Origin of the sequence: Vagococcus teuberi, from assembly GCF_001870205.1 — a bacterium.
GTDB classification, from domain to species: domain Bacteria; phylum Bacillota; class Bacilli; order Lactobacillales; family Vagococcaceae; genus Vagococcus; species Vagococcus teuberi.
Genome location: NZ_CP017267.1, coordinates 573,350 through 631,020, shown reverse-complemented (window position 1 = coordinate 631,020; position 57,671 = coordinate 573,350). Strand labels below are relative to the sequence as shown.

At 32.5% G+C, this 57,671-nt stretch carries 56 protein-coding genes, 3 pseudogenes, 1 riboswitch and 2 other annotated features (1 of these 62 cut by a window edge); of the genes and pseudogenes, 14 read left to right on the top strand and 45 right to left on the bottom strand.

What is annotated here, in order from left to right; genetic code table 11:
• Both ptsP and BHY08_RS03060 read right to left on the bottom strand, forming a co-directional pair.
• On the bottom strand, positions 1 to 1,620 hold the 5' portion of the coding sequence (gene ptsP / locus BHY08_RS03065; RefSeq protein WP_071456475.1) for a phosphoenolpyruvate--protein phosphotransferase. 102 nt of this gene lie to the left of the window's left edge; the window shows 1,620 of its 1,722 coding nt (coding positions 1–1,620); the start codon lies at positions 1,618 to 1,620; the stop codon falls past the left edge of the window.
• Positions 1,620 to 1,886 carry a phosphocarrier protein HPr gene (locus tag BHY08_RS03060; RefSeq protein WP_071456474.1) on the bottom strand — a complete coding sequence of 89 codons (267 nt, stop codon included), beginning with the start codon at positions 1,884 to 1,886 and terminating at the stop codon, positions 1,620 to 1,622. Before BHY08_RS03060 ends, ptsP begins: the two co-directional genes overlap by 1 nt.
• Before the next feature lie 434 nt (positions 1,887 to 2,320).
• Here BHY08_RS03060 and BHY08_RS03055 point away from each other — a divergent pair, with 434 nt between their 5' ends.
• Positions 2,321 to 4,480, top strand: coding sequence for an ATP-dependent Clp protease ATP-binding subunit (locus BHY08_RS03055; RefSeq protein ID WP_071456473.1), 2,160 nt, complete (start codon positions 2,321 to 2,323; stop codon positions 4,478 to 4,480).
• Between the two features lie 116 nt (positions 4,481 to 4,596).
• On the top strand, positions 4,597 to 4,905 hold the full coding sequence (locus BHY08_RS03050; protein WP_071456472.1) for a DUF1827 family protein: 309 nt from the start codon (positions 4,597 to 4,599) through the stop codon (positions 4,903 to 4,905).
• Between the two features lie 54 nt (positions 4,906 to 4,959).
• On the opposite strand, the gene BHY08_RS03045 is transcribed toward BHY08_RS03050, so the two are convergent.
• From BHY08_RS03045 to BHY08_RS03030, 4 genes are all read right to left on the bottom strand, one after another.
• Positions 4,960 to 6,405: a hypothetical protein gene (locus BHY08_RS03045; RefSeq protein ID WP_071456471.1), complete on the bottom strand. Its 1,446-nt coding sequence runs from the start codon at positions 6,403 to 6,405 to the stop codon at positions 4,960 to 4,962.
• On the bottom strand, positions 6,402 to 6,950 hold the full coding sequence (locus BHY08_RS03040) for a sigma-70 family RNA polymerase sigma factor (RefSeq protein ID WP_071456470.1): 549 nt from the start codon (positions 6,948 to 6,950) through the stop codon (positions 6,402 to 6,404). Before BHY08_RS03040 ends, BHY08_RS03045 begins: the two co-directional genes overlap by 4 nt.
• A gap of 102 nt (positions 6,951 to 7,052) precedes the next feature.
• Complete coding sequence (gene wecB, locus BHY08_RS03035) at positions 7,053 to 8,138, bottom strand: non-hydrolyzing UDP-N-acetylglucosamine 2-epimerase (protein ID WP_071457815.1); 1,086 nt, start codon at positions 8,136 to 8,138, stop codon at positions 7,053 to 7,055.
• A gap of 37 nt (positions 8,139 to 8,175) precedes the next feature.
• Positions 8,176 to 8,724 carry a DUF3885 domain-containing protein gene (locus BHY08_RS03030; protein WP_071456469.1) on the bottom strand — a complete coding sequence of 183 codons (549 nt, stop codon included), beginning with the start codon at positions 8,722 to 8,724 and terminating at the stop codon, positions 8,176 to 8,178.
• Positions 8,725 to 8,843: 119 nt separating this feature from the next.
• Positions 8,844 to 8,947: riboswitch (guanidine-I (ykkC/yxkD leader) on the top strand.
• Between the two features lie 56 nt (positions 8,948 to 9,003).
• Here BHY08_RS03030 and BHY08_RS03025 point away from each other — a divergent pair.
• The 4 genes and pseudogenes from BHY08_RS03025 (at position 9,004) to BHY08_RS03015 (ending at position 11,038) form a co-directional block, all read left to right on the top strand.
• Positions 9,004 to 9,342 (top strand): DMT family transporter, encoded by a 339-nt coding sequence (locus BHY08_RS03025; RefSeq protein ID WP_071456468.1) that lies wholly within the window; start codon positions 9,004 to 9,006, stop codon positions 9,340 to 9,342.
• 1 nt (position 9,343) lies between these two features.
• On the top strand, positions 9,344 to 9,658 hold the full coding sequence (locus BHY08_RS03020) for a DMT family transporter (RefSeq protein WP_071456467.1): 315 nt from the start codon (positions 9,344 to 9,346) through the stop codon (positions 9,656 to 9,658).
• 17 nt (positions 9,659 to 9,675) lie between these two features.
• Positions 9,676 to 9,765, top strand: a pseudogene (locus BHY08_RS10915) (ABC transporter ATP-binding protein); the annotation flags it as partial.
• Between the two features lie 223 nt (positions 9,766 to 9,988).
• Complete coding sequence (locus BHY08_RS03015) at positions 9,989 to 11,038, top strand: YncE family protein (protein ID WP_071456466.1); 1,050 nt, start codon at positions 9,989 to 9,991, stop codon at positions 11,036 to 11,038.
• A 71-nt stretch (positions 11,039 to 11,109) separates the two neighbouring features.
• Here BHY08_RS03015 and BHY08_RS03010 read toward each other — a convergent pair whose 3' ends face one another.
• The 6 genes from BHY08_RS03010 to BHY08_RS02985 all read right to left on the bottom strand — a co-directional run bounded on the left by BHY08_RS03010 (position 11,110) and on the right by BHY08_RS02985 (position 20,987).
• Positions 11,110 to 13,110 carry a hypothetical protein gene (locus BHY08_RS03010; protein ID WP_071456465.1) on the bottom strand — a complete coding sequence of 667 codons (2,001 nt, stop codon included), beginning with the start codon at positions 13,108 to 13,110 and terminating at the stop codon, positions 11,110 to 11,112.
• A 168-nt stretch (positions 13,111 to 13,278) separates the two neighbouring features.
• The gene (locus BHY08_RS03005; protein ID WP_071456464.1) at positions 13,279 to 14,856 is read right to left on the bottom strand and encodes a peptide chain release factor 3; all 1,578 of its coding nucleotides are present in this window, start codon (positions 14,854 to 14,856) and stop codon (positions 13,279 to 13,281) included.
• Positions 14,857 to 15,408: 552 nt separating this feature from the next.
• A complete protein-coding gene (locus tag BHY08_RS03000) occupies positions 15,409 to 16,830 on the bottom strand; it encodes a flotillin family protein (protein ID WP_118250720.1) in 1,422 nt (473 codons plus the stop codon).
• 29 nt (positions 16,831 to 16,859) lie between these two features.
• A complete protein-coding gene (locus BHY08_RS02995; protein WP_071457814.1) occupies positions 16,860 to 17,378 on the bottom strand; it encodes an NfeD family membrane protein in 519 nt (172 codons plus the stop codon).
• Between the two features lie 143 nt (positions 17,379 to 17,521).
• Positions 17,522 to 20,272, bottom strand: a complete 2,751-nt coding sequence (locus BHY08_RS02990) for an FtsX-like permease family protein (protein ID WP_071456462.1) — start codon at positions 20,270 to 20,272, stop codon at positions 17,522 to 17,524.
• A gap of 13 nt (positions 20,273 to 20,285) precedes the next feature.
• A complete protein-coding gene (locus BHY08_RS02985) occupies positions 20,286 to 20,987 on the bottom strand; it encodes an ABC transporter ATP-binding protein (RefSeq protein WP_071456461.1) in 702 nt (233 codons plus the stop codon).
• Between the two features lie 143 nt (positions 20,988 to 21,130).
• Between BHY08_RS02985 and BHY08_RS02980 the strand changes: the two genes are divergently transcribed.
• Entirely contained in the window at positions 21,131 to 21,796 is a 666-nt protein-coding gene (locus BHY08_RS02980; protein ID WP_071456460.1) for a DNA/RNA non-specific endonuclease, read from the top strand.
• A gap of 12 nt (positions 21,797 to 21,808) precedes the next feature.
• The gene (locus BHY08_RS02975) at positions 21,809 to 22,189 is read left to right on the top strand and encodes a hypothetical protein (RefSeq protein ID WP_071456459.1); all 381 of its coding nucleotides are present in this window, start codon (positions 21,809 to 21,811) and stop codon (positions 22,187 to 22,189) included.
• Between the two features lie 19 nt (positions 22,190 to 22,208).
• Here the strand turns inward: BHY08_RS02975 and BHY08_RS02970 are convergent, their stop codons facing one another.
• From BHY08_RS02970 to nagA, 6 genes are all read right to left on the bottom strand, one after another.
• Complete coding sequence (locus tag BHY08_RS02970; RefSeq protein WP_071456458.1) at positions 22,209 to 23,426, bottom strand: DUF4097 family beta strand repeat-containing protein; 1,218 nt, start codon at positions 23,424 to 23,426, stop codon at positions 22,209 to 22,211.
• A gap of 2 nt (positions 23,427 to 23,428) precedes the next feature.
• On the bottom strand, positions 23,429 to 23,758 hold the full coding sequence (locus BHY08_RS02965) for a DUF1700 domain-containing protein (RefSeq protein WP_071456457.1): 330 nt from the start codon (positions 23,756 to 23,758) through the stop codon (positions 23,429 to 23,431).
• Entirely contained in the window at positions 23,745 to 24,077 is a 333-nt protein-coding gene (locus tag BHY08_RS02960; protein ID WP_071456456.1) for a PadR family transcriptional regulator, read from the bottom strand. Before BHY08_RS02960 ends, BHY08_RS02965 begins: the two co-directional genes overlap by 14 nt.
• 155 nt (positions 24,078 to 24,232) lie before the next feature.
• A complete protein-coding gene (locus BHY08_RS02955; protein ID WP_071456455.1) occupies positions 24,233 to 25,048 on the bottom strand; it encodes a YusW family protein in 816 nt (271 codons plus the stop codon).
• A gap of 166 nt (positions 25,049 to 25,214) precedes the next feature.
• Positions 25,215 to 26,306: a M24 family metallopeptidase gene (locus tag BHY08_RS02950; RefSeq protein WP_071456454.1), complete on the bottom strand. Its 1,092-nt coding sequence runs from the start codon at positions 26,304 to 26,306 to the stop codon at positions 25,215 to 25,217.
• A gap of 62 nt (positions 26,307 to 26,368) precedes the next feature.
• Positions 26,369 to 27,520 carry an N-acetylglucosamine-6-phosphate deacetylase gene (nagA, locus tag BHY08_RS02945; RefSeq protein WP_071456453.1) on the bottom strand — a complete coding sequence of 384 codons (1,152 nt, stop codon included), beginning with the start codon at positions 27,518 to 27,520 and terminating at the stop codon, positions 26,369 to 26,371.
• 236 nt (positions 27,521 to 27,756) lie between these two features.
• On the opposite strand from nagA, the gene BHY08_RS02940 reads away from it, so the two are divergent.
• The gene (locus BHY08_RS02940; protein WP_071456452.1) at positions 27,757 to 27,930 is read left to right on the top strand and encodes a DUF2187 domain-containing protein; all 174 of its coding nucleotides are present in this window, start codon (positions 27,757 to 27,759) and stop codon (positions 27,928 to 27,930) included.
• Between the two features lie 29 nt (positions 27,931 to 27,959).
• Here the strand turns inward: BHY08_RS02940 and BHY08_RS02935 are convergent, their stop codons facing one another.
• From BHY08_RS02935 to BHY08_RS02910, 6 genes are all read right to left on the bottom strand, one after another.
• Positions 27,960 to 29,177 (bottom strand): pyridoxal phosphate-dependent aminotransferase, encoded by a 1,218-nt coding sequence (locus BHY08_RS02935; protein ID WP_071456451.1) that lies wholly within the window; start codon positions 29,175 to 29,177, stop codon positions 27,960 to 27,962.
• Positions 29,178 to 29,267: 90 nt separating this feature from the next.
• A complete protein-coding gene (locus BHY08_RS02930; RefSeq protein WP_071456450.1) occupies positions 29,268 to 29,963 on the bottom strand; it encodes an ABC transporter permease in 696 nt (231 codons plus the stop codon).
• Positions 29,963 to 30,892: an osmoprotectant ABC transporter substrate-binding protein gene (locus BHY08_RS02925; protein WP_071456449.1), complete on the bottom strand. Its 930-nt coding sequence runs from the start codon at positions 30,890 to 30,892 to the stop codon at positions 29,963 to 29,965. Before BHY08_RS02925 ends, BHY08_RS02930 begins: the two co-directional genes overlap by 1 nt.
• Positions 30,892 to 31,527 carry an ABC transporter permease gene (locus BHY08_RS02920; protein ID WP_071456448.1) on the bottom strand — a complete coding sequence of 212 codons (636 nt, stop codon included), beginning with the start codon at positions 31,525 to 31,527 and terminating at the stop codon, positions 30,892 to 30,894. The genes BHY08_RS02925 and BHY08_RS02920 overlap by 1 nt, the downstream gene beginning before the upstream one ends.
• A complete protein-coding gene (locus BHY08_RS02915) occupies positions 31,527 to 32,693 on the bottom strand; it encodes a betaine/proline/choline family ABC transporter ATP-binding protein (protein WP_071456447.1) in 1,167 nt (388 codons plus the stop codon). The genes BHY08_RS02920 and BHY08_RS02915 overlap by 1 nt, the downstream gene beginning before the upstream one ends.
• A gap of 75 nt (positions 32,694 to 32,768) precedes the next feature.
• Positions 32,769 to 33,512, bottom strand: coding sequence for an acyl-[acyl-carrier-protein] thioesterase (locus BHY08_RS02910; protein ID WP_071456446.1), 744 nt, complete (start codon positions 33,510 to 33,512; stop codon positions 32,769 to 32,771).
• A gap of 183 nt (positions 33,513 to 33,695) precedes the next feature.
• Here BHY08_RS02910 and zwf point away from each other — a divergent pair, with 183 nt between their 5' ends.
• Positions 33,696 to 35,204, top strand: coding sequence for a glucose-6-phosphate dehydrogenase (zwf, locus tag BHY08_RS02905; protein WP_071456445.1), 1,509 nt, complete (start codon positions 33,696 to 33,698; stop codon positions 35,202 to 35,204).
• A 49-nt stretch (positions 35,205 to 35,253) separates the two neighbouring features.
• Here the strand turns inward: zwf and BHY08_RS02900 are convergent, their stop codons facing one another.
• Positions 35,254 to 35,544, bottom strand: a complete 291-nt coding sequence (locus tag BHY08_RS02900; RefSeq protein WP_071456444.1) for a hypothetical protein — start codon at positions 35,542 to 35,544, stop codon at positions 35,254 to 35,256.
• 144 nt (positions 35,545 to 35,688) lie between these two features.
• Here BHY08_RS02900 and BHY08_RS02895 point away from each other — a divergent pair, with 144 nt between their 5' ends.
• Positions 35,689 to 36,546: a LysR family transcriptional regulator gene (locus BHY08_RS02895; RefSeq protein WP_071456443.1), complete on the top strand. Its 858-nt coding sequence runs from the start codon at positions 35,689 to 35,691 to the stop codon at positions 36,544 to 36,546.
• A 162-nt stretch (positions 36,547 to 36,708) separates the two neighbouring features.
• Here BHY08_RS02895 and BHY08_RS02890 read toward each other — a convergent pair whose 3' ends face one another.
• The 8 genes and pseudogenes from BHY08_RS02890 to BHY08_RS02855 all read right to left on the bottom strand — a co-directional run.
• The gene (locus BHY08_RS02890; protein ID WP_071456442.1) at positions 36,709 to 37,878 is read right to left on the bottom strand and encodes an AI-2E family transporter; all 1,170 of its coding nucleotides are present in this window, start codon (positions 37,876 to 37,878) and stop codon (positions 36,709 to 36,711) included.
• 11 nt (positions 37,879 to 37,889) lie between these two features.
• Positions 37,890 to 38,243, bottom strand: a complete 354-nt coding sequence (locus tag BHY08_RS02885) for a PTS glucitol/sorbitol transporter subunit IIA (RefSeq protein WP_071456441.1) — start codon at positions 38,241 to 38,243, stop codon at positions 37,890 to 37,892.
• 150 nt (positions 38,244 to 38,393) lie between these two features.
• Positions 38,394 to 43,745, bottom strand: coding sequence for a S8 family serine peptidase (locus BHY08_RS02880; protein WP_071456440.1), 5,352 nt, complete (start codon positions 43,743 to 43,745; stop codon positions 38,394 to 38,396).
• A gap of 192 nt (positions 43,746 to 43,937) precedes the next feature.
• A complete protein-coding gene (locus BHY08_RS02875; RefSeq protein ID WP_071456439.1) occupies positions 43,938 to 45,140 on the bottom strand; it encodes an NADPH-dependent oxidoreductase in 1,203 nt (400 codons plus the stop codon).
• 12 nt (positions 45,141 to 45,152) lie between these two features.
• Positions 45,153 to 45,761, bottom strand: a complete 609-nt coding sequence (locus BHY08_RS02870) for an NADPH-dependent FMN reductase (protein WP_071456438.1) — start codon at positions 45,759 to 45,761, stop codon at positions 45,153 to 45,155.
• 16 nt (positions 45,762 to 45,777) lie between these two features.
• Positions 45,778 to 46,707 carry an FAD:protein FMN transferase gene (locus tag BHY08_RS02865; RefSeq protein WP_071456437.1) on the bottom strand — a complete coding sequence of 310 codons (930 nt, stop codon included), beginning with the start codon at positions 46,705 to 46,707 and terminating at the stop codon, positions 45,778 to 45,780.
• A gap of 3 nt (positions 46,708 to 46,710) precedes the next feature.
• On the bottom strand, positions 46,711 to 47,298 hold the full coding sequence (locus BHY08_RS02860) for a hypothetical protein (protein WP_071456436.1): 588 nt from the start codon (positions 47,296 to 47,298) through the stop codon (positions 46,711 to 46,713).
• 136 nt (positions 47,299 to 47,434) lie between these two features.
• Positions 47,435 to 47,698 (bottom strand): annotated as a pseudogene (locus tag BHY08_RS02855) (helix-turn-helix domain-containing protein); the annotation flags it as partial.
• A 233-nt stretch (positions 47,699 to 47,931) separates the two neighbouring features.
• Here BHY08_RS02855 and BHY08_RS02850 point away from each other — a divergent pair.
• A complete protein-coding gene (locus BHY08_RS02850) occupies positions 47,932 to 48,321 on the top strand; it encodes a tautomerase family protein (RefSeq protein ID WP_071456434.1) in 390 nt (129 codons plus the stop codon).
• A 62-nt stretch (positions 48,322 to 48,383) separates the two neighbouring features.
• Here the strand turns inward: BHY08_RS02850 and iolG are convergent, their stop codons facing one another.
• The 9 genes and pseudogenes from iolG to BHY08_RS10910 form a co-directional block, all read right to left on the bottom strand.
• Positions 48,384 to 49,403: an inositol 2-dehydrogenase gene (gene iolG / locus BHY08_RS02845; protein ID WP_071456433.1), complete on the bottom strand. Its 1,020-nt coding sequence runs from the start codon at positions 49,401 to 49,403 to the stop codon at positions 48,384 to 48,386.
• A 149-nt stretch (positions 49,404 to 49,552) separates the two neighbouring features.
• Positions 49,553 to 50,905 carry an APC family permease gene (locus tag BHY08_RS02840; protein ID WP_071456432.1) on the bottom strand — a complete coding sequence of 451 codons (1,353 nt, stop codon included), beginning with the start codon at positions 50,903 to 50,905 and terminating at the stop codon, positions 49,553 to 49,555.
• A 157-nt stretch (positions 50,906 to 51,062) separates the two neighbouring features.
• Entirely contained in the window at positions 51,063 to 51,341 is a 279-nt protein-coding gene (locus BHY08_RS02835) for a histidine phosphatase family protein (protein WP_071456431.1), read from the bottom strand.
• Between the two features lie 339 nt (positions 51,342 to 51,680).
• Positions 51,681 to 52,517 (bottom strand): amino acid ABC transporter substrate-binding protein, encoded by an 837-nt coding sequence (locus BHY08_RS02830; RefSeq protein WP_071456430.1) that lies wholly within the window; start codon positions 52,515 to 52,517, stop codon positions 51,681 to 51,683.
• A gap of 10 nt (positions 52,518 to 52,527) precedes the next feature.
• The gene (locus BHY08_RS02825; RefSeq protein ID WP_071456429.1) at positions 52,528 to 53,163 is read right to left on the bottom strand and encodes an amino acid ABC transporter ATP-binding protein; all 636 of its coding nucleotides are present in this window, start codon (positions 53,161 to 53,163) and stop codon (positions 52,528 to 52,530) included.
• A 13-nt stretch (positions 53,164 to 53,176) separates the two neighbouring features.
• A complete protein-coding gene (locus BHY08_RS02820) occupies positions 53,177 to 53,818 on the bottom strand; it encodes an amino acid ABC transporter permease (RefSeq protein ID WP_071456428.1) in 642 nt (213 codons plus the stop codon).
• 79 nt (positions 53,819 to 53,897) lie between these two features.
• Positions 53,898 to 54,139 (bottom strand) — a binding site (T-box leader).
• A gap of 30 nt (positions 54,140 to 54,169) precedes the next feature.
• Positions 54,170 to 54,403: a binding site (T-box leader), on the bottom strand.
• Between the two features lie 38 nt (positions 54,404 to 54,441).
• Entirely contained in the window at positions 54,442 to 55,137 is a 696-nt protein-coding gene (locus tag BHY08_RS02815; protein WP_071456427.1) for a glucosamine-6-phosphate deaminase, read from the bottom strand.
• Between the two features lie 80 nt (positions 55,138 to 55,217).
• Complete coding sequence (locus BHY08_RS02810; RefSeq protein WP_071456426.1) at positions 55,218 to 55,472, bottom strand: hypothetical protein; 255 nt, start codon at positions 55,470 to 55,472, stop codon at positions 55,218 to 55,220.
• A gap of 179 nt (positions 55,473 to 55,651) precedes the next feature.
• Positions 55,652 to 56,069: pseudogene (locus BHY08_RS10910) on the bottom strand (cation transporting ATPase C-terminal domain-containing protein); the annotation flags it as partial.
• Positions 56,070 to 56,136: 67 nt separating this feature from the next.
• Between BHY08_RS10910 and BHY08_RS02805 the strand changes: the two are divergent.
• Both BHY08_RS02805 and BHY08_RS11405 read left to right on the top strand, forming a co-directional pair.
• A complete protein-coding gene (locus BHY08_RS02805) occupies positions 56,137 to 56,805 on the top strand; it encodes an IS3 family transposase (protein WP_084657156.1) in 669 nt (222 codons plus the stop codon).
• Entirely contained in the window at positions 56,750 to 56,983 is a 234-nt protein-coding gene (locus tag BHY08_RS11405) for an IS3 family transposase (RefSeq protein ID WP_084657155.1), read from the top strand. Before BHY08_RS02805 ends, BHY08_RS11405 begins: the two co-directional genes overlap by 56 nt.
• Here the strand turns inward: BHY08_RS11405 and BHY08_RS10680 are convergent.
• The 3 genes from BHY08_RS10680 to BHY08_RS11400 all read right to left on the bottom strand — a co-directional run bounded on the left by BHY08_RS10680 (position 56,967) and on the right by BHY08_RS11400 (position 57,553).
• Positions 56,967 to 57,266, bottom strand: coding sequence for a potassium-transporting ATPase subunit KdpA (locus BHY08_RS10680; RefSeq protein ID WP_071456425.1), 300 nt, complete (start codon positions 57,264 to 57,266; stop codon positions 56,967 to 56,969). The genes BHY08_RS11405 and BHY08_RS10680 overlap by 17 nt on opposite strands.
• Positions 57,256 to 57,387 (bottom strand): hypothetical protein, encoded by a 132-nt coding sequence (locus BHY08_RS11325; protein WP_276325586.1) that lies wholly within the window; start codon positions 57,385 to 57,387, stop codon positions 57,256 to 57,258. The genes BHY08_RS10680 and BHY08_RS11325 overlap by 11 nt, the downstream gene beginning before the upstream one ends.
• Before the next feature lie 91 nt (positions 57,388 to 57,478).
• Complete coding sequence (locus BHY08_RS11400) at positions 57,479 to 57,553, bottom strand: potassium-transporting ATPase subunit F (RefSeq protein ID WP_084657289.1); 75 nt, start codon at positions 57,551 to 57,553, stop codon at positions 57,479 to 57,481.
• Positions 57,554 to 57,671 lie beyond the last annotated feature (118 nt).

The following is a 57,671-nucleotide window of genomic DNA, read 5'->3' as shown; positions in this document are numbered from 1 at the left end:
ACTCATTAAACTACGTGTACGTAAGATACTTGTTGCACTCATAGAAAATTCGTCTAATCCTAATCCAACTAATAATGGTACAGCTGTTTGATCTCCAGCCATCTCTCCACACATACCAGCCCATTTACCTTCAGCATGAGCTGAATCAATGACGTTTTTAATTAAACGTAAAATTGCAGGATTATATGGTTGATATAAGTAAGAAACACGTTCGTTCATACGGTCTGCTGCCATTGTATATTGAATTAAATCATTTGTTCCAATACTAAAGAAATCAACTTCTTTAGCGAAACGATCAGCAATTACTGCCGCAGCTGGAATTTCAATCATAATACCTACTTGGATATCATCAGAAACGTCCACACCTTCAGCAACTAATTTAGCTTTTTCTTCTTCAAGCAACGCTTTAGCTTCTCTAAATTCAGCTAAAGTAGCAATCATTGGGAACATAATACGTAAGTTTCCATATACAGAAGCACGTAGCAATGCACGTAATTGTGTACGGAACATTTGATCTTCGGCTAAACAAATACGGATAGCACGGTATCCTAGGAATGGGTTCATCTCTTCAGGGAATTTCAAGTAAGGTAATTCTTTATCCCCACCAATATCCATCGTACGAACCACAACTGGTTTACCTTCCATACCTTCCAAGACAGCTTTATACGCTTCAAACTGTTCGTCTTCAGTTGGAAAATCAGGAGAGTCCATGTACAAGAATTCAGTACGGTATAAACCAACTGCCTCTCCACCATGACTTAAGACACCATCTAAATCTTTAGGTGTTCCGATATTTCCAGCTAATTCTAAATGTTTACCATCAGCTGTCACTGTTTTAGCATGTTTTAATTTGTCCCATTCAGCTTTCAATTCATTGAATGCTTTTTCTTTTGCTTTAAAATCAGCAACCTGTGCTTCAGTTGGGGTAACGATAACGTCTCCTTCACTTCCATCAACAGCTAAAACGTCACCTTCTACAACATACTCAGTAATGTCTTTTGTTCCAACAACTGCTGGAATTTCTAAAGAACGAGCCATGATAGCAGAGTGAGATGTACGTCCGCCAATATTAGTTACAAAAGCACGAACAAAATTACGATCTAATTGTGCTGTATCACTTGGAGTTAAATCTTCAGCAACAATAATGACTTCTTCGTCAATCATTGTTAAATCAGGTAATTTAACACCTAACAAATGACTCATAACACGTTTTGTTACGTCACGAATATCAGCAGCTCTTTCTTGCATGTAAGGGTTATCTTCCATAGCCTCAAACATTCCAATAAACATGTCTGTAACTTCTTTTAATGCTGATTCAGCATTAACTTTGTTATCTTTGATATTTCCTTCAATTGCACTGATTAATTCAGGGTCAGATAAAACCATTAAGTGAGCATCAAAAACTTGTGCTTCTTCTTCACCTAAAGTTTTCACCGCTTTGTCTCTGATTGCTTGCAAATCTTTAGTTGATTGACTAAGAGCATCTGAAAGACGTGCTGCTTCGGCTTCAACGTTTTCAACTGAACGTTTTTCAAATGATAAATCCGGCTCAACTAAAAGATATGCTTTAGCAACTGCAATACCATCACTAACTGCAATACCTTTCAATTGTTTAGTCATTATTCAGATAGCCCTTCTTTTTTCATTGTTTCTTCGATAGCTGCGATTGCGTCTGCTTCGTCAGCACCTTCAGCTGTAATTGTAACGTCAGCACCTTGGCCAACACCTAAAGACATGACACCCATAATTGATTTTAAGTTTACAGATTTACCTTTATATTCTAAGTTAACATCTGAACTAAATTTGCTAGCTGTTTGCACCAATAAAGTTGCTGGTCTAGCGTGAATACCTGTATCTGCTACTACGTGAAATTCTTTTTTTTCCATAATTATCTTCTCCTTTGTCATGTGAAAAATTTTTATGATGGATTATTTATTTAAACAAAAATTGTCCTAAAAAAATAACCCTTTCAATGATAAAGAATACCATGTTTTTCTATTACTTACAACTTTTTTCCCATGTTCTCTATAGAACTTTAAAAAGCTTTTATAAACTTTTCATCTCCATTTCAGAAAATAATTCGAATTTAATTCATAATTATTTTGATATATTCCTTTTTTTGTGTACTAAATAGCCATTTCAAACTTTATGTTAAAAAAACGTTTTTTGGTACAAGTGATTTTCAACGAATGTTACACCTTTTCAATCAATAAAAAGAGCATAATTTTTGCTTCTTATATTCAAAAATTATATAATAATCATAAGGTCAAAACAGGTCAAACTGTTTTGGTAAATCATTTGATTAAAGGAGGATTTACCTATGATATGTAAAAACTGTAAAAAGAATGATGCAACAATTCACTTACACGCATCAGTTAATGGAGAGAAACAACAAATAGATTTATGCCAACAATGTTATCGTGACTTAAAATCTCAAGAAGATCAAATGAATCGGGAAAAATTTGCTCAAGATCCTTATGGTTTTGGTCAATTAAATGATTTTTTCAAACAGTTGGCCCAACAATCAATGAAACAAGTGCAACAACCAACTATGCAAGCTCAACAAGGTGGTGGTGGAAATGCTTCTATCCTGGTAGAATACGGGGAGAACCTAACACAACTTGCTCGTGATGGAAAAATTGATCCGGTCATCGGTCGAGATGCTGAAATTAAACGTGTGATAGAAATATTAAATAGACGAACTAAAAACAATCCAGTACTTATTGGTGAACCTGGTGTTGGTAAAACCGCGGTCGTTGAAGGGTTAGCGTTAAGTATTATTAATGGTGATGTCCCACAAAAATTAGAGAATAAAGAAGTCATTCGTCTTGATGTTGTGTCACTTGTTCAAGGAACAGGTGTTAGAGGCCAGTTTGAAGAACGGATGAAACAACTGATTACTGAACTAAAAGAACAAAAGAATGTCATTTTATTTATTGATGAAATCCATGAAATTGTTGGAGCTGGTTCTGTCAACGATGGCTCGATGGATGCTGGCAATATCTTGAAACCAGCCTTAGCTCGTGGTGAATTACAATTAGTTGGCGCAACAACATTTAATGAATATCGTATCATCGAAAAAGATGCAGCACTTGAACGACGTTTACAACCTGTAAAAGTTGATGAACCTACTATTGAAGAAACCATTCATATATTAAAAGGTATTCAAGAAAAATATGAAAATTACCATCATGTGAAATACACAGATGAAGCCATCGAGGGGGCTGTACACTTATCTAGTCGTTTTATGCAAGACAGACATTTACCGGATAAAGCTATCGACTTACTAGATGAAACAGGTTCTAAGAAAAATTTAACCATTCCTTCTATTGATCCAAAAATTTTAAATTCTAGAATTGCACGAGCTGAAGCTAACAAACAAATTGCTTCAGAAGAAGAAGATTTTGAAAAAGCGGCTTATTACCGTGATCAAATCAAAAAATTGGAAGACTTGAAAATTCACCAAGTATCTGAAGATAGTATGCCTACTGTCACAATAAACGACATGGAAGAAACCGTGGAAACCATGACAGGAATTCCGGTTGGTAAATTAAAAGAAACAGAGCAACAACAAATGAAACATTTAGCAAGTGATTTGAAAAAACATGTCATTGGGCAAGATGATGCCATTGATAAAGTATCACGTGCTATTAGACGAAATCGAATTGGTTTAGGAAATAAAAATCGTCCGATTGGTTCATTTCTTTTTGTTGGACCGACTGGTGTTGGTAAAACTGAGCTAGCAAAACAACTAGCGACAGAGTTATTTGGGCATGAATCTAACATGGTTCGTTTTGATATGAGTGAATACATGGAAAAACATAGTGTGTCTAAATTAATTGGCTCACCACCTGGTTATGTTGGTTACAATGAAGCAGGACAATTAACTGAAAGAGTGAGAAGAAATCCCTATAGTTTAATTCTATTAGATGAAGTCGAAAAAGCTCATCCAGATGTTTTACATCTATTCCTTCAAATCCTTGAAGATGGACGATTGACAGATGCGAAAGGTAGAACTGTTAGTTTTAAAGATACTTTAATAATCATGACAAGTAATGCTGGAACTCAAAATGTTGAAGCAAGTGTTGGATTTGGTGCTATCAAAGAAGGGACTACTCAATCAGTTCTAAACCAGTTAACTCATTACTTTAAGCCAGAATTTCTAAATCGATTTGATGGAATTATCGAATTTAAACCCTTAAGTAAAGAAAATCTATTGTCTATTGTGTCATTAATGCTTGATGAGATAAACATAAAATTACAAGAACAAGGTATTCATATTGATACGACTGAAGAAACAAAAGAAAAATTAGTTGAACTTGGTTACGATCAAGCTATGGGTGCAAGACCTCTTAGACGTACCATTCAAGAATATATTGAAGACGGGATTGCTGATTGTTATTTAGATAACCCTTCTGCAAAAAGATTATCTGCTGATTTAGTAGATGATACTATTACAATAACTGAACAAATGAACTAATACATGTTTTAAGGAGAAAAATCTTCCTATATATGGGAAGGTTTTCTCCTTAATTTTTAATCATTGTGGTATAATTAATCTATAGAAAAGGATACAACTAAATTGGGGTGATATTAATGAAATTGATTGATGTTACAAATAGTTATGCTACTTTGGTTTCTAAACAATTGGAAAACACAGATGCTAGATTTGTCAGTGTCTATTCATTAGGTAAAACATTAGTGATTCACAGTACGGCAGACACTCATATCGATGTTGTTTTAGTGAATAAGACACGTGATATTAAAGATTTAGAACTAAATGCTGTATTAGAAGAACTATTACATACCACAGTGGATAATCCAGAGTTAGAAATCATTCGAACACACGGTGTTATAGAAGTTGAAATTCCTGTCAAACCGAAAAAAACAAAAAAAATTAGTTAAATAAAACCATTCCTATGCTTTAATTGTCGTTTGCACAGGAATGTTTTTATTTTTTTATTCTACTTTGAGTGTTTGTCCATTAATGATAACAGAGTCAATGTCACTTAATTCAGTGTAATCATATATCAAGGATACGTGGCTTTCTCCGTTTTCAGTGTATATATTACCGTCACCATCTTTTGTTAAATCAATTATCTCCCCATCTTTTTTAACTAGTTTTACATCTAAATTCAACTCCTTCATTTTTTCTGGAGAAGAATTTTTTACATCAAAACTTAAAGATAAACCGGATAGATTTATATTAGATAATGCTAAGTTTTCCTTTTTAAGTGTGATATCTTTTAATACTTTTCTTTCTATTTCTTTTGGTTCTTTCAATTTTATTGCCCAATTACCAGAAACAACTGTTTGAGTTTTTGCAGATTCTACTTTTAAATCATAATTTTGTAACTCTGATTCTTTGATATCAAAAACAAATTCCTCATAATCACTTTTTCCTGTTTCGTTTTTATGTGTTTCATTATTATAAGCTGAATAAGAAGCAATGTATGGCCATAACTTATTACCATTTCTTTCTGGTTTTTTTTCACTAGAATTTTTAAGTTGAAAATCTAAGTTTAAGAAATTGTACGCTTTTATATTGGGCCATTTCACCAAAATATGTAATAAGCCGTCTTTATAAGCCATATTTTCAATAAAATAATCTTCGCCAGGAATTAATGGAATCGATAATCGTTTGTTCGGTAAGTATTCACTATACAACGCCTCATAGTTGACATTCAATTTCTCTAGAATTGAATCCTCAACACTTCCACCTCCTACTCCACTTTTTCCATCATATTTTTTCCATTTAACATTTGTCGCCAAATTTTTTTTCCAATCAATTGATACAATATTTTCCATTTCTTTGGTATGAGAACCAAAGCATGTTAGTATAAACCCAGTATCTTTATGTTCTTCCCAAGATACAGAACTGACTAATAACGTCGCTGTCTTTGTTTTTGTATCATAGTTAATCACTTGCGTGTTCCCACCATTTAACATGGACCAATCCTCAATAATGGTATCTTCAGACAATCTATCCCCAGTTAAATCTTGCAATTCCATTAAAACATAAGTGGTATTACCATCTTTGAATGTATTTTTAGCCGGTAATTTTAATCCTTGATCTTCTACTGAATAATCAAGTTTTTCTGCATCTACTAATATCTTATCTGCTTCTGTACCAAAAGCTTTGGTATAAGCTACTTTTATTGTATCTAACTGCGTATACCCAACCATCAAACTAAGCACTGCCACTGCCCCAAGAATAGCTGCCCATTTTTTCTTTTTAGGTTTTAGTGGTTTGACTTTCTCTGCTTTTTTATTGATATCTTCAAATACTGTTTGTTTTATTTTTTCTTTTGACTCATTAGGCATCTCTTGATTCATTTGCGCCAACAATTCATCTAATTGCTCATCTGTTAATTCTTCAAATGGTTCTTTTTGATATTTATTCATCCCAATTCTCCTCCTAATTCTTTAAACTGTTTTTGTAGTTGTTTCTTACCTTGATACAGTTTATTATCAATTAGTTTTGAGTCATAACCTGTCTTTTCTTGAATGTCTTTTGGTTTCATTTCATAGAAATAACGTTTAATAATAATTTCTCTCATAGGTTTTTCAAGTGTCATAACCGCTTGATAAAAAGCTTGCCAATCCATGTTACTTTCTTCTTTTGTTAATGTGGCTGTGATACTATCATCTAACTCTACTGTCATATCTTTAGCTACTTGTTTCAGTTTATTTAACGCCATACTTCGTGTCATCATGCATAGATACGTTTTTAACGTGCCTTTACTTGGATCAAACCCCTTTGGATTTTTCCATAGTCTAACAAACACATCACTGACTAACTCCTCAATATCTTGAATTCCCATGTCTTGCTGATGGTTTAGATACTTTGAACCAACTGCCCACAATAGCTTCGTGTATGTATCCATCAATTGACTCAATGCTTCTTCATCTTTATTAAGCAAGCTAGTCAGGTATTCTTCATCTGTCATGTTATCTCCTCCTTTTGTTTCTCACTTACAGTACAATGATTTTTATTAAATTCCTTAGATGCATAAAAAAAGTTCTAGAGAAATCTCTAAAACTTTTGTTTGTTATAGTTTCTTCTTTAAAATAGTCGTAATTTGTTGTGAAGCTGTCCCATCACCATAGGGATTACTAGCAGTCGACATCTCAAGATACGTTGCTTCATTTGTTAGTAAGTTGTCTAGTGCTTCATAAATGATGTCTTCTTTTGTTCCAACTAGTTTTAATGTCCCTGCTTTTATTCCCTCAGGTCTTTCTGTTGTGTCACGCATGACTAACACAGGCTTACCAAGCGAAGGGGCTTCTTCTTGTATTCCACCACTATCGGTTATAATCAAATAACTTTTAGCAAGTAAGTTATGGAAATCTATCACATCCATTGGTGGAATTAATTTAACTCGATTCGTCTGACCAAATACTTCTTTGGCAAGTATCTGAATGGAAGGATTCATATGGATCGGGTATACTACTTTAACGTCTTCATGTTTATCAACCACTCGTTTGACAGCTTGAAACATTTCTTTCATCGGTTTTCCTTGATTTTCTCGTCTATGAGCTGTTAGTACGATTAGTCGGCTATCTCCTACCCACTCTAATATCTCACTAGCATATTCATTTTTAACCGTTGTTTTTAGCGCATCAATCGCTGTATTTCCTGTGACAAATACTGTGTCTTCTTTTTTTCCTTCATTAAGCAAGGTTTCTTTTGCTTGATTAGTTGGTGCAAAATCAAGTGATGACATCAAACTAATTGACTGCCTGTTAAATTCTTCAGGAAATGGTGACGAAATATTATGCGTACGCAGGCCTGCTTCAACATGCCCTACTGGTATTTGAAGATAAAACGCAGCTAAAGCTGATGCATAAGACGTACTCGTATCACCATGAACCAGTACCATATCAGGTGTTTCTTTTATTAAAATAGGTTTGATTTTTTCTAAAATATTTGTCGTGACATCAAATAGATCTTGTTGTGATTTCATAATATCCAAATCATATTTGGGTACTACATGAAACACACTCAATACTTGATCCAGCATTTCCCTATGTTGTCCTGTCACACAGACGACCGTTTCAAATTCATCCTGTTTTTCTAATTCATTAACAAGTGGGCACATTTTTATGGCTTCTGGACGTGTGCCAAACACTAACATTACTTTTTTCTTCAATTTTGGTCACCTCGTTATTTAATTAGTTGCTTATTTTCATTTTGTCGTCACTATAAATGATATATCCCCTATCATCATATATATGTATCATCGTATCAGTTGTCGGGCTAATGATATATATGTCAGGTGTTTTAAAAGAATTCTTTGTCTTAAACTGCGGTTGTCTATCTGGAAAATCTTGATTAATCAGACTAAGTATCAACTGCTTCCACTTTATATTGGAGTAAGTTGTTTCAATTTGCAATCGCAGATAAGTATCTATATCATCATTAAGATAATCAAATGTTTGTTCAGATAAGGTGATTTCTCTTATATTTTTCACTATTTTATGGAGAATTTTATCTGTTTTATTTTTGTTACATAGCGGATATTTATTTATTAAAAGAATTACCTTATCATCTTTAAAAAATAAATCAGTTAAGATACTTTTTAATGTTGTATATGTAAGAAAAAACATCTCCTCATTATATGAGCTATCCTCTAAAAATTGATACATATTAGGATGCAAATCCACTGCTTCTTGATAAGAAAATAATATCTCTAGACGATCAGTTTGTAAAAAATCTTTCATACTCTCATACCTTTTTAATCCATATTACCATGAATGAAGCAAACAAACGATACATTCTATTACTTTAACCTGAGTTGACGAGTGATTCATAGTTTGATAAAATGACAACCAATTACATACACTAAGTTTTCTAGGGTTCCGTAATATCGCTGTATTAGTCTGGTCCAAGAGAAAACTCATAGATAATTTATCTATGTCACGGAAGGACAAAAGCCTGGGAGATACTGTTTTTTTACAGTGTCTTTCAGGCTTTTTTATTTTTAGTTAGGAGGAAAGAAAATGAAAAAAGAATGGTTAAAGGTCGTAACAGCCGCAATGTTAGAAATATTTTGGGTCATTGGGTTAACTCACTCAACAACTATTTTCCAGTGGGGATTGACTATCTTACTTATTATTATCAGTAATTGGTTAATGATTTCAGCAACTTCTAAACTACCTACTGGAACAGTTTATGCTGTATTTGTCGGACTTGGAACAGTAGGAATTGTTTTATCAGACGTCCTATTTTTCGGAGCAACACTAAATTGGCTAAAATTATTACTTATTTTACTGCTGATTGGTGGTGTTATTGGTCTAAAACTTTTAACGCCAGAAAAAAATGTTATGGAGGAAAAATAAAATGGATTGGATAATACTGATTGTCGCTGGCTTTTTTGAAATGTTTGGTGTCGCAATGATTAATCGCTTATCAATAAAACGGACTTTTTCAACCGTTCTACTAATTATTATAGGATTTAGTTTTAGTTTTTTCTTACTGAGTTTGGCATTAAAATATATCCCCATGGGAACAGGTTATGCTATTTGGACAGGTATTGGTGTTATTGGGAGTACCTTTATAGGGATGATTTATTTTGGCGAATCAAAAAATTGGAAACGATTATTGTGTATCTTAGTCATTCTATTATCGGCCATCGGATTAAAAATAATTGGATAAGACAAATAAAATACGATCGAAAAAATGATGGATCTACCATTTTTCAATCGTACAATTTATTGCCTTACCTGTCTGCCTTAGATAAAGTTTTAACTGATATGTACATTTAAACTCAAGTAGATAATAAAAAAGAGTATGCTTTAGAACACTTAAATGATGTTGCAAAAACATGCGATGCTATCTACGAATTTAAAAATAAATAATTTGGATTAGTAAAATAAAAGGATTGATAATCAATTTAGTCCTTTTTATTTACCTATAAAAAATACATTGTGTTTCAAATATCTATCCGTTATGCTAAGAATATCATATAAAAAAGGACGATATTTAATGAACAAACTATCCTTAACTATCCTAACGATTTCATTATTTTTTATTAGCGCTTGTCAATCTTCTTCTAAATTAACAGAACAAAAAGATGTTACTAAACAAGCGAAAGAATTAAAAGAAAACTACGCAGACTTTTATAACTTAAGTTATTTTTCCGATGTATCAAACGGTGATACCTATCCTGTACCTGGGCTCAAGGAAACGATTGTTCCATTACTTGATGAACCTGGTAAAAAAAGTGTCAGTCAATCTATGGATCCACAAGGTGTAACGATTGCAGAGGATTATTTATTAATTTCATCTTATAGTCATGATGATACTCACCATTCTGTTGTCTATGTCCTAGATAAAAACACTCACAAATACATTAAAACCATTATTTTAAAAGGTCACCCTCATGTAGGAGGTATTACCTATGATCCTATGGCAAAAAATATTTGGGTATGTTCTTCAACAGATTCTAATAAAGCTGAACTCGTGGCTTTTTCAATGGATAAATTAAAAGCATACAACATGGAAGAACATTATGAACCCATTGTCTATGACCAAGAAATCACATTAGATGGTATTAAACGGTCATCTTACGTCACTTATCATGATAAAGCCCTTTATGTTGGTTACTTTTCTGTCAATCACAAAGCCGTTTTAGAAAAATATCAATTTAACGACGATGGCGTATTTGATACAACATTACATGGAAAAAAAGAACTGATAGATGATGATACAACTCTTTCTCCTGAAGAAAAATTACATGTTGGAACACAAATTCAGGGTATTACTTTTTATAAAAATTATATGCTTTTATCACGTTCTTACGGGGATAAAAACTCGAAAATACTTGTCTACGAATTAGATGACAATGATTTATTCCTCGAAAAAGATGCCATAAAAACGATAGAAGCTCCACCTTACTTAGAACAAATTTCCGTATCAGGTGACAAACTCTACACAATTTTTGAATCTGGTACGCAACGTTTCAGAGATAAAAAAGGGTTGACTGTTGTGAATTATGTCGTGCCATTGGATATGGAGAAGATTGCAAAAAATTGATTGTCAAAAAAAGGATACTCCAAATCAGAGTATCCTTTTTTGACATATTTTGAATTAAATTTATAGTCTGACTATAAGTTCTCATCATTAATAATTCTTAATTCCTCGTTTATTTTAATTACATATACTACTATTATAATTAAGGCTAAATAATACTCCTCTTCATTTTCCTCTATAACAGCACCATGTAAATACTTGTTTCTTAACCCCAATGCATTATCAAATTCTGAATTATTTAATATATAATTGAGATAATCTATTTCTGGCCTTGAAAAGAGGGTATCTTCATAATTTAATAAACCATCATCTATCATTTGATCAATTATTTTTTGCTTTTCTTTTAATATTTTTTTACTACTCACTTTGTGATTTAGATAATAGTAATTATCTACCCCATATTGGTATATATTTTGTAAAATAAGTATTTTCCAACTTTGTTGTTGAGTTAAATATATTCTTTGTTGACTATCTAATGAAACTATTTCGTTATTAATCAGAAAATCAATTGCAGCAATTTGATAACTATGAAAATCACTCCTCTTTATTTTATTTTTATTTAATAATTCTATAAAGTCATTTCCTTTAATATATTCATTAATATATATAATTCCTGATTGGTCTGAGAATAATAAAAATAAAACCTGATTAATATTTTCATTTTTTGAATTTACATATATATTTTTTCTACGTAATTTACTTTTTAGAGAACTAAATGAAGGGGTAAATTCTAATTCAAATAGTTCTTTATCCACTTTGTTTTCTTCTACATACAATTTCCATTGTTTTCTAATCTGCTCTTCTAAAGTAAATAAATTTTTTGTCTGAATATGTAATTTTTCAAATTGATTTGAAAAATCTAACGGTAACCAATCTATCATAAATCTTTCTTTACAATAATTTGAAAAAAAATAAACTACTAACTCTTCAATTCTATAATTATGAATCTCCTGTAGTTTTTTCTGATATATTTTAAAACTTAATAATTGTAAGGTATTTTTATTATGAAAATAAATACTTGTCTCATAATTTTTTTTAGTTTTAGCACCAGAAAATAATCTCATTAATGTTGTACTTTCAATATTAGGAAAACTACAAAGATTCAATACCCAATTATCCGTAAAAAAACCATTAAAATACATCATATATTGTAATAAGTTTTCTTTTAATTTTTCAATTTTAATAAATTCTACGTCAATTAAGCTCTTAAATATTACATTAGAATTATTGTACTCACTCTCTTCAGTATAAATACAAATACTTTGTTCAAAGACATGTTCTTTATCTGCTAATATTTTAGTTTCAATTTGTTCAGCTCTTTTTTTTGCTTTTGCCTTTACCTTCGGGTTTATTACAAATTCTTTAAACCCTTGTATACCATTAGAGACTATACGAAGATAATTTAAATCTGCATGTTCAGATTCTATATATCGTTCACATAGTTGATACAATTCTTTATTAGATACACTTGAAGGAATGGATATAATTCTGCCTTCATCTATATAACTGGTTAACAGAAGTTCAATATTTTTAGATGATTCTAAATATTTTTTTCTTATTAAACTACTATAATTATCTATAAAATAATTAGTTCTCAAAAAAAATTCTATACTTATTTCATATTTTTCTATAATATCTTGTAATTCTTTTTCATTAATTATTTCATGTAATTTATATTTTTCAAAGCACTCTATGAAATCTTTTCTATATATCTGATAATTATTTTTATCTACATTATCTTCAAAGATAATTTTTTCAGACCTATATTCGTAAAAATCAATATTCTCCCATAAAAAGAACAATCTGAAAAAATCTGAAATATCTTGTTTATCAACCTCTTTAAAAAATTGATTTAATTTCTTCTTAAAAACTTTGGATGCTACTTTCATTTCTTCAATAGATATTTCATTAACAAATATTTTCATCTCTATAAATTTTAAAGCATTGTAGATTTCTACTATGCTTATAATATTACTATAATCGAGATTTTTATATTCTTTGATTAATTCTCTAAATCTTTCAAAATGAAATCCTATAGATAAGTCTGATGGACTATAATACTTAATTCTTTTCATACATATGATCCTCCTTAAACACTAGAAAACGATTCAAAAATATAGAATTAATCTAATTCTATCAATAATACTATTTCTTGCAAAAAAAGTTTTTATAAAAAATATTGAATAATCAATAAAAAAACCTCTCTCATCAACAAAATTGATAAGAGAAGTTTTAATTTTATCCTATAACAATGTCTTCAACTCAACTTCTGGATACTTATCTGCAAACCAACGCATCGCAAATTGGTTTTCAAATAAGAATAATGGTTGGTCAAATCGATCTCTTGCTAAGATATTTCGACTTGAACTCATTTTTTCATCTAACTGAGATGGGTCAATCCAACGAGCAATTTTGGTTCCCATTGGTTCCATGATTAACTCAGTATTGTACTCATTCAACATACGATGTTTGAATACCTCAAACTGTAGCTGTCCAACAGCTCCAATAATATAATCCTCAGTTAAATAAGTTTTATATAATTGAATAGCTCCTTCTTGTACTAGTTGATAAAGTCCTTTGTGGAATGATTTTTGTTTCATCACATTTTTCGCCGTAACTTTCATAAATAACTCTGGCGTAAATTGTGGTAAATCTTCAAATTCAATCTTATCTTTACCAGTAAATAAGGTATCACCAATCTGATAAGTTCCTGTATCATACAACCCAATAATATCACCAGCCACTGCTTCTTCTACGATTTCACGAGAATCAGCCATAAACTGGGTTGAGTTATTTAACTTAATTTTTTTCGATTCACGAGCTAACTTAACTTCCATGCCTTTTTCAAAGCTCCCTGAACAAATCCGAACAAATGCAATTCTATCTCTATGAGCTGGGTTCATATTTGCTTGAATTTTAAAGACAAATCCAGAAAAGTCTTTGTCATAAGGACTAACTTGGCCACCATCTTTTGTTTCATGCTCACTTGGTTTTGGTGCAAATTGTAAAAATGTTTCTAAAAATGTTTCCACACCAAAGTTTGTCAAAGCAGAACCAAAGAATACTGGGGTTAATTCACCTTTAGCAATTTTTTCTTCTGAAAATTCATTTCCAGCTTCAAGTAACAACTCAACTTCTTCCATTACTTGTGAAAAAATAGATTGTTGTTTTAATGGGTGATCCATTTCTAATTCTCTTTCATCATTAAGAGGTAAAAACCTTTCATCATCAAATCGATCAGGACGATGAATTTCGATACGATTATTATAAATATCATATAATCCTTCAAATCCTTTTCCCATACCGATTGGCCAATTCATTGGATAAGAATCAATTTCTAACACTTCTTCTAATTCTTCTAGTAAATCAAGTGGCTCACGACCATCTCTATCTAGTTTGTTAATGAATGTAAAAATAGGAATACTACGCATACGACATACTTGGAAAAGTTTTTTTGTTTGTGCTTCAATCCCTTTAGCACTATCAATGACCATGACAGCACTATCGACTGCCATCAATGTACGATAAGTATCTTCCGAGAAATCCTCATGTCCTGGTGTATCTAAAATATTCACACGTTTACCTTGAAAATCAAATTGCATCACTGAACTTGTTACCGAAATCCCACGTTGTTTTTCAATATCCATCCAGTCTGATTTAGCATAGTTACCCGTTTTTTTACCTTTTACTGTCCCAGCATTTCTAATCGCGCCACCAAATAATAATAATTGTTCCGTAATTGTTGTTTTACCAGCATCCGGATGCGAAATAATGGCAAACGTTCTTCTTCTATCGACTTCTTTTTGTTGATCAAATCCCATATATAGACTCCTCTTAGTTTTTCTATGTAGTTATTACTTAGTTAGTAGAAATTCACGCTCTAGTATAACATAAAATCTCAATTAATAGATTTTATTTCATAAAATTTTAAAAAGGCAAGAGAAAATACCCCTGTCTCAGAGTGAAGACAAACTAATTACTTATTAAGAGTATTGGGTTGTCTTTTTTATATTAAGACATACAAAAGTTAACCAATTTTTCATGTGCATTTTTCTTTATCTATTCCAACATTAACAGTCACGCCTTTTCTCTATTTTACCAAAAAAAGACAAGGCATCGAAATTTATCAATACTTTGTCTACAGTCAGAATGCAAATAAATGCGGTTTATTATTCCTTTTTTTGTGAATTAAGATATCAGCTATTTCTATTCACTCATTACAATTTTCTGTCATTTTTGCTGACTATTACAACGTGTACAGTCGGCCTTCTATGCTCTCTATTTTACCAAAAAAAAGACAAGGCATCGAAATTTATCAATACTTTGTCTACAGTCAGAATGCCCTTAGTAAAATATCTAAAGGTGTTCTTTCATTATTCACTTTTTTTTGCGACAAATGATTCTAACATATCCTTAACATTTAAACCTGTTGTTTCTTTTAGTGTTTCTTGAGTAGAAGCTAAAAGGTTTGTAGCATAATTTGTGACACGATTCGCTCCACTATTATCTCCACCTTGACCAGTATCTACAACAGAAATTTTCTCGATATTTCCTAATGGTTGTGCTGCTTGTTTCACTAATTCAGGTAAGATTTCAATAATCATACTCATAACAGCAGCTTCCCCGTATTGTTTAAATGCTTCAGCGATTTGTTCTTTCGCTTTGGCTTCAGCCTCACCAATCGCTAGAATAGCATCCGCCTCAGCTTGCCCTTCCATTCTAAGTTGAGTAGCATTTGCTTTAGCCATTGCTTCCACTTTAAATTGTTGTGCTTCAGCTTCGGCTACTTCAGTTGCTTTTTCTGCTAAGGCTTCTTGTTCTTTAGCATAACGATCCGCGTCGGCTTTTTTCTTCACTTCGGAGTCGTATTGACGTTCACGACGTTGAATTTCTTTTTCTTCTAATTCAATTTGTTTTTGACGTTCAATGACTTTAACTTCCATTTCTTGCTCGATAACGTGTTGTTGTGCTTTAGCACTTTCTAAATTATAGGCTTGATCAGCTTTCGCTTTTGCAATATCTTGCTCTTGTTTATAGGCTGCTAATTTTAATTCTTTTTCTTTCGTTGCTTCAGCAATTTCTGTTTGGCGCTGTAATTCTGCTTCTTGCGATTCTTTTTCTGCTTGAGCTTTTTTAATACGTGTTTCTTTACTTGCTTCAGCTTCAGCAATTTCAGCATCACGTTTTACTTGGGCAATACGAGGTTTTCCTAATGAATCAAGGTAACCATTTTTATCACGTACTTCTTTAATAGTAAACGATACAATCACAAGTCCCATTTTAGCTAAATCTACACTGGCTACTTCTTGAACACTTTGAGAGAATTTATCTCGGTTTTGATAAATTTCTTCCACTGTCATTGACCCTAAAATCGAACGTAAATGTCCTTCTAATACTTCGCGTGCTTCATTTTCTAATTCTTCACGTGTTTTTCCTAAAAATTGTTCCGCTGCAGTTGCGATTTCTTCAACTGATGAGCCAATCTTAATAATAGATGTTCCATCTGCCATAACTGGTACACCTTGTTCAGTATAAACATCTGGTGTTGATACGTCTAATTTACTTGATAAAAGACTCAAACGATTGCTTCTTTGGAAAACTGGTAAAACAAATGCTCCACCACCACGTACAATTTTGACACGATTTCCTTCATTGTCAGCATGGACATTTTTATTTCCTAAATAGCTCCCACTAATAATCAATGCCTCATCTGGTTTAGCTGTCTGATATTTTGAAACAAACACAATCAACAACATCACTAAAATAAACGCAACTAACCCAATGGCTACAAACATTAAATTCATTTACATTTCTCCTTTTTGTTTTAAAAATTTTCTACATACGGTACAACATAACAAACTCTTTCTCTTACTTCTATAATTAGTACTTCCTCACCCTTATTTATTTGTGTTTCTTGTTCTGTATAAAAGGTTGCCGGACGACTCATTATCCCTGTTACATTACTTATTGTGATTTCCCCCATGCCTTTAATAGGTATTGGCGTTACCACAGTTGCGACTCTTCCTTCAAGCGTTTTCTCCGATACTGAAATCGTTGATTCTGAATTCTTTAAAGGAATTAATATATAAAAATTTAATAAAAATACAATAATTGATGATAGCAAAACAGCAATAGCAAATACCCAACCACTACCCAGGGTTGTTAACGTTTCCCCGATGTAGCCAAAAAGTGACGTAAATGCAATCCAAGGTACAATTAAGATTGGATCAATCGGTCCGTCAAATTGGAGGATATCCCCTATTAAAAACAAGACAACTGATAGGATGGTACAAATGATTAACATATAAAAATACACTTGCTCAATTGATTGTATTCCAAACATCCCTCTCACGCTCCTTCCCACCTTAATAATAATAGTTTACCAATCTTTTGATTAAAACAACAGAAAAATCGTACATTTTCCAACCGATATTCGAAAATCGTAGCAAAAAAGACAAAAGAGATAGACCCTTTTGTCTTTCATTATTATTCTGTTGATTTCAATGCTTCAATCATATCAACATGTTTCAATTTACGATGCATAATTAGCATCACAATAAATGAAAACAGAATCGTTAATAAGGCTGATAACACATAGCTGATTGGATGAATGGTGGTTGGGAACATCATCATATCAATCTCCGCTGTTTTTAACACATAACCATGTAGTAATACACCAAGTACAAATCCAACTAAGATACCTAGTACTGTTAAGATGTTATTTTCTCGGTAAACATACATCGTTACTTCTCTATCATAAAAACCTAATACTTTAATAGTAGATAACTCACGAATTCGTTCTGAAATATTGATATTTGTTAAATTATATAGAACAACAAAAGCAAGTAATGCCGCAGATATAATCAATACCCACACCACAATATTTAAACTAGACATGGTATCATCCATTGCCTTACCTATTTGACTTGTAAACGATACATTGCCAGCGTAATTACTTTTTATTAATCTATCTGCTAACTCATTTTCTTTTATCTCACTTAATGATTTATCAAACTTAAGTAGTTCAACATTATAATCTGGTTTTTCACCAAATATTTTTTCATAATAACTTGGTGTCATATAAGCAAAATTCATGACATAATTTTCAACAACTGCTTCAACCTTGACTGTGACATCTTTATTATCAGTATCTCGAATGGTAAGGTCATCACCAGTTTTAACATCAAAAAAGTTAGCTAATTTTTCATTGATAATGATGCCATTATCATTTAATGAATACTTTTTATCACTGTTGCGATCTTTAAATGTAATAAAATCAGCTAGTTGTTTTTCTTGTTTTGGTACATCAACCGTTACTTCTCGATTTGTGTATCCTTTTTTAACAACCGTCATATTATTCTGAGATAAATCGAGACTTGACGTAATATTTTTATCGTTTTCTTTGATTTTTGCATACTCTTCTTTTTGTGCAGTTGTACTATCGTCATTAAATGTAACTGTTGCATCATAATGCCAAATTTTATCAAATTGGAGTGGTACAATATCACCGATTGAGTCTTTCAATCCAAATCCAGTCAAAATCATTGCCGTACAACCTGCTATACCTAAAATGGTCATCAACATTCGTTGTTTATAACGGAATAAATTTCTGGCTGTTACTTTTTGGTTAAAGCTAAACCTATCCCACAACCAAGAAAATCGCTCCAACAAAATTCGTTTACCTGGTTTTGGTGCTTTAGGTCTCATAAGTAAAGCAGGAGTGCTTAATAAATCAACTCTAAGTACAAACAATGACGCTAATAATGTACATAATAATGCCACTATAACTGACTGAATTGTATAACCAATGTAATAAGTAATTATCACTGATGGTAAATTATACATACTACCATATGCATCAAATATAACTGATGGAAACAAATTATATCCTATTAACAATCCGGCTAAACTCCCCACAATACTGGCTGTTGTAGAATACACAATATACTTTAAAGCAATTTCAAAATTAGTATATCCTAATGCTTTTAGTGTTCCTATCTCACCTCGTTTTTCGTCAACCATGCGAGTCATCGTAGTTAGCGAGATAAGAGCTGCAATCATGAAAAAGAATACAGGAAACACTGTTGCAATAGAAGAAATCCGATCTGCATTATCTTGAAACTCAGAATAAGAGGGATTATCATCTCTTGAAAAATAATGATATGTCGGTTCTTTTAAATCCTCCACTTTTTTTTGACTTGTTGCGAGTTCTTCTTTAGACTCTTTGATTTTTTGCTGTTCTTCTTCTATTTTTTTCTTTTCTGCTTCTAACGTTTTGCTTGCCTTTTGTAGTGTTTGTTCTTGAGCAGCATCCACTGGCATTCCTTGTTGTTTTGCTGCTTCTAGCAATTGTTTATTTTTATTTAATTCTTTTTCTTTTTCAGAGAGTAGTGTTTGACCATCAGATAATTGCTTTTCACCATCTGCTATTTTAGCTTTAGCATCATCTAGTTTTTCATTTGCTTCTTTTTTCATCTTGTCTAATTGTTCAGATGGACGATTTTTTAAAGTTTGCTTCAAACTTTTAATGTCTTTGTCGTATGCTAAATTATATGCTTTACTATAACTTTCTAATTTAGCTGTGTCTTTATATTGAATATACGCTTCTGTATAAACAGGAAGGTTAAACACATCTTCTTTGACATAGCCAAAGTAATCAATGGTCCCTTTACCTACTGTCGTATATCCTCTCGAAACGTTATCTATATAAATCGGGCTCTTGATAAATCCAACAATTTTAAATTTATCTCTTGATACACTATCTGAATCATCTTTTTGAATCGAAATTGTGTCACCAATTTTGTAAATTTGATTGTCTAAAACCTGTGTATCTAGTGCGATTTCATCTTCTTTTTCAGGTAACTTACCTTCTACTAAAACAGGTAAATTCAACTCATTTTTATCTGAAGAGTAGGACATTAGTTTTAATACATGATTATTCTCTTCAGTTAAAACATCTAAACTATAAGACGGTTCAACTATGTTAACCTTACTATCGCCTTTGATTAGATCGATGTCTTTATCTTCTAAACCTGTTGTTGAAACAAGTTTCGTATCCATCAATTTGTTGTCTTTATAGTAAGTATCAGCTGTATGTAACATATCGGGACCTGTTGCTTTTATCCCCGCATAAAACCCAACACCTAACATGATGATCAGTAGTATCGAAATAAATCTTGCTTTTGATTGATAAATTTCTCGAAAGGTGGACGTCCATAATGCTTTTTTCTTTTTCATTTACTTGAACCTCCTACCATTCTAAGTCACTAGCTTTTACTGGATGTTCATTTTTCTCCACACTTCTCACTTGTGCATCATTGATACGAATCACTCTATCAGCCATTTTTGAAATTTCAGAATTATGGGTAATCACAATCACTGTTGTCCCATATTTTCGACATGTTTCTTCTAATATTGCTAAAACATGTTTCCCTGTCTCAAAGTCAAGTGCCCCTGTTGGCTCGTCACATAATAATAATTTTGGATTTTTAGCTAACGCCCTAGCAATCGCCACACGTTGCTGTTCACCTCCAGATAGTTGGGCTGGAAAATTATTTTTTCGATGCCCCAGTTGAACCATATCCAACACACTATCCACATCCAATGCCTTTGGTGATACTTGTGAAGCCAACTCAACATTTTCCTTAGCTGTCAGATTTGGTACTAAATTATAAAATTGAAAAACAAAACCAACATCTAACCGACGATATTTTGTCAGTTCTTTTGAAGTAAATGCTGCAATATTCGTTCCATCTATTATGACATGCCCTTCATCACAACTATCCATACCACCTAATATATTTAAAACGGTTGATTTACCAGCCCCACTAGGTCCTAAAATTACGACAAATTCACCTTTTTCAACTGAAATATTAATGTCATTATTTGCAACAATCACATTATCTCCCATTTTATAGCGTTTATACACATTTTTTAACTCGACATAACTCATAGAATCACTCCTTCTTATCTCATGAATCATTATAACAAAAGACAGTTTATTTAAACATCGATAACATTTGACGTTTGAGAACGCTTGTTCTTTTACTGAGAGTATCGTATAATAACAATCGATTATAAAATAAGGGGTATTGTATGTCTACAAAAAATAAGCGAAAAAAATCATCACCAATTCAATATATTATTGGATTAGTTGTCTGTATTATATTAGTTGTTGCAGGAGTAAAATCACCGGATGCACTCCTTGATTTTTTACCATTTGATAACAAGGAATCTTCACCAAAAACAAGTGACACAATAAAGAAAGATAATCCAGGCCCAATTGAACACGGCAAATCTCGTTTCACTGCTAATGAGTTGAGAGATAGTTCAAAAGGATGGGTTGAATATGGCAGATTAGATAAATTAGGTAGACCAACAACAGCCAATGCATTAATCAAACCAAACATGATTAATACTGGAACATCTGCCAACCAAAGTATTCGTCCACCTGGTTTTATTTCAGGTTTAGAACCACATAATCATTCACGCGGTCATTTAATTGGGAGACAACTAGGTGGAACTGGGGACAAATTAGAAAACTTAGTGACTCTATATCAAAATCCTGTAAATACACCTTTTATGACAAAATACGAAAATTTGGTGAGAAAAGCTGCGGATGAGGGTGAAACAATTCGCTACCGAGTTGAACCTGTATATAATGGTAATGAAGATATGCCTATTGCCGTTGATATCGAAGGAAAAGGGCTAAGTAAACAATCAACAATTGATTTTTATGTCACAATAGAAAACAAGCAGTAAAGGAGCATTCAAATGATTACCTTTCACGAAATCGCTAGTCAAATAACTAATAATTCACCTAACTATTTTTTAGAGATAGTTAATACAAACCATCTACAAGAGTTAACTGACTATTTTATTTTTTCGACAGAAAAAAAACAGCAAAATTTTTATCAAACGCTTGATTTTTTAGCAGATGATGGTATCTGGACACAAGAAGAATTACAAGAGTATACCTTTATTGCTCAAACGATTGATAGTGACTACGTTTTAGCAACAGATAGTCAGACTCTGGTCATTCCATATTCTTGTTTTAAATCTGAGAGTGAACACTTTGATTTAACAATAGCATCGTTTTTTTCATCTGTTGAACAAGGAACTTTAAATTCAAACGTAATAGCAAAAATAGACTAAAAGGAATCTTCCTTCAAGTCTATTTTTTTATAATATCTATTTCACTAGTAACTGTTTCTATTTCAAATACCTTTCCTTTATCAATATCTGCACTATTTTTGAAATCATTACGAACATTTTTATTGCCAGATTTAACTAAAAAGTCTGGAGCTTCATTATCTTCGTCCACATATTGGAACCATTTTACTAATCCTGATTCACTTTTTATACTTCCTTTTATAGGCTTATGTTGGGTTATAATAACTGACCCTTGACCATTAACTACATCCAATGTTCCTTGATTTTCTCTTAAAATAATGTTTCCATTTTTAATATTCAGTGTTGTATGGCCAATTTGATTTTCAATCACCAAAGTATTTTTATCACTTGTGATATTAACTTTATCCAGTGAAGTATCTGTCATAATTAGTTTGCCCCTATTATTTACGACATTGGCTTTATCACCATTAATATTGAGTAAGTTAGTAAACCCTGTTTGCGTTTTGACAGTCATGTTACCTACACCATTTTTAATAATACTTTTTCCCTTTTCATTATTTACTTCAATCGGTGTATCAAAACTATTAACTAATAAATCGGCTTTTTCACTTACCACTCTGAGATGTTGACTATCAATATCTTCTAACACAATATTACCTGTTTCCACCGTTATATCAAAATGTCTAACCAAAATATCTCTAGCCTGGATATCCGCATTTTCAAAATCTAGCACTAGATTTTTTTCCGTTGATTTCGGAATACTTAACGATACATCTAATTCGCCCATTGCAGTAAATAAGGACATCGGTGTTTTTTGTCCTAAATCGATGACCATCTCTTTATTGTCTATCAATTCTTTTAAGGCTTCTTTACTGCCTTTGGTCATTTTCCCTTTTAGCTTTATACTAGGATATGTACTACTTGTTTGCTCAATCGTTAAATTAATCGGAAAATCACCTGTTAATGTCAGCGATTCAAATGAATTCTGATTTAGTTGAATACTTTCATCGACTATTTCACCCTTATAAAAGAATAATTTATAGTGGATGCTATACATTATAAAAAACGATATAATTACGAAAATAAGAGTAAAAAAAGACATGCGTTTCGTTGATTTATGATTTATATCTCTTAATAAACCTAAACCAAAAAGAGAATTACCAAATATAAGAGCAATCAGGAAGCTAAAATGACCATACTTTATTAAATTCCAAATGAAATATACAAAACTAAAGACAATTAATAATACAAATACCACTTTTAATGTAACGACCCCCCACGTTTCAATCGGGATACCTGTTTATATAGCTTATCTTTTTTCCCTTGAAGCGCAACGATTTGTACTTCTTCAATTCCAATAATATCAGTTTCATACTGCATTGCTTTATTTAATCGTTTATCCTCATAAAACGCATCAACAATTGCTTTAGGCGTTCCAAGTTTTGTCAAAATAACCTCGACTGGTTCACCTTGTTCTAGCTTAATCTCTATATGTTCTAACATATCTTCTTTTATTTCTTCAAATTCATCCATGTCTTTCACAAGAAAAAGTTTTTTCATCTCATCAAAAAAATTCTCAATCTTCTCCATTATCTTCCTCCTGACACAATGATTGTACACTTTCGACAAACAGATTCCATTCAGAAAATAGTTTTTCCAAATGTTGTCTTCCTTTGTCTGTTAGCGAATAATACTTTCTAGCTGGACCACTGCTAGACTCTTTCAAATAAGTTGAACAATATTCCTCTTTTACTAAGCGTCTTAAAATAGGATATAATGCTCCCTCTGTAATAACTATATGCTCATTCATCTTTTGTGTTAATTCATACCCGTATCTATCTTTATTCTTTAGTAGGTATAAAACACACAGTTCCAATACCCCTTTTTTAAATTGATTCGAAATTTTCATAATTCTTCTAAAAGCCTCCTACGGCAATCATTCATTTTTAATATTACACGAATTCCATCAAAAGATAAACACTATCTATAATAAAAAAGGTTACTATAAAATAAGTTTAACTTTACTTTATAGTAACTCCAATTGGTTAGACGACAAAAAATGTCTTATTTAATTTTAAAATCAACTTTTGATTCATCAAAGTATTTCACTTTGAAATCAAATTTCTTGAAGTTTTTATCTGCATTTAACTTGTTTAACACATGATTTTTAATATCATTTTTAGACATAGTACGAACATCTACACTATCAAAGATATCAATCACAAACGCTTCGGCTTGATCGCCTTTTACTTTTGTTCTTGTTGCTTCATTTTCAAACTCAGCTTTTACACGACCGTCTTTTTTAACATCAACATCTAAATTAATGTCTTTGTTTTTTGCACGGTAGTCGATTTCGATTTCAATTTCTTTAATGTTTTTATCTAATGTACCAGTTGCTGGTACTTCAGGTGTTTCTGAATCCAGCGTTTCAGTTTCTAGTACTTCAACTTCTGGCACATTCTCCGTTACCACTTCAGAACCAATATTTACACGTTCAAACCATCCAGTATTCATATAAACTACTTTGAATTCAACGTTTGCATTGTTCAACATATCTTTTAAGATACCTTGGGATTGACGTGAGCTTAATGAAACACGTTGTGCTATCTTAGCTGCTTGAGAATCATTGTATCCTAATTCTTTCCAAGTATCAGTTTCAGATAATAAATTATATATTTTTTGAACATTTGATACTAACAATTTAATCTTTGTTGCTCTTTCTAAATCAGCTTTAGTAAATGTAAGCACTGATTTTCTTGCTGTTTGAGAAACAACTGTTTTCGCATCGACACTTTGTGTACTGAAAACTAACGCTGAACTTCCAATTGATAATGTTACTAATGATAATATTGTTAGTTTAATAAATTTCTTTTTAAACATACCTTTTCCTCCTAAATGTTTATATACTATTCTTATGATACTACTGTATTATGAATAATACTATTTGTCAAATAGTCTTTAAAAAATAGTTGAATAATACAAAAAGCCGTTGAATCAACCTTTCAAGTTAATTGAACGACTCTTTATAAAAATAATTTTAAATGTTTTAATCAATAATAATTAATTCTTTTGGGTATTCATTTAATATTTTGCATCCATCTTTGGTTACAACAACTAAATCTTCAATTCGTACACCTACCTCACCTGGAATATAAATACCTGGTTCAATAGAAAAAATCATACCCTCTGATACTTTGTTTGTATTACTTGCTGATACATCTCCTGCTTCATGAACTTCAGTCCCAATAAAATGACCTGTTCGATGTGTAAAATATTCACCGTAGCCTTTGGATTCAATATAATCTCTTGCTGCCGCATCGATATCACATAAACGTACCCCTGGTTTTACAGTTGCAATAGCACGTTTATTGGCTTCTAATACTGTCTCATAAACATCGCGACTTTTTTCAGAAACGTCTTTATAGAAAACTGTACGTGTCATATCAGAACAGTACCCATTTTTTATGCCACCAATATCTAAAATAATACTATCACCAGCTTTAACAACAGAATCATCATTCATATGATGTGGATCTGCACCATTTGCTCCGTATGCTACGATTGGTTCAAACGAAAAGCCATCATTTCCTAAGTCGTGATAAATTTTCTCTAAACGTTTTGTCATTTCTAATTCTGTTAGTTCTTCTGGTATTAACCCAATTAATTGATGGACAGCTAAATCATTATCGTGAGAAGCATCTAACATTTTTTCTATCTCATCTTCTGTTTTGATTGCTCTGACTTTATCTATGACATTAGAGCTTAATGTATACTGACTGATTGGTACATCTATTTCTTTCATAATATCTAACAGAAAATGAGCAGCCCAATTTTTTTCGACCGCAATTGGTTGTGATTTATCTAATTCTTTAGCTAACTTTAATACACCCATTCCTTCGTCTGTATCATCAACCACAATAATCGGCATACCTAAATCAGATTCTGAAACAGGAAACAATCTATTAACAACTGCCACATGATGTCCATTTTCTCTTATAATTAATGCAACTAATCTCTCACCCGGATCGATTGATTGACCAGTTAAATACGAAATAGAGGCTTGATCTGATACCACTAATTGTGGTAAATGTTGTTGTGCCATCTCTTTTAGCACACGATTCATTCGTTCATTGTTCATTACACTTCGACTCCTTTTTCTTGAATAAAAAAACGGTAGAAAACTCTACCGTTCTACTTAGTTTATTGTACTTCATAACGGCATTCACCGTCTAGGTATGTTGCTTCTAAATTCATTGATTTATCTAATACGATAAAATCTGCAGCTCTACCAGATTTTATCATACCGCAAATATCATCCATTTTACAGCTAACTGCTGGCACATAAGTTGCCATCATTATAGCTTCTGATGGTGTTGCAATTCCCCAATCAACAACATTTTTGATAGCTTCTTTTAATTTTAAAATGCTTCCTGCTAAGTTTCCTTCTCTCATTCTAGCTGTTCCATCTTTAACCGTCACATTAAACTCACCTAACATGTATTCCCCATCCGACATACCACCTGCCATCATACAGTCAGTAATTAATGCCACATGATCTCTACCAGTCGAATCCATTAGTATTTCAGCAGCAGTTGGATGAACATGATGTCCATCACAAATTAATTCTGAAAAAACATGTTCTAAACTAAGTGCGGCTCCAACCATACCTGGTTCACGATGGTTTAAACCACGCATACCATTATATGTATGAACAAATACGCTAGCACCTGATTCTACTACTTCTTTTGCTTGAGATAAGGTTGCATTACTATGCCCTAATGCCACAACAACACCACTGTCTGTTACTTGTTGGACAAATTCTTTCACACCTTCACGTTCAGGAGCGAGAGCTATTTTTTTGATAATGCCACCCGAAGCTTCTTGCCATTCATTAAATACCTCAATGCTTGGATCTGAAAAATAACCAGGATTTTGAGCACCTTTATGTTCTTCAGTAAAGAAAGGGCCTTCAAAATAAATACCTTGAATTTTTGCACCTTTAACGTCATCTTTTATTTCGCCGATTGTTTTGGCAACGTTTTTTAATCGTTCATGATCTGAAGTCAACGTTGTCGGTAAAAATGATGTGACTCCACATGATAATAAGGCTTCTGACATTACTTTAATTCCTCCAGCATCATTATCCATGACATCATGATTTTTATACCCATGAATATGCGTATCAACTAATCCTGGTGCCACCCATTTACCCGATAGGTCTACTAACTCTGCATCTATATCAGGATTTTCTGATGATATTTCGCCAAAAATACCGTCTTTAATCATTAAAAAACCAGGTCCTGTTTCACCACTTGCTAAAAAAAATTTATCAGCGTAAATCACTTTTTTCATTGCCAACACTTCTTTCTTTTATTAATACTTTAAAATTATCACTCTTTACATCATTAGTCAACAAATGGTCTAGACTTTTCGTAAAATTCACTTTTTTTAGTGTACTGTGTATTTATATATGATTGATAGTGATAAAATAAAAAGGTTTTTATTCCACTTTTTGCTTTTTTAATGTTATAATACAGAAATAATTATTACAGTGTTTTTTATTTTTGGATGATATGGGAGAGATTAGTATGGATACTCAAGAAAAAGTGTTCTTTAAATGGCAAGGAAGTAACTATGAAGGTGTCATTGAAAAAGAATACGACAATTCAGTTTTAATCGATGTAAATAATCCAGATGAAGAATTAAAAGAAAAATATTTAGGTAGAATTGTTATTAGTAAAAAAGATATTAAACAAAAATAAAAGTAGCAAGCTGGATTGGCTTGCTACTTTTATTTTTGTTTATAAGTTGATAAGAAAGTCTCTAAACTTTTTGTCGCTTTTTTTAATTCTTCCATCTCTGGTAAGTATACGATCCTAAAATGGTCTGGAGTAGACATATTGAATCCTTTTCCATGGACTAATAAAATTTGATGATCATGTAAAAAGTCTAAAACAAATTTTTCATCATCTTTTATATTAAATCGCTCAATATCTAGTTTAGGGAAAATATAAAAAGCAGCTTGTGGTTTTTTTACACTCACACCTGGAATGGCATTTAGTGCATCTGTAATATATTCACGTTGCTCATAGATTCTTCCACCCGGTAATAATAATTCATCCACACTTTGATGACCTCCCAAAGCTGTTTGGATAATTTGTTGTGATAAAACATTTGAGCAAAGTCGCATAGAAGCCAACATATTGATTCCTTCTATATATCCTTGAACATGTTTTTTCTCACCACTAATGACCATCCAACCACAACGAAATCCAGCAACTCGATGAGATTTAGATAACCCGTTGAATGTCACCACACATAGATCCGGAGCTAAACTAGCAATGGATACATGTTCCAAACCATCCATTACTAATCGATCGTAAATTTCATCTGAATATATAATTAGTTCATGCTCTCTTGCAATCTTCACAATTTCCAATAATAACTCTTTTGAATATAAAGCACCTGTTGGATTATTAGGGTTAATCAACACAATCCCTTTAGTTTTTGATGTGATTTTACCTTTAATATCATCAATATCAGGATACCAATCCGCCTCCTCATCACACACATAATGTACTGCACGACCACCAGCTAATGTAATAGCTGCGGTCCATAATGGATAATCTGGCATTGGCACAAGAACCTCATCGTTATTATCAATCAACGCTTGCATTGAGAGTGTAATTAATTCACTGACACCATTTCCAGTATAAATATCGTTAATCGTAACATTAGGTATTTTTTTTAGTTGGCAATATTGTTGAATCGCTTTTCGTGCCGAAAAAATTCCTTTTGAATCTGAATAACCTTCAGATTCTCTAGCATTAGTTATTAAATCATGAATAATTTCATCAGGAGCTTTAAAACCAAACGCAGCAGGATTTCCAGTATTTAATTTTAATACATCAATTCCTTTAGCAGTCATTCTATCTGCTTCTTCTAATACCGGACCTCTTACATCATAGCTAACATAATCTAATTTGGATGATTTTTTAAATTGTCTCATCGGTTTTCCCCCTAATAAAAAACTTGCCTTCATTTTTTCTAAATTACACCTAGAAACAATGAAAAGCAAGTTAATTTTTCTTTAAATTATTTATGGTGTGTCTTTACCGTCTACTGCCGTTGACGCCCCAACCAGTTTTCCTGCTGGATCTAGCCGTTTTTCCACCAATCCTAATACCCAGTCAGTTACTATCGCCATTAAAGCGGTCGGTAACGCCCCAACTAAAATAATAGCCGTTCCATCTGTCGCGTTGGTTCCTCTAATAATAATATCTCCTAAACCACCAGCTCCAACAAATGATCCAATCGCGGTAATACCTATTGCTACGACAAGAGCATTTCTAATTCCTGCCATTAAAACAGAAATAGATAATGGCAATTCAATCATCCATAACCTTTGGAATGGCGTCATCCCCATACCTTTTCCTGCATCAAGTATGTCTTTGTCTACTTGTGTCATACCGGTATAAGTGTTTGAAATAATCGGTAATAAGGAGTATAAGAACACCGTGATAATAACCGTATTCACCCCTAAACCAAATGCCAACATTAACAATGACACCATAGCTAGTGACGGCACTGTTTGGATGACATTTGCCGCACCAATTACCCAATCAGCTAATCGACGTTTTTTAGCAATAAAAATCCCAATAGGAATCCCAACAATAGCTGCAAAAAAGACCCCGTAGATTGAAATAAGAAAATGTCTAACAAATTGAGAGAGGACATAACCACTATTGTTTTGTAAATAATAAAAGAACTGTTGCATTATATTCATATCTTGCATTATTTTCCCCCCTCAAAAAAGTTATTTTCGCGTAAGAATTTTTTTGCGACTGTTTCAGGTTCTAATAGATTATTATCTGCTTCGTAATTAAGTTGCTGCATGGTTTTTGTATCTATTTTCCCAGACAATTTAAGTAATGCTTCTTTTAATTTTTGATTTTTATTCATCACATCATTATCAATCACAATACTACCATCATAAGGTGGGAAAAATCTCAAATCATCTTCTAACACAACTAAATCATAACTTGCAATACGTCCATCTGTTGAATACCCTAAAACAACATCCATTTTTCCAGCAGCAACCGCATCATATACAAGACCTATTTGCATAGGATAAACCCTTTTAAAATCGACGTCATATGTGTCTGAGAATGCTTGATAACCGTCTCCATCACGTTTCATCCAAGATGTATCAACACCAGCTGTTAGTTGATCGGCAACATTTTTCAAATCACTAATTTTTTTCAAATTATATTTTTCAGCTGTTTCCTTTGATACCATAAAAGCATAAGTATTAGCGAATCCATAAGAAGGTAACCATGTTTGATGATATCGCTTGTTAAATTCTTCTGAAACAATATCAAACGCTTTTTCTGGATCTTTTTCAGCAGGTAAATTTAGTGTCCCACTTAAGTCCGTCCCTGTATAACGACCAGCAGAAATATCAATATCTCCATTAACCATTGCATTGTGTGCTACTGTACTTGTTCCCAAATTATTGATAAGAACGACTTTATCATCTGTATAATGTTCAATCATCCCTTTAACCAAATTGGCTAATATCTGATTTTCCGTTGTGGCCAAAGATCCGACACGAATGGTTTGAGTATCTCCTTTTCCACCACCTAATCCAGGTAATTCGCAACCTGTTAAAAAGAGAAGCCCTATCATTAAAATGAATAATAATTTGTTTTGTTTTGTTCTCATTAACTATTAGCCTCCTTCATTTTGGGAGATAGTCTTTTTTCTAATAGTCCTAACAAAAAATCACTTATTAAAGCTAGTAGCACCACTGGAATAGTTCCTCCAATAATTAATTCTGGTTTGTATAAGTTCAATCCACTAAAAATTAAATCACCTAAACCACCACCACCAATATACGAGGCTAAAGTTGCCCAAGCAATAACGTAAACCGTTCCTAAACGAATACCACGCATAATTGTAGGCAAGGCAAGTGGAACTTCTACCAAACGAATTTGTTCATAGTCGGTCATCCCCATTCCTTTAGCTGCATCTACCATATTAGGATCTACTCCTTTAATACCCAAATATGTATTTCTTAAAATAGGTAGAAGCGAATAGATGAACAACGCGACAACTGCGGTCATTTTCCCGACCCCAAAAAAAGGTATAAACATTGTTAATAAAGCTAACGAAGGAATAGTTTGTAATACACTAGCAAGTCCAATGATAATGTTTGCTAATTTATTTGTGCGAGTCAATGCAATGCCTAAAGGTACCGCTACAATCACACCAAGTAGTAAAGCGATGACTGAAATATATATATGTTCAAATATTTTGACAACTAATTCATTTCCATTTTCCAATAAGAAGGTATTCATTATACTTCCTCCTTCTCTACTGGTGTTTCATCTTCAGATGATGAATCCTCTTCTCCCCAAATCGTATCATAAACCATGTCTACAAGAGATGAACGAGTTAAAATTCCGACTAGTTTTTTATTGTCATCAACTACTGGCACATATTTCAAACCACGTTTTAAGATACGTTGAATGGCATCTCTTAAAAGGGCTGTTTGTTTAATATAGAATACATCAAGCTCCATAATATCCCCAACACTTGTTGAGTATCCACGCTTATCATTAATAGACTCAACATCAATAAAGCCTTTTAAGACATTATTGCCATCGACAACAAGTAACGTATCCACTCGTTTTTCACGCATCAAACGAATCGCTTGAGACAATGATTTTTCTGGTGTAATCGAAATAGCACGTTTCATCATGACTTCACCTACTGTAATAAAGTCTTGCTGACTATGCATCAAACGCTCTTTCCCGATTAATTCGCGGACAAAATCATTCGCTGGATTACGTAAAATATTTTCAGGTGTGTCACATTGAACCACTTTTCCATGACTCATGACTACAATTTTCGTTGCTAATTTTAGAGCTTCATCCATATCATGTGTAACAAATACAATCGTTTTCCCCATTTTTTCTTGCAATTCTTTAACAAAATCTTGTAATGAATCGCGAGTAATAGGATCTAATGCTCCAAAAGGCTCATCCATCAAAATAATATTTTGATCAGCAGCCAACGCACGAATCACACCGATACGTTGTTGTTGTCCACCAGATAATTCATTTGGATAGCGATCAAGCATTTCTTTAGGCAGCTCAACTAACTTAATCAATCTTTCTGCTATTTCATTGCGTTCTTCTTCAGGCCATTTCAATAACTTAGGGACTAGTGTAATATTATCTCTAATTGTCATATGGGGTAGCAGACCAATATTTTGAATGACGTAACCAATACTACGACGTAAATCAACAGGATTTTCTGTCATGATGTCTTTGCCATCAATTAATATTTTGCCTGATGTGGGTTCTATCATACGATTTATCATACGCATTGCAGTTGTCTTACCACTACCACTTGTTCCAATAAAACAAACAAACTCCCCATCTCCAAATAATAAGTTCATATCAGATACTGCTTTTTTATTTCCTTTATATATTTTCGACACATTTTGAAATTCAATCAAAATTTTGCAACTCCCTTTTTATTTTTATAATTTAAGTGTGCATGATTTTAACTTAATATGCAAATGATAGTATACCTAACTATTTATTAGTCTTTTTCCCCACTGTATCAATCCCTCAGCACACAGAATATCCCCTGATTTAATTTGATGAATAGTTTTTAATTCATCCGTTTTTTCTACTATACTCTGAACGGATTCTCCATAACGAATCTCTTTATTAAATTTAATCATCACGCGAGTTGGTTGATGATTTATTAAAAAATCATAGGATAAGCTATCCATCATCCAAGCCGGATAAGTAGCATTATTAACATGATGATTGTCATCTATATCCCAAAAACTTGCATCAAATGAACGATTGATATTATCTTCATGAAGCTTTGGAATGTTTTCTCCCCTTTTGATTCGCTTAATTTTTTCAGAGTCAAAGGGGGCAATTATCTCATCTGGTACTGCATGAACTTTTCTAGTAGATATATCCATCAATGCAAATGTTGACTCCATAGAAGCTAATTCGTTATTATCACTATCATGTAACCAAAAACGACGGTAACAGAAATATTTATTGTAACTCTCTGCCTGTGTTGTAATATATATGTCATCATCTACTTTAGGAAGATCAGTTATTTGTAAATCATGTTGCGTAATGATCCAATTAACGTTAAATTGCTTTAATAACCTATCATTAACGCCTAAAGAATTACTTTGATTACTAGATGTTCTTATCATCATCTTAATCAACATAGGAACTTTTAACATACCCTCAGAGTCACAATCGTAATATGGAATTGTGTACTTTTCAGTAAATTTTTTTGCCATATTCTCAACCTCTCATATATTTTTAATTAATTATATCATAGAAATAAGGATTACTTTCTCGTGATGATTACGTGAAAAAAAATCTCATAAAACTTTAATTTATTGATTTGTATCTCTTTTACAAGTAAAATAAGACCAATAATAAGATTATTCAGATATTTCGTAAGGAAAGTAGGAAATAAGATGACTCAAGAAAACAAAGCTTTATTTATCATCTTTGGGGGAACTGGAGATTTAGCCAAACGAAAATTATACCCATCTCTTTTTCGTTTATTCCGTAAAGGAGCAATTGGCAAACACTTTGCGGTGATTGGAACAGCTAGACGCGAATGGACAAATGACCATTTTAGAGAAGTTGTCACTGAAAGTATCAAAGAATTAAACCCAACACCAAAAGAAATAGATTCTTTTACGTCTCATTTTTATTACCAAGCTCATAATGTTACTAATACAGAAGAATATGTCACCCTTGAAAAATTAGCGAGTGAATTAAATGAGGAGTATCAACTAGAGGGCAATCGTATTTTTTACTTGGCGATGGCACCAAGTTTCTTTGGAACAATCGCACAACACATCAAATCAGAACATATTTTAAGTGACGATGGATTCAATCGCCTTATCATCGAAAAACCATTTGGAACGGACTACAAAACTGCAAAAGAGTTAAATGATTCGATTTCTGCTGCGTTTACTGAAGACCAAATTTTCCGTATTGATCACTACTTAGGAAAAGAAATGGTACAAAATATTTCTGCTATTCGTTTTGGAAACAACATTTTTGAATCGTTATGGAATCATCATTATATTGACAATGTGCAAATCACATTAGCCGAATCTTTAGGGGTAGAAGAACGTGGTGGATATTATGATAAGAGTGGGGCATTAAAAGATATGGTACAAAATCACATTCTTCAGGTGGTTGCTCTACTTGCTATGGAACCACCAACTATCTTTTCTGATCGCGCTATTCGTACAGAAAAAATTAATGCCCTTGAATCAATTCGCATCTATAACGAAGAAGAAGTCAAAGAAAACTTTGTTCGAGGACAATACTCAAGTGGACTTCTTGGAAATAATAATTTTGTTGGATACCATGATGAAAAAGATGTTGACCCTACTTCTTCAACCGAAACGTTTGTAGCTGGTAAATTTATGATTGACACATTTAGATGGTCAGGAGTTCCTTTCTATATTCGTACAGGTAAACGTCTAACTGAAAAAGGGACACGTATAAATATTGTGTTTAAACCAACACCTATCAACGTTTTTCGTGAATCAACACAATCTGAAGAATTACCTGAAAATATTTTAACTATCTATATCCAACCAACAGAAGGATTTTCTTTAACTCTTAACGGAAAAGAAGTTGGTCCTGGTTTTGCAGTAGATCCTGTTAAATTAAACTATCGCCATTCAAGTGAAACACTTGAGAATAGCCCTGAGGCCTATGAAAAACTCCTGCTTGATTGTCTTAAAGGAGACGCAACTAACTTCACTCATTGGGACGAAGTAGCTGCGTCATGGAAAATTGTTGATATTATAAGACAAACTTGGGATAAAGAAACAGGTGCTATTCCAACTTATTCAGCTCGAACTATGGGACCAAAAGAATCGTTCGATTTACTAGAAAAAGATGGCCGTAGTTGGGTTTGGGAACCTGAACAATGGTATCGAGAAAAAGAATTACTATAATACAAAAGAGACGTCAAATTCTAAATCGACGTCTCTTTTTATATTTATATTAACAAAAATAATCTCTCATAAAAGAAGCAGTTTGTGCATCCAATCCAAGCTCCATAAAATTTTCATCTACTGGTCGTAATTCTTTGTAGTCATCATTCTCATATTTATCAATTTCATGTAAAATATGGCGAATATCATGTAAGGCTTCTTTTTCAAAAAACCATTCTTTTAATCTGTTTTGTGTTGTTTTTTCCTCTTTTTCATAATCAGCCAAATGCTTATCCATTTTCTCGATAGTTTCTACAATACGATTTATTGTATCTTCTTTTTTAAGCTCTTCTGATTTCATAACATTCTTCCCTTCAACTTTAATAAAATCTATATTCTATTTTAACGTTCTATCCAATTAATTAATGACGTTTATCCATTTTTTTGATATCATTAAAATTATCTAATTTTTTAATTATTTTCTAATACGAAAGGAGATAATCAAATGGATATCAGACAACTAACTTATTTTATTGCCATAGCAGAATCAAATACTATCTCTGATGCCGCAAAAAAACTTAATATTGCTCAATCAGCTTTAAGTCAAATGTTAAAGCAACTAGAAACTGAGTTAGGTACAATTCTAATAGAAAGACATAAAAAACAACATCACCTCACTCCTAGTGGGTGTATTATGTATGATGAAGCACTGTCCATCACCGCCCAAATCAATCAAGCCAAACAACGCATACAAGATAGTAACGTTGGAATACTTGGTTCGATTAATATTGGCGTCGACGCACTACTATCAACCATTTTATATTCAACTATTAAAAACTATTCAAAAACATATCCAGATATTAAATTGAATATTTTTCAAAACGATCAAGCTACATTGCAAGAAATGTTGGAAGCAAGACAAATTGACGTTGCTCTAACTCACTATGCCCTCAATGAGGATGAATTTATTTCAATTAACAAAGAAACGGTTCCTGTTTACCTCGTTTACTCTGATAATTATGATGAGCATTGGACAATGAATGAAATATTACGTCAGTCAAAAGATATTATCTTACCTCTACACAAAGATGAAAAATTGTATAAAGAATTGACTCTTTGGTTAAACAATTCGATTGGCTGCAAAAAAAACATTACAAGCTGCGCAGATGTGAAACTGCTCTTACAATTGATTAAAACCAATCAATGTGTTAGTTTTATTCCAGAATTTTTACTACGAGAATTACCTAAAAGTATTTATATACATGAAGTGACACTTCCTACTCTTACTTACTCATATCAATGGGTTTACTTAAAAAATAGGTACTTCCCAAAAATATTAACTGAGTTTCTATCGTTTAATTAAGTGATTAGGTCTCTATATCTCTTTTTTCTTAGCCAAGAACAGTATTATTAAAACACTTATTTATGAATCTTTTTTAAGATAAATGTGAGAAAGGTATTACTATCTACTTAAAGTTTTTAGACAAAATAAAAAAGTCTAGGAAATCAAATTTCCTGGACTTTTTTAAGTCACACTTGGTGTTTCTTCCTCTTGTTCTTCTTCATACAAACCTGATACTTCTTTGTACCAATTAAACACATGAATGACAACCACTTTCATAGCAGCATATCCAGGTATACCTAATATCACTCCTAATACACCAAATAATTTACCAGCTGATAACAAGACAAAAATAATCGTTATAGGATGAATATCTAACTGACTGCCTAAAATTAAAGGTGAAATTACACGTCCTTCAACTGTTTGCTCAATAATAAATACTATAATCACAGCAATTAACATTTTAGGACCACTAACAAAGGCTAATATAATCGCCGGAATTGTTGCTAGAGCAGATCCTATATAAGGAATTAAATTTAACAAACCTGCTAATATACCTAACGTCACACTATATTCAAGTCCTATAACACTAAAACCAATCATAAACATTACCGCAACAGCAAATGCTACTGTTACTTGACCTCGTACGTAAGAAGATAATTGTTTATTAATATCTTCTAACACTTTAAGTGTTGGCTTTCGCATTTTTATTGGAATAGCTGGCGTAATGTACGGAACTAATTGCCGGCCATCTTTTAATAAATAGAACAAAATAAACGGTACAGTAATAGCAGTCACAACAACATTTGCTACCGCTCCGACGATATTACCTAAACTGTTAAATGTTGTTTTAGATAAAGTTTTTGCTAGACTACTAATAGAATTTGTTAGTTCATTAAAGTATTTCTCAAAAGGCTCACTAAATTGACTCAGAGCAGGTAAAGATACGAACTCTGTGGTTTTTCGTTCAATAACATCCCAATAATGTGGCCATTCTGAAATAAAACTTTTTGTTTGGTATTCAATTTTTGGAACAAGAATAACAATTCCCCAAATAATTAAACCTAAAATAGTAATAAAAAGTAAACTAATGGTATAAACGCGTTTTATGCCACGTTTTTCAAAAAAATTGACTACTGGATTTAGCAAGTAGTACAGTAAACCTGAAACAATGATTGGTACACCAACAATGCCTAAAAATTGTGCGACCGGTGTAAATAAGTCAGATACTTTAGTAAATACTAATAGTATGAGTAGTATTAACAATACAACCATTAAGCCTGTTACTAGCTTGTTGTTTAAAAACAAACGATAGAATAAAGACTTAGGACTTCCCTCTTTTTTTAACTTCACCTATCTTCCCCCTAACGATATGTAATAATAGTCCCTTCATTGATTTTAGGGAACGTATATGGTTCCAGATAAATCGCATTTGATAGTTCATCCATACCTTCTGGATCTTTGAACATCAATGTTACATGTCCCATAGATTCTAAGTGTCTATTTGAAACAGACCCAATTTTAACTATATGGTACTCTTGGTCATCAAATAAAATGGTGTCACCAACTTCTAGATTAAATGGCCCACTTGTTTCAACTTGTTGAATAACAGAAACTTTTTCAATTTCTTCTGTCACTTTTTCTCCAAATAAAATAATCATTTCATCTTTAGCATCCATTGCGTGTTCCCCAATTTGTTTGACAACTGATTTAATCATATCGATATCTTCCCCACTTTTTTAATATTTTATAATTTAACTATACCACAATCACAACAAAGACTCTCATTTTATGCTAGATTATTTAAAAACCTTTTAAAAAAGAAGAAGGAATTAAATTCCTCCCTCTTTCATCGGCATCTATTTAGTTTACTGTTCCTTTTTTCGTTTATTGAGCCATACAATTGATACTAACGATAACATCAGTATACCAATTATCACTACTTTTTTATTTGATGCATCACCAGTTTTGGGTAAGTTATTTTTAGAAAGTGATTTTAAGGTTTCCTGCGTTTGATTAGATGATACATTACTCGATCGTTTCACCGTTTCATTAGAAATGAATCCAATTGACTCTTGCGATAGTTGACTAGTTTTTTCTTTTTGATTCTCTTCTTTTTCTGCTATTTTTTTATCTTCTTTTTCTTGATTTTCAAAAGGTGGCGTTTGCTCTTTTTCTGCTTCGCCTTTTTCTTCTTCAGATGGTGATTCTTCTAATTCATTTGATGTCTGTGTCTCACCATCTTTTTTATCTGTTTTTTCTAATTCTGTTTGTGTTGTACTTTCTTTACTTTGGATTGGTTTAGGTTTTACGACGATGTTTTCACTTAAAACGGGACTTTCATTACCCGCAGTATCAACTGATTTGACTTGTAATACACTATCTTTTGTCACGTCAAATGCTTCTTTATACTCTTTCCACGTTTTCCCTTCATCTAAACTATACGTTAGATGAGTATCAGTATCCTCAGTCGTTAAACCAATCGTCACTGTCACTTTTTCTTCTTTCCCACCGTATGAGCTAAGTGAAATAGTTGGGAGTGATTTTATCTCGGTACGAATATTATCTACTTTTATTTCTGAGACTGCTGATTCATTTCCATATTTGTCTGCATACTTAAAGTAGTAGTTTCCATTTTCACTGACGCTGACATCTTTTGGTACAACCGTCCATATTTCTTTATCAGTTGAGTAATACAAGTTAGGCTTTTCAAAGCTACCTGCATGATTAGCCACATCAGTCTCATTGCTAGACGATATTACGACTGGTTTACGTGTTAGTTTACCATCACTACTTACTAATCTTGGAGTTGGTATTGTATCATCTTTGTGATGATTCATATCAAAATCTAATGTTTGTTTATTTCCAACTAAGTCAGATAATGTTGCTGTCATTTTAGATGTTGCTTCTGGTAAAAGAGACACTTTATAATCAACATCCACACTTGGTCTTTTGTCAAAGAACGACTCATTAAATGTTGTATAGCTTGGATCAGTGTAAACATGATTATTATTTATACTAAAATCATAACCCGTTAAATTATCTGTTATCGTGGCTTGAACAACATATGGATTTTGATTCGTAAACCCAACTAAGCGCCCATCAGATTGTTGCTCCACATTATGTAATGTTAATGATGGTAAGGTGTCATCCACCCAAATAGTATAGCCATAATTAACAACTGGCTTACCTTGATTTAATTTATCATCTTGGACGTAAGCTGTTAATCGATATGATCCTGTTGAAATATTTTTCATTTGATAACTAAAGGCTAAAGTCGTGGGATCATAAGGTACTTTTTCACCATTTAATGCAAAATTAGCGACTGGGTAGGCTAATTTACCAGTGATGGTTAATGTTTTATTATCTTTATCATATCCTGTGCTATCCGTATTTATCACTGATAGACTAGAATCGATATTATCAAATTTAATCATATTTTTATCAATTTTCGTTGCACTAGATGAATGAATGACGACCTGTTGAGTGGTGTGATTGTCCGATTCATCCCCTGCGATAACATAATATAAATTATCTCCATAAATTAGTGAGAGCTCTTTAGAGAACGCACCGTTATCTAATGTTAATGGCACTTTTTCTTCTGTTTTAGGATTATACAACAAGGCTTCAGTTGCATCACTGATATGACCTGATAACGTATATTGACTATCTGTAGTATTTATTTTTCCGTCAGATGAATCATTTATCTCTATAACAGGCGCATCTAAATCCACTTTTACCGGCATCACACCAAACAAGTCAGTACCTTCTTTATCTTGTGTAAATAATATACTGGTTTTATCTTTTGTAATCGGAACACTGACTTCAAATAATCCCTTATCTGATGTTTTGACTTCAACACCATCTACATAAAATACTGTATCATTCTTGTAACTACCTGATAATGTGAAGCTCCCAGTCTCTTTATTATATCCCGCTGTATTTTGGCTAATGGTTTGATTTGGTGACAGATTATAAATTAAGATATTTTCTTTATCACCTTGTTGAGCAACTATACTTGTGGTAGCAATATTTCCGGCCATATCACTCACGCCAAGAGTCACTTGATTTTTCCCTTGAGAAAAGACACTAGATATTCGTTGAGTTGATTCATATTGCTGATGATGTTTATCATTGTTACTACCTTTTTTAAGAGCCATTTTGTAATTTTTTCCATTTACATTTAAAGCCACAACATCTGGTTTCACTCCAGACAAATTATCCGTTACATCAACTAGTAGCGTTCCTGTTTTACTTACCTCGACATGTTTAATTTCTGGTTTCGTATTATCAACTGTTACTGGTATGTACGTTTCTTGGGTTGAACCATCATTTTGTGAAGTAACACTTACTTTGTATTGGTAACGACCATCTGGTACTTGTTCTTCTTTGCCTGATTTTTTATTATATGATGTTCCTGTCCATTTTGCTTGAGACACGGCATGCGTTGTCCACTTTCCTGTTCCTGAATTAAAGAAATCTTTGCGACCATTTTTAGAAATGTAAAGCTCTTTTATTGTGTCACCTTTATCATCTATAATGTCATATGTTGCTTGTGAGAAATTACGATTGAAAAATAAATATGGCATACTATAATCTTGAACACCATCATTATTTTTAGGAGAAATAGCCATCGCATCTGGATCAACAACTGACTCACCTTTTTCATTTTTCACCATTCCTAAAATATTATTGCCATTACTTACTAAAAATCCTGATGCTGTCGGTGCGCTATGACCTTCTTGAAAAATCAAAGGATCGACTGACTTATCTTTAGAATAAGTGCCAAAGAATCCCATGTATGGAATAACTAAGTTAGGTGTATCCACACCATCAAATCCGATAAAGCCTTCAACAAATTGTTGTTCTGAAAAAGAAAATGGTAATGTCAAATTAAACGAAACTGTTTTACTCTCTTTAGCTTTTAACTCAATTGTTTGGTTATCTGTTGTTAGATTCGCTTTATCTATTTTTGTATCATAGATTTCTTTATTCGCGTCAGTACTCTGTGTGTAGACCCCACCATAATCATTTACTGTATACGTTTTATCTTTATCACTATGATTAGTCAACGTCACATCGATTGTTGTTGAACGGCCAATTTCTTTTAAAGCAATCGTTGATTCATTAGTCGGTGTATAAAGGATACTGACTTCATTTTCAATTGCTGAGGATACATTGATTTGTCCTGCACCTTGTCTTCGTGGTGAAATAATTTCTTTTGTATGACTCACATCAAACATTGGAACAGATGTATTAACAGCAGAATCTTTTGCAAACTTCACTAATTCTTTCCCACTTAAGTTAAGTTTTTTCTCTTTTATGGCTTGCAAAATTAATGCTTGAGATCCAGCTACAAAGGGGGACGCCATACTTGTTCCACTCATTGTTTGATACTTATTTCCATTAGCTAGTGAATAAATATTACCACCAGGAGCAGATATTTCAGGTTTAAAATTCAATTCAGGTGTTGGTCCCCATGAACTAAAATCTGACATCTTACCATACATTTTATTGTCAACTTCAGCTTTTCCAAGATTGAACGCTACTTTTTTCTTATCCTTCGCTACTTTTAATAACACGTCTCCATCAACATCTGACAGACCAATTGTTGGATACTCCGCATCATCTAAGGACATTTGTACAATGCCATCCGTATTATTATAGATAAATGCTGCAACAGCACCATTTTCTTTTGCATATTTTGCTTTTTCACTAAATGAAATCTCGCCACGCTGTATCAAGGCAATATTATCTTTTACTGATTTTTTCACCTCATCTGTATAATCTGTTGCTTTACCAAATCCTACATCTATTAATTCGCGTTCTTGATTTAGCACATCATATTGTGTTTCAACTTTACTAAATATGGTCGTTGACCCATCTGTTAGTTCTGGTACTGAACTAAAGACTGCATTACCTAATGTATCTTTCAATGTTTCAAGTGTCACAATAGAATTTTCTGATGACGCAACAGTCAACGCTTCAGTAGTGACTCCGGGACTTCCAACTGTACTCATATCTGACGTATTTAATAGATTTTTGGGGGTGTCATGCATGTCGTTTGTCCCACTCACACTATTATTTCCTGCTGAAATAACTGACACAACACCTGCATCACTTGCACGTTTTATCGCTTGATTTTGTGGGTCGTTTGGATCAGTATTTGCGCTAACAGAACCTAAGCTCATATTAATAACGTCCGCTCCTAATTTAACCGAGTCCTCAATAGCCGCAATAATGTCATCTGTATAACAGCCTTTCAACTCTTTGTTATTAGAAAAAACTTTCATTGCAAGTAACTGAGCTTCTGGGGCAACTCCTTTCACTTCACCGTTTGATCCAGCAATACCTGCCACATGTTGGCCATGCATCCCTGCATCACCCACATCTATAATATCATCGCTGCCATCTGCGTAATTATAGCCAAATGGAACCTTTTCACTGAAGTATTTTCCTTTATCCATTTTTTTAACGCTTTCTTTAGTTAAAGGACCGCTTTCAGGATTGGATAAAAATAGATCTTTATGGCTTGGATCGATTCCACTATCAATAATTGAGATAACCATTCCTTCACCATGTAATTTCTTTTCTTCCCAAACTTTTTGTACATCGGCAATTGCATTTGCATGTGTATCAGTTGGATAAAATACTTGAGCCGGTGTCACTGATACAACACCACTTAGTGCTTCAATTTTTTCAATGTCTCCAACTTTTACATTAATAGAAAACGCATTTAACAAATAACCAAATGAACGTTTGGCCTTTGAGCCTGCGATTTTTTCAATCTTTGCTTTTACAGACGATTGTTTTTTGACCACTGTATCTGTCGCTTTTTCTATTGACTGAACAGATTGTTTAGAACCTGTTGGTAAGTCAACTTTATTTATAGCAACATCCTCATCCAACTGGACCATTACACGTATGCGTTGTTCTTTATCAACAGTTGTGTTAGATGTACCTTCTGTGATTAGTCCCTCATTTTTTAACTGTTCATTGACTCTTGTATAAAAGTCAGTTGCATCAGCTTTATTGGCCAATTCTTTTTCTTCATTCAAAAAATTTTTGACACTTTCTTCTACCTTTTTTTGATTCGTTTGTGTTTCCTTTTGACTACTCGTTTCATTTGCTAATACAAGTGTTGCATCCAAAACTGGCGTGGACAATAACAAAAGACTACTCGCTAGCAGTGCCGAACGTTTAACAACCGACTGTTTCATATACCTACCCCTTTTATTATTTAATAACAACAATACGATTAAAATATTGTTTATTATTTATTAAGTTTTTCTCATTATGATAAACTTTTTTCTCATTTTCAATAGGATAAACTAATTTATACTAGTAACTTTACTATTTGCGAACAAAAAAAAGACCAAGATAGAACATCTTAGTCTTTTACTGTCTAGTTATTATTCTGTTTTTGACGCACTTGAGACTGCATCCGCATCAGATGAAGCAGTATGTTTGGAAGATTCTGAAGCTCCACTGACTGTATCTGTTCCTGGTGTTAAAGTTTGACCTGTTTGTTTTAAATACCAATCAACAATTGGTTTAAAATCTAATATGTATTCGTTTATACCAGCATAATTTCCTTCATCATCATGAATTGCTTGATAATTATGTACAACAAATTTATCTGGTCCATGCGTTGGAACATGTACTCTTACGCAATCTTGAGCTCCAGATCGTAACTGCTGAACAACCCAATTCACACCGTTTAATGCTTTTTCTGGATGACAATAGGCTAGAGGGTTCCCTACTTGACTTGGATGACGTGAGGCTAACATATCTTTATCTTCTTTTGTGTAATTATAATATAAAAATTGATTATTATTATCTGCATAGGTTAATTCCATAGGCATTGAGGCAAAGAAATGATTTAACTGATTAACCGTTAATATACCACGATTTAATTTGACATAAGTATCACCTTCTACTGCTTGAACTTTTTCTGATGCTTGTTCAACCCAGTCATCAGCTCCTTTGTCAACTCCATCAATTGTGGTATCGATTGACCCTTCGCAATATAAATCTTCTTTTTCCAGTTCAGGCTTTTTCGTTCCTTCTAACTCAGATATTACTTCAATATATCGTAAAAATTTATCTAATACATTACTTAAAAACTCAACAGTTTTAGCGTCTTTTAGGTTATTATTGTCATCAAAAGCTTCGCGTACTTTTCCAAGTAAAAATTCATTTCCTGGCATGACTAGAGCATGAACACCTGGTGCATCAAGTATTTGTCGTAAATGTAATTGAGCTCGTGAAGAACCTTGGTCATAGTATGAAGCACCAATAATCATTACTGGTTTGTTTTCTAGTGGATGTATTTTAAATGATAACCACTCTAATACACTCTTTAAACTGGCTGGTATTGTATGGTTATGTTCAGGTGTTGCAATAATAACCCCATCTGCATTTAAAATCTTACGGTTTATTGACTGAATCACTGGCGTATTTGTTTGATCATTACTTTGATTAAACAATGGAACATCTTTAATTTCGATTAATTCTAAATCAAATTTATCAGAAAAGTGTTTTTTTATGTATTGTAACAACGTACGATTATATGATTTATCAGCATTTGATCCTACAATTCCTACTAGTTTCATTTGACTTCCTCCTTAAATATTTTCCCATGAAAAGTTTTCTGCTTCTTTTTTATTTTGTTTGTGAGCACTCATTAATTGATTGGTCATATAGACAAAATGCTTAAAGTCTAAAAATAGACTATGTAATTTTTGAATTTGATTCTCATCTACTAATTTTCCACTTTCATCGAAAGCTTGAAGTGAGTGACTTAATAGAAATTCCGAACTCGGCATTGTTCTAGCCTTTAACTCAGGTGAATCAAGCATTTGTTTTAAATGACTTTGTGCTCTTGATGAACCTAACGTACCATATGAAGCTCCTGTAATCATAACTGGTTTATCCACAAATGGGTAAATATTGTAAGATAACCAATTCAACGCATTCATTAATGCTGCTGGAACGGCATGATTATATTCCGGTGTACTGATAATGACACCGTCTGCCTCTTCTATTTTTTGCGCTACTTCTTTTACAATACTTGGTAAATTTCCATCGTCAGGTTTATTGAACATAGGGAACTCTTTGATTTCGATTATTTCAATATCTGCCTCGTTTTTAAAGTAATCTTTAATAAAGTACAATAATTTTCGATTTGTTGACTGATCAGAATTTGTCCCTACTATCGCTATATACTTATCCATAAAAATCTTCCTCTCTTTACATTAGTTTTGTTTTAATCATCTCTGAAGTAAATACTTTATTTGTTTTATCTATAACAACACACTCAATAGCATCAAGTTGATTCACAGTACTAATAATATCTTTGGTATTTTTACCAAATAGACGTGTTGTCCATATTTCTCCATCAACTGATCGTTTAGAAATAATCGTCAAACTAGCGACATCTGTTTCTATTGGATATCCTGTCTTTGGATTAATTATGTGATGATAGATTGTTTTTCCAACTGTTAGCGTTCTTTCGTAAATACCAGACGTCACAATCGATTCATTTTTAGCTTGAATAGTTACTAAACAATGAGAGCGTGGTTCTGTTGGATGTTGGATTCCTACTCTAAAATAACCATCTGGATGATGACTTTCTCCATAGACCACCACATTACCACCAAGATTTAAAATAGCCGACGTTATATCTTGTTGTTTATAATACTCAACTACTTTATCAGCAATGAATCCTTTTGCTAATGCACCTAGATCAATCTCCATTTGTTTATCCTCTAAATAAATACTATGTGTATTAGGACTTAAAATAATTTTTTCTGGATTGGTTTTTCTTAATAGACTTTCAATGACTTCTTTTGATGGAACTAACGCTCCTTCAAACCCAATTTTCCACTCTTTTATTAAAGGGCCAATCGCTATATTTAAAAAACTATCATCCTGAATACTATGATACTTGCCTAGGGAAATAAGATTGTATAGCTCAGGAGAAACCATGGTATCTGTTTTTCCAGCATTAAAGTTTATTTTCATTAATTCTGAAGTATCGTCATTAGCACTAAACATTTTTTCATAATACTCTAGCATTCTAACTGTCTTCTCAACTACTTCTTCCGCTTTATTTCCTACTACAGTAATATCTATTACTGTTCCCATCAAATGTAATTGTTTGACCACTTTATTTTGCATGGCCTACAATCCTTTCTTAACAGCAATTTCTAATTGCTTTAACTCTTTTAACTTAATCTCATTACGATTAATTTTGGCATAAGCTCTCGCATCGTAAATTAATTCTAAAATGTCATTTTTATCTTTCTTTTCTTCTATTGCATTTTGCGCAAGCTGTGCCGCAGCACGAGCTAAATAATACGTCACGTGATTATCTGAGCATATTTTTATCGCATAATTTAATAAAACATTACTAGCCTCGAGCTCATGAATGCTAGCATAAAACTCACCACATTGATAGACAATATTTAATACTCGCCAAGTATCTTCTACTTTTTTTATAGGATAACGATAGATTTTTTCCAACACTTTATTAAAATAAAACTCTGCTTTTTCCACATCATTCTCTCTGGCAAATACCATCCCAATTCCAGTGTAAGCCAGTAGATGATAGATATCTTCAGTTTCTCCATTGTCTAATAAAATTTGATCAAAATTAAACAAAATATCGGTAATTTTAGCATGTTGAAAAACCATTAAAAAACCTGTCAAATAATGATACCTTAACAAAATATCATTGTCTTCGATTTTGCAAATATCAATTGTTTCCATTAATCTATAGAACGATACAGCTGTAAAAAAAACTGCTGTAAAAACAAATTAAAACAAAACAGAAAATACCAAATCTTAACAAAATATCATTGTCTTCGATTTTGCAAATATCAATTGTTTCCATTAAATTCTTTGCTTTTTGATATTCGCTGGTTATTAATAAAAATTCTGCTTGATTTAATATTTCAATTACATCAGTGTATCGAATTCCAACTTTAGGAAACAACTCACTCAAAGGTAAATCCAATCTTTCACACAGTTTAATTAGTATCTTTAAATTTGGAACTTGAGAGTTATTTTCAAACCGACTTAACGTTGCTTGCGTGCAAATATTTTCTGCTAAGTCATTTTGCGAAAACCCTTTTTGTCTCCTTGCTTCTATAAAACGTTCAATATTCACTATCATCACTTACTTTCGATCTATTGTTTACCTTTTCACATGCTATAGAAAAATCATACTACTTTTATACATTTATGTCAAATCATAATATATATTTTTTTATATCTAACCATATATTTTTAAGTATAAAAGAAATATTTTTGATTAACTTTTAATAAACTGATGCATTCAATTTGATTATGTTGGTTAAATTTGAGATACTTTAATCACTAAGTTATGGGAGGAATCTTTTAATGCCATTAATGAAAATTGATATGATAAAAGGACGACAACAAGAAGAAATAGAAGAAATTCTAAAAATTTCCTATAGAGTGATGTTAGAAGCCTTTGATGCACCTATTGGTGATAGATACCAAATAGTCAGCCAACACGAACCGTATGAAATGCAAATATTGGATACTGGTTTAGGATTTGAACGAACAAAAGATGTTCTTCTATTTAGTCTTATTACTCGCCCCAGAACAACTGAACAAAAAAAACAGTTTTACCACAATTTAGTGACTGCTTTAAATGATGAATTGGGTATTCGGAAAGAAGACGTTATGATTAACTTAGTTGTTAATGATGATGAAGATTGGAGCTTTGCATTTGGTAAAGCACAGTTTTTAACTGGAGAATTGTAAACAAGATACAACAAAACAACTCCCTTGAAACAATATGTTCCAAGGGAGTTGTTTTGTTGTATTTATATTGTAACTAGTTGATTTTTTTCGTATGATTCTTTACAAGCAAGTGCTACTTTTGTCGATTCTAATCCGTCAATTGCATTAATACTAGGCTGTCTATCAGTTAAAATACACTCAATAAACTCATTTGCTTCATTAATAAAGGCTTGAGAAAAACGTTCTGGGAAATTTTGTGAGGTTGGCCGAACAACGCCATGTTCATTCATAATAGTGACTAGATTTTTTTCTGGTACTTGTGCTATACGCAGCATGCCTTTTGTTCCAATTAATTCTGTTTCAACATGATACCCATGATGACAATTTCTACCAGCTACTAATATTCCCATAGTATTATCAGCTAACTGAAGCATGGCAGCACCTGTTTCAAGCTCTCCTACTTCATCGAGTTCTTTATAAGTAGTATTTTTTCCGATTGCCCAAACTTTACTTACTTCTTGACCTGTAAACCAACGAACTAAGTCAATATCATGAATTGACATATCAGCAAACAAACCACCACTATTACTTGCTCCAGCAAATTTAACAAAACTTTCTAAACCTTCACTTGGATCAATTCCATAACAACGAATTAATGTTACGTCACCCAGTTCATCATTATCAACAAGTTCTTTTGCATACATATAATCCGTATCAAAGCGTCGCATAAATCCAAGCATAAATTTTTGGTTTGGGTATTGATTAATAACTTGAATCGTTTCATTAATTTCTTCAATATTAAGTCCGATTGGTTTTTCAGAAAAAACATGTTTTCCATATTTTAATCCAAGTTGTATTTGAGAGCAATGTAACCCTGATGGTGACACAATAAAAATCGCATCAAGTTGTTCATCTTTAACCATCTCTTCATAATCAGTATAGGTAACTTGTACACCTAAGTTATTTTTAGCATACTCTAGCTCTTCTGAAACTGGACTACATGCAGCATACAATGTGGCATTAGCTACTTTACCTTTTAAATTGTGAGCGTGAACCTTACCTAATCTCCCTAATCCAACGATACCTACTTTTATTGTTTCCATCTATCAGACCTCCTATTTTTATGAAACCGTTATCTAAAAATAGTTTATCATAAAATAATCAAGTTATCCATAACATATCCAGATAGATATTAAAAAAAATAAATCCCCACTATAAGTTACTCTTATTAACCAAAAAACTAGAAAGTCTCTCACTTTCTAGTTTTTTTTCTAGTCGCATATAAATAAAACGGGATACCTAAAGCTGTTAAACCTAACCCTATAATCACAAGTGATAGTTGGTTAACTAGCGTCATAGATAGAATAAAGATTCCACCGATTATTGACACGATTGGGACAAATGGATACAAAGGAACTTTGTATGGTCTTGGTAAATCTGGTTCTGTTTTTCTTAGTTTAATGACAGCAAAAAAAACTAACGTATAAAAAATCCAGATAACAAAAACCAACATATCTGTTAAAATATCAAATCCACCTAATAACATCATGACAACTGCTACTGCTAACTCAAAAAGTCCTGCAATAAAAGGCACTTTATTACGATTTAATTTTGCTAATTGATTTGAGTATGGTAATTGTTTATCTAATCCCATCGTATAAGGAATTCTCATACCAGTCATTGTGTAGCCATTAATTGCACCGTATACAGAAATTAGGATTCCGATTGTAACAATTTTTCCACCAAAGTCACCAAATATTTGTTTTGATACATCCATCGCAGCATTTTCATTCCCTGCTAATGATTCGATGGGTAAACTTTTTAAATAAACAAAGTTAACTAATAAATAAATCAGCATAACACCAAACAATCCGCCGGCTATTGATCTTGGTAAATCTCGCTCAGGATTTTTTAACTCCCCTGAAATATTTCCCACATGAATCCAACCATCATATGCAAACATAGTAGCAAGAAGCCCTGCTCCTAAAGCTGGAAAAAAGCCGGATACTTGTGGTCCTGCAGTTACAGGAAAAAGACTAACGTCAACTTCACCTTGTCTTAATAGACCAAAAATAACAATTAAGGCAAGTGGTATTAACTTACAAACCAATGTGATTGATTGAAAAATCCCACTAGCTCTTGCTCCTAAAAAATTAATCAACGTAATGGAACCACCGACTAAAATAGCTATTGGTACAATCACTGAGTTGGATAAACCAAATAAGTTTTTAAACTGGGTACCGAATATAATAGAAAGAGCTGCGACGTTGGCTGGAAAATAAATAATGATTAATGCCCATCCTAATAAAAAGCTCCATAACTTACCATACGCCCGTTCAATATATCTCACCATTCCACCCGTTTCAGGAATAGCTGCTGAGAGTTCTGCTGCGGTTAGTCCTGCACAAATACTAATAATACCACCTAAAAACCATGATATTAGCGTTAGACTAGCTGATCCAGTTGATTGCGTCACACTAGCTGCTTTGAAAAACACTCCTCCACCTATTACGGTTCCCATAACGGTTGATAAAGCTGGGAAGAATGTCATTGTTCTTTTTAATTGATTGTTTTCTTCTAATACAATCTCATCTTTATTTGGCATACTGCTCCCCTTTTTTAGGTTAATCTTTGAGTTACATCATACCCAAAATTAACGTATGATAATTTTAAAATATGCTATATTTTATCATACTAAATAGGAAAAGCAACATACATCCTTATTAATTTACTATGTTTCTTCAGAAAATAACGTTTGTCAGCTATTTTTCAATAAAAGATGTATCTCCTACACTCTCTACTGTAAATTTTCCATCTTTATGAATAACTTTTAAAATGCTTGCGTTTGATAGAGGACGATCCGTGTCTTCTTCAGTCCAATCTGATAACAATACTGTAATCGCCATACCGTGAGATACGATTAACACATTACCGACACCTTCTTCGCTTGTTTCTTCTGCAATTTTCGTCACTTCTTTTTGCATTCTCTTTCTTACCGTATCATACGTTTCAAACTGTCTTGGTTCATCATTTTCAGCCATTGCATTGGTAATCTTTTCTAGTCCCTATTCCTTGATATCTGTTTTCACTGCATCTTCATTTTCGTAACCCAATATTTTCGCAGCTTTTACCCACATATATTCATCTAAATCTCCTTAAAACTTTCTTCATTTCATTGAATAGTGTTTTCAGAGGATTTTTTAATACCACACTAGAAGCTCTTTAGAACCACCCGCATAGCAGGTGGTTTTCAATACATATAAAAAGATGATAAATAAGAGATTATTCTCAAATTCATCATCTTGTAAATTTAACTCATCAGTCCTATTTGACAAAGAGCCATTTGGGGACATTTTTATTTTCAATTGACTCAGATACTATTACTTTATTGCATTATCATTTCCAAACCATTTTTCGCTGATTTCTTTCATTTTTCCATTATCTTTTAACTTCTTAAATGCCTCATCGATTTTTGTTTTCAATTCTTTATCGCTTTTTCTAATACCTACTGCAAAATCTGCACTATCAAACGGTGTATCTAATACTGCATAATCTTTTGGATTTTTTTGTTGCGCAATATAATAATTTGCGTACACGTTATCCACAATCAAACCGTCAATTCGTTTTGCTTTTAAATCAATAAATGCTTCGTTGAATGTATCAAACAACACTGTCTCATTATCATTGATTATATCAAGAAATACTTCAGGATTTTTTTCTATCATATCCTGGCCTGTAGAAGCATTTTGAGCTCCTAATACTTTGTCTTTCATCTCTGTATAAGATTTTATTCCGCTTTCTTTCATCACAACAAGTTGCTGTTTACTACTGATATATGGTTCACTAAATGCTACTTTTTCTTTTCGTTCATCTGTAATATTATAACCGTTCCAAATCAAATCAATTGTGCCATTATTTAGTTCATTTTCTTTCATAGACCAATCAATTGATTGAAATTCAGGTTTAATGCCATATTCTTTAAAGACTTCTTTAGCTAAATCAATATCAAATCCGACAATATTATCTGATTCATCGCGAAACCCCATTGGAACAAATGTATCATCTAGACCGATGACGATTTTTTTATTTTTTTCAATCTCGCTCCATTTATCTTTATCTGAACCATTTCCACTTTCTCCACCTTTACCACAAGCCCCCACGACTAATAGTAAAGCTCCTAACATAACCATCGTCCATGTTCTTTTTTTCATCTTCATCCCATCCTTTTTATTTTATTGGTTCAACTCGAATCGTTTTATCTGCAATCTTTTCAGCAAATATCGGATCATGCGTCACGACAATTTGAGTGACGTTTGGTGATTTTAAATTTAAAATAACTTCAGCCACGTCCCCACTCAAACCAGGATCTAACGCACTTGTCGGTTCATCATAACATAGCACTCTTGGTTCCATTGCTAAAGCTCTAGCAATTGCTACTCGCTGCTTTTGTCCACCTGATAATTCAAATGGATAAGCCTCTTCCTTATCTGATAACCCTAATAGTCCTAACATAGAACGCGCTTTTTCTGTTGCTTCTTCCTTACTTTTTTTCAATACCATTGTTGGCGCTAAGATAATGTTTTCTAAAACATTTAAATGAGGAAATAACTGGAAATCTTGAAACACCACTCCAATTTTCCCACTATTTGCTTGATGTGACTTATTCGTTAAATCTTCCCCACCTAACAGTAACTGACCCTTATCAAATGATTCCAATCCACTAATGCAGCGAAGTAACGTTGTTTTCCCTCCACCAGATGGGCCTAATATAACGGTGATTTTTCCCATTGGAAATGAGTGAGACACATTATCTAATATTTTTTTATCACCAAAACTTTTTGAAACATTTTTAATTTCAAGCATAGTCATTCACTCCTTATTTATAATAACTGAATCGTTTTTCTAGGTACTTAATTAAACCTGTGAGAATTGCTGTAAAGAACAAATAAATTATCCCGACAATAACAAGAGGGACAAGTGTAACATCTCGGTTGGTGGCAATTTTTCCAGCTCTAAGTAAATCCCCCAATCCAAGTACATACATTAATGAGGTATCTTTCACTAAATTAATCACTTCATTTCCGATTGAAGGTAAAATGATTTTAATTACTTGTGGCAAGATAATTTTATAAGCTGTTTGGAATGGACTTAATCCTAAAACTTGAGCACTCTCTATCTGGCCTTTTGGTATTGCTTGTAAACCACCTCTAAATATCTCGGCAAAATATGCTCCATAGTTTAAAATAAAGGCAATCATTACAGCATCATATCGCTCAAATACAATGCCTATAGCTGGTAACCCAAAGAAAATAAAAATAAGTTGTAATAATAACGGTGTACCTCGCATTAGCCAAATATAGATATTTAGTAAAAAGGTTAGTGGTTTAAATTTTGTCCGTAAACCAAATGCGACTAATAATCCTAAAGGGATTGATCCTAAAAGGGTAAAGAAAAACACTTTTAACGTCATCGTTGCGCCATCTAATAAAGATGGTAATATTTTTAAAATATATTCCATAGCTGTTCCTCCGTTTTTTTGTTCAAAAATTATTCGTTAATTTTTATATTAAATATAAAAAAGCCTCTTGGTAACATACCAAGAGGACGATAAGCCGTGATTCCACCTCAATTTATTACCATCTCACAATGGTAACCTCATGTTGTTTAATTCAATCATTAAACACACATCCTTAACGCGGACAAACGTTATATCTTACTTAAGTTCAGATATACATCTATCTAGTTGTGTTCATGAATGGGTTTTTGTTTCCTTCTCAGCTTATAGGAAACTCTCTGTAAAAAAATAATCATCCATTACTTGTCTAGTCATTGATTTTTTATAATAAAAAAAGCCCTTTGGCTCTTTAAGCCAAAGGACGATATAATCGTGGTTCCACCTTTATTTGTTATTGTCTCACAACAATAACCTCATGAAGTTTATAACTTCGAGTGTCATAACGTGTCTCAAACGAACTTTTCTACTGATGATTTTCGAAAAGTTAACTCCCAGATGTGTTTCACTTAATACTTTGACCTTTTTCCACCAACCAAAGGCTCTCTATACAAATATAATTAAGCTACTTTTTCTGCTCTTTGTTTTCAATAACTTTATCATCAGTTTTTAATTTTGTCAATAAAAATTTAGTTTAAATATTTTGCTGCATCCTCATCTAAAATCACTGTAAAGTTTGGATGAAGTTGGAGTATAGAAGCTGGGTAAGCTAAATCAACTGGTCCTTGTAACACTTTTTTCACCATCTCTGCTTTACTTTCCCCATTAACAATCAACACAAGATGTTTCACTTTGAATACACTTTTTGGTCCCATTGTCACAAACTCTAATCCTTTATGCATCATTGATGGTTCAAACCATGGTTCGTCTCCTGTCACCTTTATTTTATACGTTGCATATTCAAACTCAGTAGTTGTTGGCATATTCCCACAAAAATGACCGTCTCCACCGAGTCCTATTAACATGGCATCTAATCCACCATCAAGAGCTAGACGTTCATCTTGTTGTTCGTAATTTTCCACGGTTAATTTATGTATATTTTTCTCTGAAACATTCGCAGGTGTTAAATAAAGTTTTCGTATTTCTGAAATGGTGATTCCTTCAGCTTGATTTTCTACTGGAATCTCATCAAAATTGTAATAATGTACATTGTTAAAGTCATCTGAATCTTTTACATATGGTATTAATTTTTCATACACTTTGACTGGTGTCCTACCAGCTGTAATCGACAAATTCACACGTTTATCTTGACTCATAGTACCTAATAGAATATCTTTAGCTGTTTCACTCATTGCATCAAAATCTTTTTTTATAATAACTCTCATAAAAAACGCTCCTTAATCATATATTAACTACACTATATGTCGTGGGAACGTTCCCATGTCAATAAAATATTTTCTAAAATTTAATTATTTAGTATTCCATGTTCACCTGTCTTCACCTCACAGAATGCTTTGTTTTGAAATGTTTTTTCCACAGTCGCATCATCATGAACACCACCAAAACGAATCATTTTATTTTGATTTTCATCTACTCCATAGCTTATCTGTTGTTTGTGAAATTCAGTTACTGATGGACTCATATCGACGAGTACATAAATTTTAAAATAGTTTAATTTACCATCATCTGTAACAATAATTTCCTCAGTTATACTTTCCACATTAAGTATAATTCGTTTAATTAAATTTATTATAACATGTAAGTTATTTTAAGTTTTCGTTCATAAAAAGTAATATTTAATTATTTCATAAAAAAAGCAACCCTATAAATGGTTCCTCATTTTGTTAATAACATACTTGGCAAGATCTTAAACCTTTATGTTTTATTTCACCCAACGTCGATACTCATCAAAGCAATCAATACAAATACATATGCCATTTGAATACATCCAATTTACCTAGTGATTGTCTTGGTCTTGGTTTTGGTTTCATAATACCTTGCTTAGCCAGTTCAAATATTAAAGAAAATTGTATCATAATGGCTGATACCATATTCATCCACAAGAGCTCCGACGATTGAAGATGCATATCACGTTGCATTAAAATGGTGAAAGCGATGATTAACCCTTCAGCAAAAGAGGTGGGCAACAAGAATAAAATATTTTTTTAATATTGTCATAGATTCTAGAACCTTCTTTGATTTCAACAGCCATGGTACCGAAATTATCATCTATTAAAATCATATCTACAGAATCTTTGGTGACATCTGTTCTTTTTACCGCTATCGACACACCAATATCCGCTTGTTTTAAAGCTGGCGGAAAGAAAATTTATCCCCTTTGGAGGCTCTAGATAGAGAAAATAAATACTTGAAACAGTAGGTTGATGTTAAAAAAAATACAAGGAATTAGAAAAGATGTGGAAAAAGAACTATTTATAAAATTAGTTGATTATTATAAAGACGTGCTATCTGTTACATGGTTATGTCACTATTTTGGTGTAGCTAGGAGTACTTATTATCGTTGGACTACGCAGGAAGATATAGAGGATATTCGAATTAAAATGATTCAGCAGCTATGTAAAGAAAATAAATTCACTTATGGTTATCGAAAGATTACTTTTTTACTTCGTAAAAAGATAATAATTAATCATAAAGTTGTTCAACGTATTATGCAAAAATACGGATGGAGTTGTAAAGTGAAAATAAAGAAAAAACAACGCCCAGGCTCTTTTTACTTTAAAACCTCTAATGTAATTGATAGAGACTTTAGATCGATTAAGCCGTTAGAAAAACTAACAACAGACACCACTTATCTTGATTATGGTCCTAAGAGACTCTATCTTTCTAGCATTATGGATTTATTTAATGGAGAGATACTCTCTTATACAATAAGTGAAAAACAGGACATTTCTTGTCTTTTAGACACACTAAATAAATTACCTAAACTTCCAGATAATTGTATACTTCATTCAGATCAAGGTTCTGTATATACGTCATATGCTTATTATCAAGCAACTAAAGAAAAGAGCGTTCCACTCTGTCCTAAAGGCTAAAACGTTCTCATTACACCCAGAGCTTGGAAGCTCTATATTTAGTGTAATTAAAACTGTACAAAATTTCATCAACTATTATAATAAAAAAAGAATTCAACAAAAATACGATTACTTATCTCCTGTTGAATATCGAAAAAAAAGTAATCGCATAGGTGTTTTTATTACTGTCTCATTTTAGGCATCCTGTCCCGTTTGAAACCAAGTAATAACACATACAAAACTAAAATACCTATAGCAGCTGAAACAAAGTTTTGAACGGTTAATCCAATTTTTTGACTAAAAATGGATAACGTTTCCTCTCCAGCATAAGCTTGCCAGTTTGTATTCGTTACAAAACTTGCGGCTGTATTAAACGCTAACGATAAACTTAAACCAGGTAGCCCTTCTGGATTTAATAGTAAAAATCCCTGACAAATTAAAATTAAAAATAAGGCAACAAATGAGATAGCACTAAAAATCAATACACTTATGGCATAATCTTTTCCTCACATTGATTCTTTTGATACTGGACCTTAAAAATTTATACACAGAACGTTCTATTGGTTGAACAATTTTTGTTAGTAGATTATTCTGATTCGTCATGACTTTATTTATGTATCGCCCTAAAAGTATCCCGACAATAGTTAAAACGGTTAAAAATATGATTTGCATCATCCATACTTGATTCATTTCACTAATCCCCCAAAAATAACTTATAAAATAAATATATTAGTAATGCGACTGCTACTATAAACGAGATAATTATCATCTATTTTCCCTTCCTTTTTTTAAGATGAACACATCATAACAAGCTTTTTATAAAGATAGTGTTAAACTTTTACTTTTATCTTTATACAATCTTTACACTTATACTATCTATTCAGTTA

Coding starts and splice junctions, on each gene's coding strand:
- BHY08_RS11325 (WP_276325586.1), bottom strand. CDS start 57,387: ATGACGAATCAGAATAATCTACTAACAAAAATTGTTCAACCAATAGAA.
- BHY08_RS03020 (WP_071456467.1), top strand. CDS start 9,344: ATGGATTGGATAATACTGATTGTCGCTGGCTTTTTTGAAATGTTTGGT.
- BHY08_RS02815 (WP_071456427.1), bottom strand. CDS start 55,137: ATGAGAGTTATTATAAAAAAAGATTTTGATGCAATGAGTGAAACAGCT.
- BHY08_RS02805 (WP_084657156.1), top strand. CDS start 56,137: ATGTTAAAAAAAATACAAGGAATTAGAAAAGATGTGGAAAAAGAACTA.
- BHY08_RS03015 (WP_071456466.1), top strand. CDS start 9,989: ATGAACAAACTATCCTTAACTATCCTAACGATTTCATTATTTTTTATT.
- BHY08_RS02875 (WP_071456439.1), bottom strand. CDS start 45,140: ATGAAACTAGTAGGAATTGTAGGATCAAATGCTGATAAATCATATAAT.
- BHY08_RS03000 (WP_118250720.1), bottom strand. CDS start 16,830: ATGTTTGTAGCCATTGGGTTAGTTGCGTTTATTTTAGTGATGTTGTTG.
- BHY08_RS02990 (WP_071456462.1), bottom strand. CDS start 20,272: ATGAAAAAGAAAAAAGCATTATGGACGTCCACCTTTCGAGAAATTTAT.
- BHY08_RS02885 (WP_071456441.1), bottom strand. CDS start 38,243: ATGATTAAATCAGTTGTCAAACAAATTGGGGAACACGCAATGGATGCT.
- BHY08_RS03025 (WP_071456468.1), top strand. CDS start 9,004: ATGAAAAAAGAATGGTTAAAGGTCGTAACAGCCGCAATGTTAGAAATA.
- zwf (WP_071456445.1), top strand. CDS start 33,696: ATGACTCAAGAAAACAAAGCTTTATTTATCATCTTTGGGGGAACTGGA.
- BHY08_RS03010 (WP_071456465.1), bottom strand. CDS start 13,110: ATGAAAAGAATTAAGTATTATAGTCCATCAGACTTATCTATAGGATTT.
- BHY08_RS02865 (WP_071456437.1), bottom strand. CDS start 46,707: ATGCAAAATAAAGTGGTCAAACAATTACATTTGATGGGAACAGTAATA.
- BHY08_RS02955 (WP_071456455.1), bottom strand. CDS start 25,048: ATGTTTAAAAAGAAATTTATTAAACTAACAATATTATCATTAGTAACA.
- BHY08_RS02910 (WP_071456446.1), bottom strand. CDS start 33,512: ATGGCAAAAAAATTTACTGAAAAGTACACAATTCCATATTACGATTGT.
- BHY08_RS02960 (WP_071456456.1), bottom strand. CDS start 24,077: ATGAAAATTTCGAATCAATTTAAAAAAGGGGTATTGGAACTGTGTGTT.
- BHY08_RS11405 (WP_084657155.1), top strand. CDS start 56,750: ATGCTTATTATCAAGCAACTAAAGAAAAGAGCGTTCCACTCTGTCCTA.
- BHY08_RS02980 (WP_071456460.1), top strand. CDS start 21,131: ATGTCTACAAAAAATAAGCGAAAAAAATCATCACCAATTCAATATATT.
- BHY08_RS02860 (WP_071456436.1), bottom strand. CDS start 47,298: ATGGAAACAATTGATATTTGCAAAATCGAAGACAATGATATTTTGTTA.
- BHY08_RS02920 (WP_071456448.1), bottom strand. CDS start 31,527: ATGAATACCTTCTTATTGGAAAATGGAAATGAATTAGTTGTCAAAATA.
- BHY08_RS02940 (WP_071456452.1), top strand. CDS start 27,757: ATGGATACTCAAGAAAAAGTGTTCTTTAAATGGCAAGGAAGTAACTAT.
- BHY08_RS02850 (WP_071456434.1), top strand. CDS start 47,932: ATGCCATTAATGAAAATTGATATGATAAAAGGACGACAACAAGAAGAA.
- iolG (WP_071456433.1), bottom strand. CDS start 49,403: ATGGAAACAATAAAAGTAGGTATCGTTGGATTAGGGAGATTAGGTAAG.
- BHY08_RS02975 (WP_071456459.1), top strand. CDS start 21,809: ATGATTACCTTTCACGAAATCGCTAGTCAAATAACTAATAATTCACCT.
- BHY08_RS02950 (WP_071456454.1), bottom strand. CDS start 26,306: ATGAACAATGAACGAATGAATCGTGTGCTAAAAGAGATGGCACAACAA.
- BHY08_RS02925 (WP_071456449.1), bottom strand. CDS start 30,892: ATGAGAACAAAACAAAACAAATTATTATTCATTTTAATGATAGGGCTT.
- BHY08_RS02995 (WP_071457814.1), bottom strand. CDS start 17,378: ATGTTTGGAATACAATCAATTGAGCAAGTGTATTTTTATATGTTAATC.
- BHY08_RS02835 (WP_071456431.1), bottom strand. CDS start 51,341: ATGGCTGAAAATGATGAACCAAGACAGTTTGAAACGTATGATACGGTA.
- BHY08_RS03050 (WP_071456472.1), top strand. CDS start 4,597: ATGAAATTGATTGATGTTACAAATAGTTATGCTACTTTGGTTTCTAAA.
- BHY08_RS03030 (WP_071456469.1), bottom strand. CDS start 8,724: ATGAAAGATTTTTTACAAACTGATCGTCTAGAGATATTATTTTCTTAT.
- BHY08_RS02870 (WP_071456438.1), bottom strand. CDS start 45,761: ATGGATAAGTATATAGCGATAGTAGGGACAAATTCTGATCAGTCAACA.
- BHY08_RS02830 (WP_071456430.1), bottom strand. CDS start 52,517: ATGAAGATGAAAAAAAGAACATGGACGATGGTTATGTTAGGAGCTTTA.
- BHY08_RS02900 (WP_071456444.1), bottom strand. CDS start 35,544: ATGAAATCAGAAGAGCTTAAAAAAGAAGATACAATAAATCGTATTGTA.
- BHY08_RS02935 (WP_071456451.1), bottom strand. CDS start 29,177: ATGAGACAATTTAAAAAATCATCCAAATTAGATTATGTTAGCTATGAT.
- BHY08_RS02840 (WP_071456432.1), bottom strand. CDS start 50,905: ATGCCAAATAAAGATGAGATTGTATTAGAAGAAAACAATCAATTAAAA.
- BHY08_RS03045 (WP_071456471.1), bottom strand. CDS start 6,405: ATGAATAAATATCAAAAAGAACCATTTGAAGAATTAACAGATGAGCAA.
- BHY08_RS03005 (WP_071456464.1), bottom strand. CDS start 14,856: ATGGGATTTGATCAACAAAAAGAAGTCGATAGAAGAAGAACGTTTGCC.
- BHY08_RS02820 (WP_071456428.1), bottom strand. CDS start 53,818: ATGGAATATATTTTAAAAATATTACCATCTTTATTAGATGGCGCAACG.
- BHY08_RS02825 (WP_071456429.1), bottom strand. CDS start 53,163: ATGCTTGAAATTAAAAATGTTTCAAAAAGTTTTGGTGATAAAAAAATA.
- BHY08_RS03040 (WP_071456470.1), bottom strand. CDS start 6,950: ATGACAGATGAAGAATACCTGACTAGCTTGCTTAATAAAGATGAAGAA.
- BHY08_RS02930 (WP_071456450.1), bottom strand. CDS start 29,963: ATGCAAGATATGAATATAATGCAACAGTTCTTTTATTATTTACAAAAC.
- BHY08_RS02895 (WP_071456443.1), top strand. CDS start 35,689: ATGGATATCAGACAACTAACTTATTTTATTGCCATAGCAGAATCAAAT.
- nagA (WP_071456453.1), bottom strand. CDS start 27,520: ATGAAAAAAGTGATTTACGCTGATAAATTTTTTTTAGCAAGTGGTGAA.
- BHY08_RS03055 (WP_071456473.1), top strand. CDS start 2,321: ATGATATGTAAAAACTGTAAAAAGAATGATGCAACAATTCACTTACAC.
- BHY08_RS03060 (WP_071456474.1), bottom strand. CDS start 1,886: ATGGAAAAAAAAGAATTTCACGTAGTAGCAGATACAGGTATTCACGCT.
- wecB (WP_071457815.1), bottom strand. CDS start 8,138: ATGTTAGTGTTTGGCACACGTCCAGAAGCCATAAAAATGTGCCCACTT.
- BHY08_RS02965 (WP_071456457.1), bottom strand. CDS start 23,758: ATGGAGAAGATTGAGAATTTTTTTGATGAGATGAAAAAACTTTTTCTT.
- BHY08_RS02880 (WP_071456440.1), bottom strand. CDS start 43,745: ATGAAACAGTCGGTTGTTAAACGTTCGGCACTGCTAGCGAGTAGTCTT.
- BHY08_RS02985 (WP_071456461.1), bottom strand. CDS start 20,987: ATGAGTTATGTCGAGTTAAAAAATGTGTATAAACGCTATAAAATGGGA.